Source organism: Kitasatospora sp. NPDC028961, from assembly GCF_055564815.1.
This window is the reverse complement of the sequence record NZ_JBVHVO010000012.1, coordinates 71,131-126,015: the sequence shown is the minus strand read 5'-3', so window position 1 is coordinate 126,015 and position 54,885 is coordinate 71,131. Positions and strand designations below refer to the sequence as shown.

The 54,885-nt window shown below is 72.8% G+C and carries 54 protein-coding genes and 1 tRNA gene (1 of these 55 only partly in view); 29 read left to right on the top strand and 26 right to left on the bottom strand.

Annotation, left to right across the window (positions count from 1 at the left end; translation table 11 throughout):
* Window positions 1-1,244 carry the 5' portion of a PTS transporter subunit EIIC gene (locus ACZ4UX_RS21725; RefSeq protein WP_329487827.1) on the bottom strand. Its footprint begins 34 nt before the window's first position, so only the first 1,244 of its 1,278 coding nucleotides appear in the window; it begins with the start codon at window positions 1,242-1,244; its stop codon lies off the left edge, out of view.
* 849 nt (window positions 1,245-2,093) lie between these two features.
* Window positions 2,094-3,383 carry a PTS transporter subunit EIIC gene (locus tag ACZ4UX_RS21720; protein ID WP_359804953.1) on the bottom strand — a complete coding sequence of 430 codons (1,290 nt, stop codon included), beginning with the start codon at window positions 3,381-3,383 and terminating at the stop codon, window positions 2,094-2,096.
* Between the two features lie 400 nt (window positions 3,384-3,783).
* Between ACZ4UX_RS21720 and ACZ4UX_RS21715 the strand changes: the two genes are divergently transcribed.
* The 4 genes from ACZ4UX_RS21715 (at window position 3,784) to rdgB (ending at window position 6,126) form a co-directional block, all read left to right on the top strand.
* A complete protein-coding gene (locus ACZ4UX_RS21715) occupies window positions 3,784-4,017 on the top strand; it encodes a PTS sugar transporter subunit IIB (RefSeq protein ID WP_030060521.1) in 234 nt (77 codons plus the stop codon).
* Window positions 4,018-4,214: 197 nt separating this feature from the next.
* Window positions 4,215-4,940: a ribonuclease PH gene (gene rph, locus ACZ4UX_RS21710; RefSeq protein WP_352293183.1), complete on the top strand. Its 726-nt coding sequence runs from the start codon at window positions 4,215-4,217 to the stop codon at window positions 4,938-4,940.
* Window positions 4,941-5,110: 170 nt separating this feature from the next.
* On the top strand, window positions 5,111-5,500 hold the full coding sequence (locus ACZ4UX_RS21705) for a hypothetical protein (protein WP_465707856.1): 390 nt from the start codon (window positions 5,111-5,113) through the stop codon (window positions 5,498-5,500).
* Between the two features lie 20 nt (window positions 5,501-5,520).
* Window positions 5,521-6,126 carry an RdgB/HAM1 family non-canonical purine NTP pyrophosphatase gene (rdgB, locus tag ACZ4UX_RS21700; protein ID WP_396490666.1) on the top strand — a complete coding sequence of 202 codons (606 nt, stop codon included), beginning with the start codon at window positions 5,521-5,523 and terminating at the stop codon, window positions 6,124-6,126.
* A 66-nt stretch (window positions 6,127-6,192) separates the two neighbouring features.
* Here rdgB and ACZ4UX_RS21695 read toward each other — a convergent pair.
* The 3 genes from ACZ4UX_RS21695 to ACZ4UX_RS21685 form a co-directional block, all read right to left on the bottom strand.
* Window positions 6,193-6,279, bottom strand: a tRNA-Leu gene (locus ACZ4UX_RS21695).
* Window positions 6,280-6,291: 12 nt separating this feature from the next.
* Window positions 6,292-6,993 (bottom strand): HNH endonuclease signature motif containing protein, encoded by a 702-nt coding sequence (locus ACZ4UX_RS21690; protein WP_465707855.1) that lies wholly within the window; start codon window positions 6,991-6,993, stop codon window positions 6,292-6,294.
* A 74-nt stretch (window positions 6,994-7,067) separates the two neighbouring features.
* Entirely contained in the window at window positions 7,068-7,553 is a 486-nt protein-coding gene (locus ACZ4UX_RS21685; RefSeq protein ID WP_465707854.1) for an HPP family protein, read from the bottom strand.
* Window positions 7,554-7,625: 72 nt separating this feature from the next.
* Here ACZ4UX_RS21685 and ACZ4UX_RS21680 point away from each other — a divergent pair, with 72 nt between their 5' ends.
* A complete protein-coding gene (locus ACZ4UX_RS21680) occupies window positions 7,626-8,246 on the top strand; it encodes a CGNR zinc finger domain-containing protein (RefSeq protein WP_465707853.1) in 621 nt (206 codons plus the stop codon).
* 243 nt (window positions 8,247-8,489) lie between these two features.
* A complete protein-coding gene (locus ACZ4UX_RS21675) occupies window positions 8,490-10,910 on the top strand; it encodes a chitinase C-terminal domain-containing protein (protein ID WP_465707903.1) in 2,421 nt (806 codons plus the stop codon).
* 109 nt (window positions 10,911-11,019) lie between these two features.
* Here ACZ4UX_RS21675 and bcp read toward each other — a convergent pair whose 3' ends face one another.
* On the bottom strand, window positions 11,020-11,496 hold the full coding sequence (gene bcp, locus ACZ4UX_RS21670; RefSeq protein ID WP_329487819.1) for a thioredoxin-dependent thiol peroxidase: 477 nt from the start codon (window positions 11,494-11,496) through the stop codon (window positions 11,020-11,022).
* 143 nt (window positions 11,497-11,639) lie between these two features.
* Here bcp and ACZ4UX_RS21665 point away from each other — a divergent pair, with 143 nt between their 5' ends.
* The 3 genes from ACZ4UX_RS21665 (at window position 11,640) to ACZ4UX_RS21655 (ending at window position 13,779) form a co-directional block, all read left to right on the top strand.
* On the top strand, window positions 11,640-11,981 hold the full coding sequence (locus ACZ4UX_RS21665) for a DUF3618 domain-containing protein (RefSeq protein ID WP_329487818.1): 342 nt from the start codon (window positions 11,640-11,642) through the stop codon (window positions 11,979-11,981).
* A 190-nt stretch (window positions 11,982-12,171) separates the two neighbouring features.
* Window positions 12,172-12,474, top strand: a complete 303-nt coding sequence (locus tag ACZ4UX_RS21660) for a GroES family chaperonin (RefSeq protein ID WP_057237824.1) — start codon at window positions 12,172-12,174, stop codon at window positions 12,472-12,474.
* A gap of 114 nt (window positions 12,475-12,588) precedes the next feature.
* The gene (locus ACZ4UX_RS21655) at window positions 12,589-13,779 is read left to right on the top strand and encodes a winged helix DNA-binding domain-containing protein (protein ID WP_465707852.1); all 1,191 of its coding nucleotides are present in this window, start codon (window positions 12,589-12,591) and stop codon (window positions 13,777-13,779) included.
* 48 nt (window positions 13,780-13,827) lie between these two features.
* Here the strand turns inward: ACZ4UX_RS21655 and ACZ4UX_RS21650 are convergent, their stop codons facing one another.
* Window positions 13,828-16,221 carry a transglycosylase domain-containing protein gene (locus ACZ4UX_RS21650; protein ID WP_465707851.1) on the bottom strand — a complete coding sequence of 798 codons (2,394 nt, stop codon included), beginning with the start codon at window positions 16,219-16,221 and terminating at the stop codon, window positions 13,828-13,830.
* 335 nt (window positions 16,222-16,556) lie between these two features.
* Here ACZ4UX_RS21650 and ACZ4UX_RS21645 point away from each other — a divergent pair, with 335 nt between their 5' ends.
* From ACZ4UX_RS21645 to ACZ4UX_RS21610, 8 genes are all read left to right on the top strand, one after another.
* Complete coding sequence (locus ACZ4UX_RS21645; RefSeq protein WP_329487815.1) at window positions 16,557-17,357, top strand: ABC transporter permease; 801 nt, start codon at window positions 16,557-16,559, stop codon at window positions 17,355-17,357.
* Window positions 17,350-18,267 carry an ABC transporter permease gene (locus ACZ4UX_RS21640; RefSeq protein ID WP_465707850.1) on the top strand — a complete coding sequence of 306 codons (918 nt, stop codon included), beginning with the start codon at window positions 17,350-17,352 and terminating at the stop codon, window positions 18,265-18,267. The genes ACZ4UX_RS21645 and ACZ4UX_RS21640 overlap by 8 nt, the downstream gene beginning before the upstream one ends.
* A 35-nt stretch (window positions 18,268-18,302) precedes the next feature.
* Window positions 18,303-19,262: an ABC transporter ATP-binding protein gene (locus tag ACZ4UX_RS21635; protein WP_329487814.1), complete on the top strand. Its 960-nt coding sequence runs from the start codon at window positions 18,303-18,305 to the stop codon at window positions 19,260-19,262.
* Between the two features lie 127 nt (window positions 19,263-19,389).
* The gene (locus ACZ4UX_RS21630; RefSeq protein WP_329487813.1) at window positions 19,390-20,685 is read left to right on the top strand and encodes a DUF445 domain-containing protein; all 1,296 of its coding nucleotides are present in this window, start codon (window positions 19,390-19,392) and stop codon (window positions 20,683-20,685) included.
* A gap of 62 nt (window positions 20,686-20,747) precedes the next feature.
* Window positions 20,748-21,818, top strand: a complete 1,071-nt coding sequence (locus tag ACZ4UX_RS21625; protein WP_329487812.1) for an adenosine deaminase — start codon at window positions 20,748-20,750, stop codon at window positions 21,816-21,818.
* Window positions 21,819-21,975: 157 nt separating this feature from the next.
* Entirely contained in the window at window positions 21,976-22,506 is a 531-nt protein-coding gene (locus tag ACZ4UX_RS21620; protein WP_380390180.1) for a hypothetical protein, read from the top strand.
* An 81-nt stretch (window positions 22,507-22,587) separates the two neighbouring features.
* Window positions 22,588-23,424 carry a DUF4097 family beta strand repeat-containing protein gene (locus ACZ4UX_RS21615; RefSeq protein ID WP_465707849.1) on the top strand — a complete coding sequence of 279 codons (837 nt, stop codon included), beginning with the start codon at window positions 22,588-22,590 and terminating at the stop codon, window positions 23,422-23,424.
* A gap of 48 nt (window positions 23,425-23,472) precedes the next feature.
* Window positions 23,473-24,540 (top strand): ABC transporter ATP-binding protein, encoded by a 1,068-nt coding sequence (locus tag ACZ4UX_RS21610; RefSeq protein ID WP_465707848.1) that lies wholly within the window; start codon window positions 23,473-23,475, stop codon window positions 24,538-24,540.
* 59 nt (window positions 24,541-24,599) lie between these two features.
* Here ACZ4UX_RS21610 and ACZ4UX_RS21605 read toward each other — a convergent pair whose 3' ends face one another.
* From ACZ4UX_RS21605 to ACZ4UX_RS21590, 4 genes are all read right to left on the bottom strand, one after another.
* Window positions 24,600-24,926 (bottom strand): nuclear transport factor 2 family protein, encoded by a 327-nt coding sequence (locus ACZ4UX_RS21605; RefSeq protein WP_380390186.1) that lies wholly within the window; start codon window positions 24,924-24,926, stop codon window positions 24,600-24,602.
* A gap of 63 nt (window positions 24,927-24,989) precedes the next feature.
* Window positions 24,990-25,559: a PH domain-containing protein gene (locus ACZ4UX_RS21600; protein ID WP_465707847.1), complete on the bottom strand. Its 570-nt coding sequence runs from the start codon at window positions 25,557-25,559 to the stop codon at window positions 24,990-24,992.
* 61 nt (window positions 25,560-25,620) lie between these two features.
* Window positions 25,621-25,806, bottom strand: coding sequence for a DUF397 domain-containing protein (locus tag ACZ4UX_RS21595; RefSeq protein ID WP_380390190.1), 186 nt, complete (start codon window positions 25,804-25,806; stop codon window positions 25,621-25,623).
* 4 nt (window positions 25,807-25,810) lie between these two features.
* The gene (locus ACZ4UX_RS21590; RefSeq protein ID WP_465707846.1) at window positions 25,811-26,668 is read right to left on the bottom strand and encodes a helix-turn-helix domain-containing protein; all 858 of its coding nucleotides are present in this window, start codon (window positions 26,666-26,668) and stop codon (window positions 25,811-25,813) included.
* Between the two features lie 259 nt (window positions 26,669-26,927).
* Here ACZ4UX_RS21590 and ACZ4UX_RS21585 point away from each other — a divergent pair, with 259 nt between their 5' ends.
* Window positions 26,928-27,290 carry an ATP-binding protein gene (locus ACZ4UX_RS21585; protein WP_465707845.1) on the top strand — a complete coding sequence of 121 codons (363 nt, stop codon included), beginning with the start codon at window positions 26,928-26,930 and terminating at the stop codon, window positions 27,288-27,290.
* Complete coding sequence (locus tag ACZ4UX_RS21580; RefSeq protein WP_465707844.1) at window positions 27,287-27,562, top strand: hypothetical protein; 276 nt, start codon at window positions 27,287-27,289, stop codon at window positions 27,560-27,562. The genes ACZ4UX_RS21585 and ACZ4UX_RS21580 overlap by 4 nt, the downstream gene beginning before the upstream one ends.
* Before the next feature lie 102 nt (window positions 27,563-27,664).
* Here the strand turns inward: ACZ4UX_RS21580 and ACZ4UX_RS21575 are convergent, their stop codons facing one another.
* Both ACZ4UX_RS21575 and ACZ4UX_RS21570 read right to left on the bottom strand, forming a co-directional pair.
* Complete coding sequence (locus ACZ4UX_RS21575) at window positions 27,665-28,405, bottom strand: CDP-alcohol phosphatidyltransferase family protein (protein ID WP_465707902.1); 741 nt, start codon at window positions 28,403-28,405, stop codon at window positions 27,665-27,667.
* A 155-nt stretch (window positions 28,406-28,560) separates the two neighbouring features.
* Window positions 28,561-28,992 (bottom strand): DoxX family protein, encoded by a 432-nt coding sequence (locus ACZ4UX_RS21570; RefSeq protein ID WP_465707843.1) that lies wholly within the window; start codon window positions 28,990-28,992, stop codon window positions 28,561-28,563.
* A gap of 105 nt (window positions 28,993-29,097) precedes the next feature.
* Here ACZ4UX_RS21570 and ACZ4UX_RS21565 point away from each other — a divergent pair, with 105 nt between their 5' ends.
* Window positions 29,098-29,652 (top strand): TetR/AcrR family transcriptional regulator, encoded by a 555-nt coding sequence (locus tag ACZ4UX_RS21565; RefSeq protein WP_465707842.1) that lies wholly within the window; start codon window positions 29,098-29,100, stop codon window positions 29,650-29,652.
* Window positions 29,653-29,705: 53 nt separating this feature from the next.
* On the opposite strand, the gene ACZ4UX_RS21560 is transcribed toward ACZ4UX_RS21565, so the two are convergent.
* Window positions 29,706-30,425, bottom strand: coding sequence for a YidC/Oxa1 family membrane protein insertase (locus ACZ4UX_RS21560; RefSeq protein WP_329487800.1), 720 nt, complete (start codon window positions 30,423-30,425; stop codon window positions 29,706-29,708).
* A 90-nt stretch (window positions 30,426-30,515) separates the two neighbouring features.
* Complete coding sequence (locus ACZ4UX_RS21555; RefSeq protein ID WP_465707841.1) at window positions 30,516-30,809, bottom strand: DUF6412 domain-containing protein; 294 nt, start codon at window positions 30,807-30,809, stop codon at window positions 30,516-30,518.
* Between the two features lie 247 nt (window positions 30,810-31,056).
* Here ACZ4UX_RS21555 and ACZ4UX_RS21550 point away from each other — a divergent pair, with 247 nt between their 5' ends.
* Entirely contained in the window at window positions 31,057-31,341 is a 285-nt protein-coding gene (locus tag ACZ4UX_RS21550; RefSeq protein ID WP_329487798.1) for a type II toxin-antitoxin system Phd/YefM family antitoxin, read from the top strand.
* The gene (locus ACZ4UX_RS21545; RefSeq protein ID WP_329487797.1) at window positions 31,334-31,756 is read left to right on the top strand and encodes a type II toxin-antitoxin system VapC family toxin; all 423 of its coding nucleotides are present in this window, start codon (window positions 31,334-31,336) and stop codon (window positions 31,754-31,756) included. Before ACZ4UX_RS21550 ends, ACZ4UX_RS21545 begins: the two co-directional genes overlap by 8 nt.
* Before the next feature lie 77 nt (window positions 31,757-31,833).
* Here the strand turns inward: ACZ4UX_RS21545 and ACZ4UX_RS21540 are convergent, their stop codons facing one another.
* Complete coding sequence (locus tag ACZ4UX_RS21540; protein WP_465707840.1) at window positions 31,834-32,937, bottom strand: Gfo/Idh/MocA family protein; 1,104 nt, start codon at window positions 32,935-32,937, stop codon at window positions 31,834-31,836.
* Between the two features lie 183 nt (window positions 32,938-33,120).
* Window positions 33,121-34,197, bottom strand: a complete 1,077-nt coding sequence (locus ACZ4UX_RS21535; protein WP_465707839.1) for a lytic polysaccharide monooxygenase auxiliary activity family 9 protein — start codon at window positions 34,195-34,197, stop codon at window positions 33,121-33,123.
* A gap of 406 nt (window positions 34,198-34,603) precedes the next feature.
* Here ACZ4UX_RS21535 and ACZ4UX_RS21530 point away from each other — a divergent pair, with 406 nt between their 5' ends.
* The 4 genes from ACZ4UX_RS21530 to ACZ4UX_RS21515 all read left to right on the top strand — a co-directional run bounded on the left by ACZ4UX_RS21530 (window position 34,604) and on the right by ACZ4UX_RS21515 (window position 38,747).
* Window positions 34,604-35,383: an HAD-IIA family hydrolase gene (locus ACZ4UX_RS21530; protein ID WP_329487794.1), complete on the top strand. Its 780-nt coding sequence runs from the start codon at window positions 34,604-34,606 to the stop codon at window positions 35,381-35,383.
* A gap of 95 nt (window positions 35,384-35,478) precedes the next feature.
* A complete protein-coding gene (locus ACZ4UX_RS21525) occupies window positions 35,479-36,657 on the top strand; it encodes a low temperature requirement protein A (protein WP_465707838.1) in 1,179 nt (392 codons plus the stop codon).
* Window positions 36,658-36,857: 200 nt separating this feature from the next.
* A complete protein-coding gene (locus tag ACZ4UX_RS21520; RefSeq protein WP_465707901.1) occupies window positions 36,858-37,535 on the top strand; it encodes a uracil-DNA glycosylase in 678 nt (225 codons plus the stop codon).
* A gap of 78 nt (window positions 37,536-37,613) precedes the next feature.
* Window positions 37,614-38,747 carry a glycoside hydrolase family 6 protein gene (locus tag ACZ4UX_RS21515; protein ID WP_465707837.1) on the top strand — a complete coding sequence of 378 codons (1,134 nt, stop codon included), beginning with the start codon at window positions 37,614-37,616 and terminating at the stop codon, window positions 38,745-38,747.
* 54 nt (window positions 38,748-38,801) lie between these two features.
* Here the strand turns inward: ACZ4UX_RS21515 and glxA are convergent, their stop codons facing one another.
* From glxA to ACZ4UX_RS21485, 6 genes are all read right to left on the bottom strand, one after another.
* Window positions 38,802-40,733, bottom strand: coding sequence for a radical copper oxidase GlxA (gene glxA, locus ACZ4UX_RS21510; protein ID WP_465707836.1), 1,932 nt, complete (start codon window positions 40,731-40,733; stop codon window positions 38,802-38,804).
* Window positions 40,734-40,830: 97 nt separating this feature from the next.
* Complete coding sequence (locus ACZ4UX_RS21505; protein WP_465707835.1) at window positions 40,831-42,732, bottom strand: glycosyltransferase family 2 protein; 1,902 nt, start codon at window positions 42,730-42,732, stop codon at window positions 40,831-40,833.
* Between the two features lie 505 nt (window positions 42,733-43,237).
* Window positions 43,238-44,011, bottom strand: coding sequence for a 3-oxoacid CoA-transferase subunit B (locus tag ACZ4UX_RS21500; RefSeq protein WP_465707834.1), 774 nt, complete (start codon window positions 44,009-44,011; stop codon window positions 43,238-43,240).
* A 4-nt stretch (window positions 44,012-44,015) separates the two neighbouring features.
* Entirely contained in the window at window positions 44,016-44,777 is a 762-nt protein-coding gene (locus ACZ4UX_RS21495) for a CoA transferase subunit A (protein ID WP_465707833.1), read from the bottom strand.
* 245 nt (window positions 44,778-45,022) lie between these two features.
* The gene (locus ACZ4UX_RS21490; RefSeq protein WP_465707832.1) at window positions 45,023-46,300 is read right to left on the bottom strand and encodes a polysaccharide deacetylase family protein; all 1,278 of its coding nucleotides are present in this window, start codon (window positions 46,298-46,300) and stop codon (window positions 45,023-45,025) included.
* A 440-nt stretch (window positions 46,301-46,740) separates the two neighbouring features.
* On the bottom strand, window positions 46,741-47,337 hold the full coding sequence (locus tag ACZ4UX_RS21485) for a DedA family protein (protein ID WP_329487788.1): 597 nt from the start codon (window positions 47,335-47,337) through the stop codon (window positions 46,741-46,743).
* Between the two features lie 496 nt (window positions 47,338-47,833).
* Between ACZ4UX_RS21485 and ACZ4UX_RS21480 the strand changes: the two genes are divergently transcribed.
* Window positions 47,834-48,937, top strand: coding sequence for an LLM class flavin-dependent oxidoreductase (locus tag ACZ4UX_RS21480; protein ID WP_329487787.1), 1,104 nt, complete (start codon window positions 47,834-47,836; stop codon window positions 48,935-48,937).
* Between the two features lie 67 nt (window positions 48,938-49,004).
* Here the strand turns inward: ACZ4UX_RS21480 and ACZ4UX_RS21475 are convergent, their stop codons facing one another.
* Window positions 49,005-51,056, bottom strand: coding sequence for a putative bifunctional diguanylate cyclase/phosphodiesterase (locus ACZ4UX_RS21475; RefSeq protein ID WP_465707831.1), 2,052 nt, complete (start codon window positions 51,054-51,056; stop codon window positions 49,005-49,007).
* Window positions 51,057-51,459: 403 nt separating this feature from the next.
* Window positions 51,460-51,885, bottom strand: a complete 426-nt coding sequence (locus ACZ4UX_RS21470; protein WP_352295645.1) for an OsmC family peroxiredoxin — start codon at window positions 51,883-51,885, stop codon at window positions 51,460-51,462.
* A gap of 326 nt (window positions 51,886-52,211) precedes the next feature.
* Between ACZ4UX_RS21470 and ACZ4UX_RS21465 the strand changes: the two genes are divergently transcribed.
* Both ACZ4UX_RS21465 and lepB read left to right on the top strand, forming a co-directional pair.
* Window positions 52,212-52,547, top strand: a complete 336-nt coding sequence (locus tag ACZ4UX_RS21465) for a chorismate mutase (protein WP_329487784.1) — start codon at window positions 52,212-52,214, stop codon at window positions 52,545-52,547.
* A gap of 219 nt (window positions 52,548-52,766) precedes the next feature.
* Complete coding sequence (lepB, locus tag ACZ4UX_RS21460; protein ID WP_465707830.1) at window positions 52,767-53,591, top strand: signal peptidase I; 825 nt, start codon at window positions 52,767-52,769, stop codon at window positions 53,589-53,591.
* Here the strand turns inward: lepB and ACZ4UX_RS21455 are convergent.
* A complete protein-coding gene (locus ACZ4UX_RS21455; protein ID WP_465707829.1) occupies window positions 53,554-54,648 on the bottom strand; it encodes an EamA family transporter in 1,095 nt (364 codons plus the stop codon). The genes lepB and ACZ4UX_RS21455 overlap by 38 nt on opposite strands.
* Between the last annotated feature and the right edge of the window lie 237 nt (window positions 54,649-54,885).

Below are 54,885 nucleotides of genomic sequence, written 5' to 3'. Positions count from 1 at the left end.
TCCTCGCGACCGGGGGTCTTGAGGTTGAACTTGACGATCGCGAAGCGGAACAGGAAGTAGTACAGCGCCCCGAACACGAGACCCAGCGGGATGATCATCCACGGGTCGGTGGCCTTGTTCCACGCCAGCAGGTAGTCGATCAGACCACCGGAGAAGGTGAAGCCGTCGTGCACGCCGAGCGCCCAGGTGACGGCCATCGAGACGGCGGTCAGCAGCGCGTGGATCACGTACAGGACCGGGGCGATGAAGACGAAGGAGAACTCGATCGGCTCGGTGACACCGGTCACGAAGGAGGTCAGCGCCAGCGAGAGCATCATGCCGGTGACGGCCTTGCGGCGGTGCGGCTTGGCGGTGTGGGCGATGGCGAACGCGGCGGCCGGCAGGGCGAACATCATGATCGGGAAGAAGCCCGACATGAACTGTCCGGCGGTCGGGTCACCGGCGAAGAAGCGGGTCAGGTCGCCGTGCACGACGGTGCCGTCGGGCTTGGTGAAGTCACCGGTCTGGAACCAGGCGTAGGAGTTCACGAACTGGTGCATGCCGACCGGCAGCAGACCGCGGTTGACCAGGCCGAACGCGCCGGCACCGAACGCGCCGGCACCGATCAGGGAGTCGTTCAGGCTCTTGATGGCGTCGCCGATCGGGCCCCAGGTCAGGGCGAAGACCACACCGACGGCGGTGCCGACGAAGGCCATGATGATCGGGACCAGACGGCGGCCGTTGAAGAAGCCGAGCCAGTCGACCAGCCGGGTGCGGTGGTACTTCTGCCACAGCACGGCCGAGAGCAGACCGATCACGATGCCGCCGAGCACGCCCGGGTTCTGGTACGTGGCGGCCGCGTCCTTGCCGGGCAGGACCTGGGCCTCGGTGACCGGGAACGCGGTCAGCACGTTCTTGTACACCAGGAAGCCGACGAGGGCCGCGAGCGCGGTGGAGCCGTCGGCCTTCTTGGCGAAGCCGATCGCGATGCCCACCGCGAACAGCAGCGGCAGGTTGTCGAAGACGGCGCCACCGGCGGTGTTGAACACCGCGGCGACCTTGTCCCAGCCGAGGCCGTCCTTGCCGAACACGTCGTCCTGGCCGAGCCGCAGCAGCAGACCGGCGGCGGGGAGAACGGCGATGGGCAGCTGGAGGCTGCGGCCGATCTTCTGCAGACCCTGCAGCAGGTTCTGGCCGAACTTCTTGGTGGGGCTTGGCGTGGCCGGAGCCGCGGCGGGCGCCGGTGCCTGCGCAGACTGACTCATGGGGGTGGGTTCCTAACGGCAGGGCGGGTCGGTCGGGGGGTAGGTGCACAGAGGGGCCGAACCGCGAACTGGTCTACACCACACGTGGTGTAGACCAGTTTTGTAGCACGGGTGGAGAAGGGGGGGAAGCCCTGAAAGCGGTGCTGGTGAGAAGCGCTATGAAATCGAAACCTACTTGCGGATCGACGATCATGATTACCCGCCGTGATTGGGATTTTGGCTATTTGCGCAACAAAAAGGCCGGGGCAACCCCCGGCGGGCCCGGCGACCCCCGGACGGGCGGCCGGGAGGGCGGCGGCAGCCGGCGGGCGCGGGCGGCCGGACGCTCCCGCCGGGCGCCGTCCGCCGCCGGACCGGGAGTCGCCGCGGGTGCCGGACGGCCGGGGCGCGGCCGGTGCCGGGCTCACGGCGAGGGGCCGGTGCGATGTGCCGGACCCCCCTGAACCCGTCGCGGGTATTCGCCGCCGCATTGCGACCGGACTCGGCGACCGCCCTCGCCGGCTCGGAGAAACCAAAGGCGAAGCCGGTGGGCGAGTCCGGTGACGCATTGCCGCGCGGCGCGCCGCGCGGCGGCGGTGATCTTCCCCCCACCCGGGGCGCCGGCTTCGCCGGCGCCCGCCCGTCCGGCCGCCGCCGGGGCGCCGCGGCCCTGTCCCGGCCGGGCCCCGGGCCGCCGGGCGCCGGGTGCCGGGCCGGTGCCCCGTCGGCGGCGGGGCCGGCCGCCGAATTTGCCGGACCGGTCCGGGAATGGTTTTCCGGCCGGGACCATCGTCCTTTCACGAATACGCCGAAGGCCCCCGGACCAAGGGTCCGAGGGCCTATTCCGGCGGGCGTCCGGTGACGCTCGGTTTATGCCTTGGTCACGTCCTCGACCTCGTCGTCGTCCTCGCGTCCGGGTGTTTTCATGTTGAATTTCACGATGATGAACCGGAAGAGCGCGTAGTACACGACGGCGAAGCAGAGCCCGATCGGGATGATCAGCCAGGGCTTGGTGGCCAGGCTCCAGTTGATCGCGTAGTCGATCAGGCCGGCCGAGAAGCTGAACCCGTCGTGCACCCCGAGCGCCCAGGTGATCGCCATCGAGGCGCCGGTCAGCAGCGCGTGCACCGCGTACAGCGCGGGCGCGACATAGGCGAAGGAGTACTCGATCGGTTCGGTGACGCCGGTCACGAAGGACGTCAGGCCGACCGAGAGCATCAGCCCGTAGATCTCCTTGCGGCGGTGCGGCTTGGCCGCGTGCGCCATCGCCAGCGCCGCCGCCGGCAGGGCGAACATCATGATCGGGAAGAAACCGGAGGTGAACTGGCCCGCCGTCGGGTCACCGGCCAGGAAGCGCGGGATGTCGCCGTGCACGACCATGCCGTCGGGCTTGGTGAAGTCGCCGAACTGGAACCAGACGAAGGTGTTCAGCAACTGGTGCATGCCGATCAGCAGCAGTACGCGGTTGGCCACGCCGAAGATGCCGGCGCCGCCCGCGCCCAGGTCGGCCAGCCACTGGCTCACGTCGTTGAAGGCGCGGCCGATCGGCGGCCAGGCCCAGACCGCCAGCACCGCCAGCAGCATGCCGACCACGGCGGTGATCATCGGGACGAGCCGGCGGCCGTTGAAGAAGCCGAGCCAGTCGACCAGCCGGGTGCGGTGGTAGCGCACCCAGAGCCACGCCGACAGCAGGCCGATCAGGATGCCGCCCAGGACGCCCGGGTTCTGGTAGGTCGCGGCGGCCGACTTGGCCGAGGTGAAGTCCACGCACTGGTTGCCGACCAGGACGGTCGGCAGCTTGCAGTCCTCCGGGAAGGCGTGCAGCACGGCGTAGAAGACCAGGAAGCCCACCACGGCCGCCAGCGCCGTGGAGCCGTCCGCCTTCTTGGCCATGCCGATCGCGACCCCGATGCAGAACAGCAGCGGCAGGCCCAGTGAGGAGTCCAGCAGAGCGCCGCCGGCCGCCGCGAACACCTTGGCGACGTCGTCCCAGCCGAGGCCGTCCTTCCCGAACACGTCGGGCTGTCCGAGCCGGTTGAGGATGCCCGCCGCCGGCAGCACGGCGACCGGCAGCTGGAGCGAGCGGCCCATCTTCTGGAGTCCGCCGTAGAAGGTGTGCCACCACGTGGTCCGCGGGGCTGTGGCGCCTGCCGAACTCATCCTTCGCCCTCCGAGAGCAGTTGCCGAGCGCTGGCCCCCTGGGGGACCCTCGGACGGGGCTCAGGAACACCCGGGGCGCTTCCTGCGTTCATCGGAGTACACATATATTGGTGTAGACCACTTTGGGAGGCAGGCCGCGCGCACCGGGGTAGAAGCCCCGCTGATCGTCATCCTCGGACGAAGATCCAGACCGTGCGCGCCGGAATGGGCCAAAAGTGGACTAACGTGGCAGATCGGTCCAACTCGGGTGATGCTGGTCGCGCTGCGGCGCAGCGCGACGGCAGCTGAACCCGCGTCAGCACCGACAGCGACGACCCCGGCCGGCGGCCGGGGCACCCCGCACAGCGCAGGACGGCACCCGGCAGAGCAGCCGACGGGCCGAGACAGAGGGAGAAATCAGATGGCCAGCAAGGCTGAGAAGATCGTCGCCGGTCTGGGCGGCATCGACAACATCGAAGAGGTCGAAGGCTGCATCACCCGCCTGCGTACCGAGGTGAAGGACGCCTCCCTCGTCGACGAGGCCGCGCTGAAGGCCGCCGGCGCCCACGGCGTCGTCAAGATGGGCACCGCGATCCAGGTCGTCATCGGCACCGACGCCGACCCGATCGCCGCCGACATCGAGGACATGATGTGAGCTGAGCCCACCAGGCTCGGCACCACCAGGCTCGGCACCACCCGGCCCGCCGCCCACCCCCGTGGACGGCGGGCCGGCGCCGTCCGGCGCACCGGGCACAACCGTTCGGGCACCCCGCCACAGGCCCGCAGGGCACCGCCGACGACCCGTCCGACCCTGCCGGAACCACCCGACCGGACCGACTACGCTCGGTGCCTATGTCACGCATCGACGGCCGCACCCCCGACCAGCTCCGCCCCATCACCATCGAGCGGGGCTGGAGCAAGCACGCCGAAGGCTCCGTCCTCATCTCCTACGGCGACACCAAGGTGCTGTGCACCGCCAGCGTCACCGAAGGCGTCCCGCGCTGGCGCAAGGGCAGCGGCGAGGGCTGGGTCACCGCCGAGTACTCCATGCTCCCGCGCGCCACCAACACCCGCGGCGACCGCGAGGCCGTCAAGGGCCGCATCGGCGGACGCACCCACGAGATCAGCCGCCTCATCGGCCGCTCGCTGCGCGCCGTCATCGACCACCGCGCCCTCGCCGAGAACACCATCGTCCTCGACTGCGACGTCCTCCAGGCCGACGGCGGCACCCGCACCGCCGCCATCACCGGCGCCTACGTCGCCCTCGCCGACGCCGTCTCCTGGGCCCGCGAGAAGAAGATCCTCCGCGCCAAGGGCCAGCCCATCACCGGCGGCGTCAGCGCCGTCAGCGTCGGCATCATCGACGGCGTCCCGATGCTCGACCTCCGCTACGAGGAGGACGTCCGCGCCGAGACCGACATGAACATCGTCTGCACCTCCGACGGCCGCTTCGTCGAGGTCCAGGGCACCGCCGAGGGCGCCCCCTTCGACCGCGCCCTGCTCGACCAGCTCCTGGACCTCGGCACCCTCGGCTGCGCCGAGCTGGACGAGATCCAGCGCAAGGCCCTGGAGGGCTGAGCCCACCACCGGTGCCCGAAGGGGCTCCGGCGCGTGGCCGAACCGCGACACCAGCGCTGTACAGGCCGGGCCCGGAGCCCTTACGGTTCCCGCAGCACCCCGTTGTGGGAACCGCGCACCCCCGGGGGCGCGTCATTCCGTTCCGGAACCCGCGCACCCAGGAGGACCGGATGCCCCAGAGCATCGCCCGCCCCGCCACCCTCGCCGTGGCCGGCCTGATCGCCATCCTCCCGCTCAGCGCGGTCAGTTGCTCGGCCGCCCAGAAGGCGCTCGACTGCGGCAACACGGCGGTCCGCATCACCGGGGACATCAGCGACGTCACCACCGCCTTCAACAACGCCAGCAACGACTCGGCCGCCGCCGGCCAGGCCCTGCAGAAGCTCAAGAACGACCTCGACGACCTCGGCAAGAACTCCAAGAACACCGACGTCGCCAAGGCCATCACCGACCTCAACACCCAGGTCGGCAAGGTTCAGCAGGCCATCAACGCCAAGCAGGCCCCCGACCTGAAGCCGCTCGGCGACGCCGCCGGCAACCTCACCCAGGTCTGCACCGGCTGACGTCCGGTTAGGGTGGGTTCATGTCCACCCGTCTGATTCTCGCCACCCGCAACCAGAACAAGGTCGCCGAGCTCCGCGCCATCCTCGGCGAGGCCGGCCTCGACGTCGAACTGGTCGGCGCCGATGCCTACCCGGAGATCCCGGACGTCCGCGAGACCGGCGTCACCTTCGCCGAGAACTCGCTGCTCAAGGCACACGCCCTCGCGCAGGCCACCGGCCTGCCCGCGGTCGCCGACGACTCCGGCCTCTGCGTCGACGTCCTCGGCGGCGCGCCCGGCATCTTCTCCGCCCGCTGGGCCGGCAAGCACGGCGACGACCGCGCCAACCTGGACCTGCTGCTGGCCCAGCTCGGCGACATCGCCCCGGAGCACCGCGGCGCCCACTTCTTCTGCGCCGCCGCCCTGGCCCTGCCGGACGGCACCGAGCGCGTCGTCGAGGGCCGCCTCCTCGGCACCCTGCGGACGGCCCCGGCCGGAGAGGGCGGCTTCGGCTACGACCCGATCCTGGAGCCCCTGGGCGAGACCCGCACCTGCGCCGAACTGACGGCGGCGGAGAAGAACGCCATCAGCCACCGCGGCAAGGCCTTCCGCGCCCTGGCCCCGGTCCTGAAGGACCTGCTGGGCTGACGGGTCATCGAGAACGACGAAGGCCCACCCGGGAGATCATTCCGGGTGGGCCTTCGATTCAAAGGCTGGTGCGGCCTGAGGGACTCGAACCCTCACGGGATTTCTCCCACTGGATCCTAAGTCCAGCGCGACTGCCAGTTCCGCCAAGGCCGCATGGCCTCCAGTCTAGGGGTTTGCGCGGCCTTCGGGCACAGCCGTTTCTCCCTCGGTGCGTTGGGGTGCGGGCTTCGCGCGCCTGTTCTTGTTGCGCCCGCAGTACGTGGGGGTGACGGCATGGCAGTTCGGGCAGAGCAGCCGGAGGTTGTCCGGGCGGTTGTCGGACCAGTCCCCGTTGATGTGGTCGACCTCCAGCGTGAGCGGGCGGCCCCGCCACTCCGGCCCGGTGCCGCAGGACTCGCACGACTCCGGCCGGCCGAGCTCCGAAAGGGCCTGGCGGATGCGCACCCCCGGAAGCCGCTTGGCCTCCGAGGGGCGCTGGACGAGGAGTTGTTCGGCCGGGATCCTGCTGGGGAACCGCTTCCCGCGGCTGTGGGCCTGCCCGGTGAAGTGCGAGGTGTCGATGCCGAACACCTTGATCCGGCGGCCGATGTGCGCCTGGGTGCCCCCGGCTTGGCGCTGGCCGAGGTGGCGCACCACGCCCGCCACGCTGTACGAGGCCGAGACCGCCTCCTGGAGGAGTTCGCGGGTGTAGACGGTTCCGGTCGGGCGGAAGTGCGACGTGTCGATCGCGAACTCGGTCAGCCTGCGTCGCAGGTACTTGCGGCTCTCCCGGTTCGGCTCCCTCCCCAGGGCGGCCAGCATCTCGTCGAGTGAAGCGGCGGCTGCCGCGGTGGTCGCCAGCAGCTCACGGGTGTACTTGACCGGCATGGTCGTCCCCCTTCGGGCCTGTGTGCGCCCGTCCCCCGTGGGGGCGAACGATTGGGGGGCGGGGTGGTTACGGGTCACCACCAGTACGTCGGGTAGGTGCGGCGGGTGAGGCGGGCGGCGGCGAGACCGGTGGCGGTAAGCAGCAGGGTGGCGAGGAGCAGGAGGGGGAGGAAGCGGGTCGGGTCGGGGGCGGTGAGGGTGACGATGACGGCGGTGGCGGCCGCGGGGGAGTGGGGGGTGCGGGCGAGGGTCATGGCGCCGAGGGCGAGGCCGCCGGCGAGGGCGGCGGACCAGTAGGCGGGGGTGGTGGCGGCGAGGACGGCGTAGCCGGTGAGGGCGGAGACGAGTTGGCCGCCGATGACGCTGCGGGGTTGGGCGAGGGGGAGGGTGGGGGCGCCGGCGATGAGGGCCATGGAGGCGGCGAGCGGGGGGATGAGGAGGGGTTGGCCGGTGAGGGTGCCGAGGGCGGCGAGGGTGAGCAGGGCGGCGACGGCGGTGGCGGTGGAGGTGAGGACGGCGGTGGGGGCGGGTCGGGCGGGGGCTTGGCTGGAAAGGGGCATGGCGAAGGCACTTCCTAACGCTTGAGACGGCAGGTAAGCGTTAGTCTGTGGGCTTTGGCTAACCGGTGGCAAGTGGCGTTACCGTTAGGCATGGGCATGGTGGAGCGTGGCGCGGTGGACGAGATGCCGGTCGGCGGCGAGCATCTCGCACTGGATCTGGTGAACAGCACCTTCGTGCGGGGTGGTCTGCGCGGGCATCTGGTGGACGTTCTGGTGGAGCCGTCGGACCTGGCGGTCTGGGTGGACCGGCACGCCGTCGAGCTGGACCTGGCGAGCGTCCCGGCCGGGTCGCCGGGGCCGGCGGAGCTGGCGGCGTTCCTGGAGCTGCGCGGGGCGCTGCGGGCGGTGCTGACGGCGGTGGTGGCGGGTGAGCCGGCGGGGGCGGCGGACGTGGCGGTGGTGAACGCGGCGGTGCGGGCGGCGCCGGGGTGGGTGGAGCTGGGGCCGGGGGCGGACGCGCGGGGGGTGCACCGGACGGCCGCGGGGGAGCGTGGGGCGGTGCTGCTGGGGCGGGTGGCGCAGGCGGCGGTGGAGTTGCTGACGGGGGGTCGGCGGGAGCTGGTGCGGGCCTGTCCGGCGCCGGGCTGCATCCTGTTCTTCCTGCAGCGGCACGCGCGTCGGGCGTGGTGTTCGACGGCCTGTGGGACGCGGGTCCGGGTGGCCCGGCACAGTCGTCGGCATGCGGACGGCTGACCGACGGGTATCAGCCGTTCGACCGGTGTTGTTGGGGATTTGATTACCAATTGGTACAGACCTATTGACCTTTGTGGTTCAGACCACATAGCTTCAGCGCCAATCTGCATTCCCCCACGTGCGTGCTCCCCCACAGGCATGCGCCGACACTCTCTCCCGGAGGACCGAGTGTTGATCCGAAGCACGGCCGAGCGGCGTCCCACCGCTGCCCGGCATTCCAAGAACCCGGCCGCCCGGGCGGGCATGGCCTCGCTGGCGGTCGCCGGCCTGGCCGGCCTGCTGATGGCGACGCTGGGTGCGGCGCCCTCGCAGGCGTCCGCCACCGTCGACAACGCGGCCTGTCGGCCGGACGGCATGTACCAGACGCCCGGGGTGGACGTCCCGTACTGCAGCGTCTACGACACCGAGGGCCGCGAGAAGATGGGCGCGGACCACCAGCGCCGGGTCATCGGCTACTTCACCGGCTGGCGTACCGGCAAGGACGGGACCCCGCCCTACCTGGTGAGCGACATCCCCTGGGACAAGGTCACCCACCTGAACTACGCGTTCGGGCACGTCGGCAGCGACAACAAGATCTCGGTCGGCACCGACAACGACAAGAACGAGGCGACCGGGATCTCCTTCCCGGGCGTGCCCGGCGCCGAGCTGGACCCGTCGCTGCCCTACAAGGGCCACTTCAACCTGCTGACGAAGTTCAAGAAGCAGCACCCGAACGTCAAGACCATGATCTCGGTGGGCGGCTGGACCGAGACCGGCGGGTACTTCGGCGACGACGGCAAGCGCGTCAACTCCGGCGGCTTCTACTCGTTGACGGTCAACCCGGACGGCAGCGTCAACCAGGCGGGCATCGACGCCTTCGCCAACTCCTCGGTCGACTTCATCAAGAAGTACGGCTTCAACGGCGTCGACGTCGACTACGAGTACCCGACCTCGATGAAGGACGCGGGCAACCCGCTGGACTGGCAGCTCGCCAACGGCAAGCGGGCCTCGCTGGCCAAGGGCTACGCGGCGCTGATGAAGACGCTGCGCGAGAAGCTGGACCGGGCCGGCGCCGCCGACGGCAAGCACTACCTGCTCTCGGTCGCGGCCCCGTCGTCCGGCTACCTGCTGCGCGGCATGGAGACCTTCCAGATCGCGCAGTACCTGGACTACGTCAACATCATGTCGTACGACCTGCACGGCGCCTGGAACAAGTACGTCGGCCCGAACGCCTCGCTGTTCGACGACGGCAAGGACGGCGAGCTGGCGGCGGCCAACGTGTACGGCACCGGCCAGTACGGCGGCATCGGCTACCTGAACGCCGACTGGTCGTACCACTACTTCCGCGGCTCGATGCCGGGCGGCCGGATCAACGTCGGCCTGCCGTACTACACCCGCGGGTTCAAGAACGTCACCGGCGGGACCAACGGCCTCTGGGGCACCGCGTCCGCGACCACCTGCCCGGTGGGCGCCGGGCTGACCTCGTGCGGTGACGGCGCGGTCGGCATCGACAACATCTGGAACGACAAGGACGACGCGGGCAAGGAGTCCCCGGCGGGCTCGAACCCGATGTGGCACGCGAAGAACCTGGAGAAGGGCATCGTGCCCGACTACCTCTCCAAGTACGGCGTGACCGACACCGCCCTGCAGGGCACCTACACCCGCAACTACAGCTCCACCCTGGTGGCGCCGTGGCTGTGGAACGACACCAAGAAGGTGTTCCTCTCCACCGAGGACGAGCAGTCGGTGGCCGCCAAGGCGGACTACATCGTCAACCAGGGCGCCGGCGGCGCGATGATCTGGGAGCTCGCGGGCGACTACAAGTGGGACGCGGCGGCCAACGGCGGCAAGGGCCAGTACGTGCCCGGCTCGACGCTGACCTCGCTGATGTACGACAAGTTCAAGGCGGCCTCGCCGTACAACGCGACCCGCTCGACGATCGCGCTGCCGCAGCAGACCCTGCCGGTCGACGTGTCGTTCACCAACTTCGCGCTGGGCGACTCGAACTACCCGATCAACCCGAAGATCCACATCGTCAACAACTCGACGCTGACCCTGCCGGGCGGGACCGAGTTCCAGTTCGACTACGGCAACTCGGCCCCGGGCAACGCCAAGGACCAGTCCGGCTTCGGGCTGACCGTCATCAAGCAGGACAACCCCGGTCCGGGCAACGTGGGCGGCCTCAAGGGCACCTACAACCGCGTCTCGGTGAAGCTGCCGGGCTGGCAGTCGCTGGCGCCGGGCGCTTCGGTGGACCTGGACTTCGTCTACTACCTGCCGGTCTCGACGCCGTCGAACTGGACGGTCAACGTCGCCGGCACGCTGTACGGCCTGAAGGGCGACCTGACCCGCGGCAGCACGGGCGGCGGCACCGCGACGCCGACCGCGACGCCGACGGTCACGCCGACCGTGACGCCCACGGTCACGCCGACCGTGACGCCCACCGTGACCCCGACGGTCACGCCCACGGTGACGCCGACCGTCACGCCCACGGTGACCCCGACCGCGACCCCGACCTCGGGTGCCTGCACGGGCGCGCCGGGCTGGGACGCGGGCACCACCTACGCGTCCACCACCAAGGTGTCCTGGAAGGGGCACTACTACCAGAACAAGTGGTGGACCAAGGGCGACGACCCCAGTGCCAGTGGCTCGTGGGGTGTCTGGAGCGACCTCGGGGCCTGCTGATCGGTCCATCCGATGAGCGTGGCTCGCTGAGGTGAGAGACGCGGTGGCGGTGCACCCGGTCGGGGGGTGCGCCGCCACCGCTTCGTTTCCGCCCCCGCGGGGGCGGCTGTCAGGCCGCCTCGACCTTGAGGTCGCGCAGCAGCTTGGCGACGTGGCCGGTGGCCTTGACGTTGTACAGGGCGTGCTCGACCTTGCCGTGCTCGTCGACGATCACGGTGGAGCGGATCACCCCGGTGACGGTCTTGCCGTACAGCTTCTTCTCGCCGAACGCGCCGTAGGCCTCCAGCACCTTCTTCTCCGGGTCGGAGAGCAGGGTGACCTTGAGGTCCTCGGCCTCGCGGAACTTGCCCAGCTTCTCCGGCTTGTCCGGCGAGATGCCGATGACGTCGTACCCGGCGCCCGCGAAGACCTCCAGGTTGTCGGTGAAGTCGCAGGCCTGCTTCGTGCAGCCGGGGGTGAGCGCGGCGGGGTAGAAGTAGACGATCACCTTCCGGCCGAGGTGGCCGGCGAGGGACACCTGGTTGCCGTCGGCGTCGGACAGGCTGAAGGCGGGTGCGGTGTCGCCGGGCTGGAGACGCTCACTCACGGGGGACTCTCCTGGTGCGTGGACGGGTGGTCGTACCACGGTCAACTTACCTCCGATGGTGGGTGGGGCCGCGCGGGCCGGGGCGGCAGCTGACAAACTGGGTCAGTCGCACAGGACAACATCAGTGAATTGGGGTGGCCCGAGTGGGCGAGGCGAGCACGAAGGACAAGTCGGCGCGGACGACGGCTCAGATCGAGGCGGACATCACCCGCACCCGCACCCAGCTGGCCGCGACCCTGGACGAGCTCGCCATGCGCGTCCACCCGAGCACCATCACGGCCCAGGTCAAGGCGAAGGCCGTGGCCTCCGTGGAGGAGAAGGCCGGCCGGGTGTACGTGGCGGCCAGCGGGCTGGTCGAGCAGGCGAGGGCGCAGTTCGTGGACGAGAAGGGGCAGCCGCGCAAGGAGCGGATCGTGCCCGCCGCGCTGGTCGGCGTGGGCCTGGTGCTGCTGGTCGCCTCGGCCCGCAAGCGCCGCAAGGGCTGAGCGGCGGGGTCCTGCCGGGCCGGGTGCCACCGCACCCGGCCCGCCGGATGCCGGTCCGGGGTCACGCGGGGCGCCGCGGAGCGGTACCTTCGGGGTCGTGAGTACGAACGACGAACCGAACCGGCGGACCACCTCCCCCGAGCAGGACCCGCCGCGCCACGACCGGCTGGGCGAGAAGCTGCCGATCAAGATGCTGCACGACCGCGTCCTGGTGAAGACCGAGGGCAGCGAGGGCGAGCGCCGCTCGACCGGCGGCATCCTCATCCCGGCCACCGCGGAGCTCAGCAAGCGGTGCACCTGGGCCGAGGCCGTCGCGGTGGGCCAGAGCGTCCGCTCGGTGGAGCCCGGTGACCGCGTGCTGTACGACCCGGAGGACAAGCTGGAGGTCGAGGTCCGCGGCGCCACCTACGTGCTGCTGCGCGAGCGTGACCTGCACGCGGTGGCCGCGATGCGCTTCGGCGACGCGGAGGGCTCGACCGGGCTGTACCTCTGAGGGTCCGGGCGGGCGCCCCGTGAGGGCTTTCCTGGCGGGTCGGCGCGCCGAGGGCGCGGCGGCCCGCAACGTCGTGTCCGGGCGGTTGTCGGGGGCCGGCAGTAGGGTCCGGGCATGAGCAGCGGTGTGCCTTCGGGCGGGGTACCTTCGATCGGTGACGACCAGCGCCGGGCCCGGGTCGGGCGGCGGCACCTGCTGGCGCGGGCCGAGCGGGCGGCGCGGGTGGAGGAGGCGGCGGACGCGGTCGTCGGGCTGCACGCCACGGACGCGGCGACGGTCTACCTGTCGGCCTGCGCGCGGCTGGCCGAGCCGTCGGCGGCGGAGGTCGAGCGGGCGCTGTACGAGGACGTCTCGCTGGTGAAGCTGCTGTCGATGCGGCGCACCCTCTTCGCGGTGACGGAGGAGTTCGCCCCGTACGTCAGCTCCGCGGCGGCGCGGGCGATCGCGGTCAAGGAGCGGGCCACGCTGGTGAAGCACCTGCGGGAGTTCGCCGAGGGGTGGGACGAGCCGCGGCTGGCCGCGACGGAGCGGGCCGTGCTGGCGGCGCTGGCCGTGCGGGGCGAGGCGACGACGTCCGAACTCGCCGAGGACGTACCGGCGTTGCGCGAGACGATGCTGATGGCGCAGGGCAAGCCGTACGAGGCCCGGCAGAGCGTGGGCAGCCGGCTGCTGCGGCTGCTGGCCTCGGACGGGCACGTGCGGCGCGCCCGGCCGCGCGGTTCGTGGCTGAGCAGCAGCTATCCGTGGGCGCCGGTGCCGCAGTGGCCGGACGTGCCGGTGCGGGAGGCGAAGGCCGAGGTGGTCCGGCGCTGGCTGGCGGCGTACGGTCCGGCGACGGTCGAGGACGTGAAGTGGTGGACGGGCTGGACGCTGGGGGACACCCGCAGGGCGCTGGGGGACGTCGGCGCGGTGGAGGTGGCGCTGGCCGGCGCGGTGGCGGGCCTGGTGCTGCCGGGGGACGACGGGCCGGTGGCGGAGCCGGAGCCGTGGGCGGCGCTGCTGCCGGCGCTGGATCCGACGGTGATGGGCTGGCGCGGGCGGGACTGGTACCTGCGGCCCGAGGACGTGCCGGCGCTGTTCGACCGGGCGGGCAACGCGGGGCCGACGCTCTGGTGGTGCGGCCGGGTGGTCGGCGGCTGGGCGCAGCGCCCCGGCGGTGAGCTGGTGTGGCGGTTCCTGGCGGATGCCGGGGCCGAGGCGCGGGCGGCGGTCGAGGTGGAGGCGGCGCGGTTGGCGGGCTGGTTGGGCCAGGTGCGGGTGACGCCGCGGTTCCGGACGCCGCTGGAGCGGGAGCTGGTGTCCTGAGGTGCTGAGGTCCTGCGGGCGCCGATAGAGGGCTCTGGGCTCCGGGCGCTAAGGGGCCTGTCCGGCGGGGTGTCCGTCGGCCGGTGCGGGGGGCTGGGCGGTGGCCGGGCGGGTCGGCGGGGTGCTGGTGTCGCCGGCCGGGGGCGGGGTGCTCGGGGGCGCGGTCGGCGTGTGCGTCGGCCGCGGCGGCGCGGTGGGTCGGTTGGTGGGCGCGGGCGGCTGTTCCGGGGTGCCGGTCGGGGCGGGGGCCTCGGGGCTGGGCGCCGGCGCCGTCTCGGTGGGCCGGCCGCTGGGGCTGGGCGGGGCGGGGGCGGACGGCGTCGGGGTGTGCGTCGGCGCGGTGGTGGCGGTGGCCGTGGCGCTGGGCGACGGCGACGGGGAGGGGGAGCCGCTGCCGGTCGGCCCGCCGGTCTGGGTGCTGCCGCGGCCGGTCTGGAGGTCGAAGCGCTGGACGTCGGTGCCGTCGAGGGCGTCGGCCATGTAGGCCGTCCAGATCCGGGTGGGGAAGGCGCCGCCGTTGATCCGTTCGTAGCCGGCGGTGCCGGACAGCGGCTCCTTGGCGTGGGTCTTCGGGTTCTCCCGGAACAGGCCGACGGTGGTGGCGAGTTCGGGGGTGAAGCCGGCGAACCAGGCGGAGAGGTTGGAGTCGGTGGTGCCGGTCTTGCCGGCGGCGGGGCGGCCGAGGTCGAGGGCGGCGGCGCCGGTGCCGCGGGTGCTGACGACGTCGCGCAGGACGTCGGTGACGGCGTCGGCGGCGCCCCGGTCGAGGGCGTTGGTGGGGACGTGTTCAGGCATCTTGGGGACGTCGATGGCGCCGCCGGAGTTGACGCGTTCGAGTTTGCCGACCGACCAGGGGGCGTACGTCTGGCCGTGGTTGGCGAGGCCGGCGTAGGCGCCGGCCAGGTTGAGGGCGCTGGGGGTGGCGGTGCCGAGCGTCATCGAGGTGTTGGCCGGGTCCATGCCGGGGACGTTGTCGGGGATGCCGAGCCGGACGGCGGTGTCGCGGACGTGGGCGAGTCCGGCGTCGACGCCCTCCTGGGCGTACACCGAGTTGACGGATTTCACCATCGCGTAGCGCAGGGTGATGCTGCCGTAGTCGATGCCGTCCTCGTTGGGCGGGGCGTACGGGGTGGGGCCGCCGGTGACGGGGCGTTCGCTGGTGCCGTCGTAGCGGGTCTCGGTGGTGATCGGGCGGCCGTCGCCGCTGCTGCGGCCGGAGGTGAGGCCGGCGGCGAGGTCGAAGGCCTTGAAGGTGGAGCCGATCTGGTTGTCCTGGCGCAGGACGTCGTTGTAGGGCTGCTTGGCGTAGTCGGGGCCGCCGTAGACGGCGACGACCCGGCCGGTGGCGGGTTCGACGGAGGCGCCGGCGACCCGGACGTCGGTGTCGGTGGCGGGCCGGGCCCCGGGGTCGAGTTCGGCGGTGAGTTCCTGCTGGACGGCCTGGACGAAGGCGTCCTGGCGGGGCTTGTCGAAGGTGGTGGTGATGCGCCAGCCGCCGGACTTGAGGGTGGCGGCGTCGATGATGCCGGCGGAGACGAGGTAGTCGTCGGCGACGCCGACCAGGTAGCCGGACTGGCCCTTGAGCCCGGTGGCGGGCTGGGGGTCGATCGGGTCGGGGAAGGTGGTGGCGGCGCGGTCGGCCGGGCTGAGGAAGCCGAGTTGGACCATGCCGTCGAGGGTGTAGTTCCAGCGGGCGACGGCCTTCTCGCGGTTGGCGGGGGTGGCGGTCTTGACGTCGTAGGCGCTGGGGGCCTGGAGCAGCGCGGCGAGGTAGGCGCCCTGGGGGAGGGTGAGGCGGGAGACGTCGGTGCCGTAGTAGGCGTGGGCGGCGCTCTGGATGCCGTAGGCGCCCCGGCCGAAGTAGCTGCTGTTGAGGTACCCGGTGAGGATCTGGTCCTTGCTGCGCTGCTGGTCGACCTTGAGCGCGATGAAGAGTTCGCGGCCCTTGCGTTCGATGGTCTGGTCCTGCGTCAGGTAGTAGTTCTTGACGTACTGCTGGGTGATGGTGGAGCCGCCCTGGGTGCCGCGTCCGGTGAGGGTGTTCCAGCCGGCCCGGACCATGCCCTTCAGGTCGATGCCGCCGTTGCGGTAGAAGGTGCGGTCCTCGGCGGAGACGACGGCGTGCCGGGTGTCGAGCGGGATCTGGTCGATCGCGACGTCGGTGCGGTTCACGGCGCCGGTGCGGGCGATCTCGGTGGTGCCGTCGGCGTAGAGGTAGATGTTGTTCTGGGCGACGGCGTGGGCGTTGGCGTCGGGCACGGGGACGATGAGGTAGAGCACGGCGAAGGAGCCGACGGCGAGCAGCAGGGTCGCGGTGAGCGCGCCGAGGGTGACCCGCCAGGTGGGCAGGAGCCGGCGCCACAGCGGCTTGGCGCGGCGGGCTTCGCGGCGGGCGGCCCGTCTGGCGCTGCGCCGGGTGCTGTGGTCTGCCCTCAAGGTCATGCCGCGATTATGTGCTATTTGACCCGTGATCAGGCGTTGGAATAACCGGGTGCGCGGGAAGATCGCCGGAGGTACGGTGAAAGGTGCGAACCACATAGCGCACCCAGTTCGGGCAGCTCCGCCCGCCTGACCCGGCACCCCCCCCCGGGTGGGGCCGGTCGGGGCCGGTCCGCGTGCGCCGGTGTCCCCGGGGACACCTGCCCGCTCCTATTTGTCGATAAGGAGACAATATGTCGAACGCTCTTCCCGCCGAGTCGCGGTTCCGACACCCTCCCGATCCCGGTCCCCGTGGTGCTCCACATCCCGCGGGCGCCGCCGGCGGCCCGGGCGCCGCGGTGGCGCTCTACCTCGCCATCGCCCGCGGAGCCTTCCGCCGCTACGCCACCTACCGGGCCGCCACCCTGGCCGGGGCCTTCACCAACACCGTCTTCGGCTTCATCCTCGCCTACACCTTCGTCGCCCTTTGGCAGGCCCGGCCCGGTCTCGGCGGCTACGACCAGAGCGCCGCCGTCACCTACATCTGGGTCAGCCAGGCGCTGCTGGTCACCGTCGCGGTCTGGGGCGGCGGCTTCCAGGACGACGTCCAGGACCGGTTCCGCAGCGGCGACATCGCCATCGACCTCTACCGCCCGGTGGACTTCCAGGGCTGGTGGCTGGCCACCGACCTCGGCCGGGCCGGCTACCACCTGCTCGCCCGCGGCACCCTGCCGATGCTGGCGGGGGCGCTGGTCTTCCGGGTCCGGCTGCCCGAACACCCGCTGACCTGGCTGTACTTCCTGCTGTCGGTGCTGCTCGCGGTGGTGGTCAGCTTCGGGCTGCGCTTCCTCGTCTCGCTCACCGGCTTCTGGCTGCACGACTCGGAGGGGGTGCGCTCGGTGATGCTGGTGGTGTCGATGTTCTTCTCCGGGATGCTGCTGCCGCTGGCGCTCTTCCCCGGCCTGCTCGGCGAGATCGCGCCGGTGCTGCCGTGGGCCGCGCTGATCCAGGTGCCGACCGACGTCTTCCTGGAGCGCTCGACCGGGGCCGCGCTGCTCGGGGCGCTCGGCTTCCAACTCGTCTGGGGCCTCGGGCTGGTCCTCCTCGGCCGGGGCGTCCAGCTGCTCGCGACCCGCAAGGTGGTGGTCCAGGGTGGCTGAGCCGACCCTCGCCCGCGCCGCGGCCCCGCCCGCCGGAGGCGACCCGCTCCCGAACGACCCGCTCCCCACCGGTCCGCTCCCGACCGAGCGGGGCCTGCTCGCCCGGACCCGCTGGGCGCTGCGCGCCTGGTGGCTCACCGCCGCGATGTGGACCAGGGCGACGATGTCCTACCGGGCGTCCTTCGTGCTGATGCTCGCCGCCAACCTGGTGATCACCTTCCTCGACTTCGTCGTGGTGATCCTGATGTTCCGGCACACCGACCGGCTCGGCGGCTGGACCCTGCCCGAGCTCGGCTTCCTCTACGGCACCTCGGGCTTCGCGCTCGGCATGGCCAACCTGCTGGTCGGCAGCGTCGACGGCCTGGGCCAGCGGATCCGGGCGGGCACGCTGGACACCATGCTGATCCGGCCCGCCCCGGCGCTGGCCCAGGTCTGCGCCGAGCGCTTCTCGCTGCGCCGGATCGGCCGGCCGGTGCAGGCGGTCGGGGTGCTGGCCTGGTCGCTGGCCGCCCTGGACGTCGACTGGACCTGGGACCGGGTGCTGCTCGTCCCGTCCCTGCTGGTCTGCGGCACGGCGATCTTCGCCGCGGTGTTCGTGGGCTTCGCCACCCTCCAGTTCTGGTGGGGCGAGGCCAAGGAGATCCAGAACGCCTTCACCTACGGCGGCGCCACCGTGCTGCACTACCCGCCGACCGTCTTCGCCAAGGAGCTGGTGGCGGGCACCGTGTTCGGCGTCCCGCTGGCCTTCGTCAACTGGCTGCCCGCGCTGCGGATCCTCGACCGGCCCGACCCGCTCGGCCTGCCGACCGCCTTCCAGTACGCCTCGCCGATCGCCGCCGTCCTCGCACTGGTGGCGGCCGGGCTGGCCTGGCGCGCCGGGCTGCGGGCCTACCGCGGCACCGGCAGCTGACCCGGCCCCGAACCCCCTCCGAAAGCAGGACTCCCATGGCACTGATCGAACTCGACGACGTCCGCCGCACCTTCACCGTCCGCGCCAAGGCCGGCCGGCTGAAGCGCGAGAAGCGCGAGGTCCGCGCGGTGGACGGGCTGAGCTTCACGGTGGAGGCCGGCGAATGCGTCGGCTACATCGGCCCGAACGGCGCGGGCAAGTCCACCACCATCAAGATGCTCACCGGCATCCTGGTGCCCTCCGGCGGCCGGCTGCGCGTCGCCGGCGTCGACCCGGCCCGGGAGCGCGTCGCGCTGGCCCGCCGGATCGGCGTCGTCTTCGGGCAGCGCACCACGCTCTGGTGGGACCTCCCGCTCCGGGACTCCTACGAGCTGGCCCGCCGGATCTACCGCATCCCCGAGCACCGATACCGGGCCAACCTCCGACGCTGCGTCGAACTGCTCGACCTCGGCGCCCTGCTGGACACCCCGGTGCGCCAGCTCTCGCTCGGCCAGCGGATGCGCGGGGACCTGGCGGCGGCGCTGCTGCACGACCCGCAGGTGCTCTACCTGGACGAGCCCACCATCGGGCTGGACGTGGTGAGCAAGGGCCGGGTGCGCGACTTCCTGCGCGAGGTCAACCGCGACGAGGGCACCACCGTGCTGCTCACCACCCACGACCTCACCGACATCGAGCAGCTCTGCGGCCGGGTCATGGTGATCGACCACGGCCGGGTCGTCTACGACGGCGGCCTGGAGGGGCTGCACGCGGCGGGCGACAGCGAGCGGACCCTGGTCGTCGACCTCGCCGAGGCGCGGCCGCCGATCGAGGTGCCCGGCGCCCGGGTGGTGAAGGTCGACGGGCCGCGGCAGTGGCTGGCCTTCCCGGCCCAGCAGAGCGCCGCCCCGATCGTCGCCGCGGTCGCCGACCGGTACCCGATGGTCGACCTGTCGGTCCGCGAGCCGGCCATCGAGGACGTGATCGCCCGGATGTACGCGGAGGTCGCGATCGGCTGACCGGCCCCGGCGCGGCGGGCGAGCGTCCGGTCCGGTGGCCGGGCCGGGCGCACGGCGTTCCCACGGCGGGGGCGCGTCTTTGTGGGGCGCGCCCTCCGCATGCGCCGGCAACGGGCAGACTGGCGGGGTGAGTGACGATGCCTTCAGCGGGACCGGGCCCGGGGTCCGGTTCACCGCGGCCGACGAGGAGAAGAGACGCGGCGTCCGCCGGATGAAGACCATCGCGACCGGCCTGCTGGCCTTCGCGACCCTGGTCTTCGCCCTGGCCACCTGGGCGAAGGCGGCCGGTGCCGGCGCCTGGGCGGGCTACCTGGCCGCCGCCGCCGAGGCGGGCATGGTCGGCGCGCTCGCCGACTGGTTCGCGGTGACCGCGCTCTTCCGCCGTCCGTTCGGCCTGCCGATCCCGCACACCGCGATCATCCCGACCAAGAAGGACGCCTTCGGCAAGTCGCTCGGCGACTTCGTCGGCGACAACTTCCTCTCCGGCCAGGTGGTGCGCGGCCGGCTCGCCGCGCTCGGCATCGCCCGCCGGCTGGGGGAGTGGCTGGCCGCGCCCGGCAGCGCCGAGCGGGTCACCAAGGAGGCGTCGGCCGCGCTGCGCGGCGTCCTCGCGGTGCTGCGCGACGACGACGTCCAGGCGGTCGTCGGCGAGGCGGTGACCAGGCGGGCCGCCGCCACCTCGGTCGCCGAGCCGATGGGCCGGATGCTCGGCAGGGTGGTCGCCGACGGCGGCCACCACGGCGTGGTCGACCTGATCGCCGTCCGGGTGCACGACTGGCTGACCGAGAACCACGAGGAGGTGGTCCAGCGGGTCACCCAGAAGACCCCGGGCTGGACGCCGAGGTTCCTCGACCACCAGGTCGGCGAGCGGGTCTACAAGGAGCTGATGCGGTTCGTCACCGACATCCGGGACGACCCGCACCACGCCGCGCGCGGCGCCGTCGACAACTTCCTCGCCGACTTCGCCACCGAACTGCAGAGCGACCGGGAGACCATCGCCCGGGTCGAGCGGGCCAAGGCCGACCTGCTGGTCCGCCCCGAGGTGCAGGAGCTCATCGCCTCCACCTGGGCCGCCGTCCGCGCCCTGGTGCTGACCGCGGCCGAGGACGAGGACAGCGAGCTGCGCCGGCGCATCCGTGACGGCGTGCGCGACTTCGGCGCGCGCCTGGCGACCGAGCCGAAGCTCCAGGCCAAGGTGGACGGCTGGCTCCAGGACGCCGCCCAGTACCTCGTCGACACCTACCGTGCGGAGATCACCTCGCTGATCTCCGAGACCGTGGCCGGCTGGGACGCGGACGACGCGTCCCGCAAGATCGAGGCCAACGTCGGCCGTGACCTGCAGTTCATCCGGATCAACGGGACCGTGGTCGGAGCGCTGGCGGGACTGCTCATCCACACCGTGGCGGTTGCCCTCGGAGGGTGAGCCACCTGTGCTTATCCTTGCGGACACAGCTTGATACGCGCGTAGAGAAGAAGGGCACCACCGTGGTCCAGCCGGACGGAAGTCGGATCGGAAACCCCACCGCGAACCGGGGCATCGAGGCGTTCATCGCCGGGATGCCCAAGGCGGAGCTGCACGTCCACCACGTGGGCTCGGCCTCGCCGCGGGTGGTCGCCGAGCTGGCCGCGCGCCACCGCGGCCGGTCGAAGGTGCCGGTCGACCCGGCCGCCCTCGCCGAGTACTTCACCTTCACCGACTTCGCCCACTTCATCGAGGTCTACCTCAGCGTCGTCGACCTGATCCGCGACGCCGAGGACGTCCGCGCGCTGACCTACGGCGTCGCCGAGGACATGGCCCGGCAGAACATCCGGTACGCGGAGCTGACCATCACGCCGTACTCCTCGGTCAGCCGGGGCATCCCCGACGTCGCCTTCATGGAGGCCATTGAGGACGCCCGGGTGCGGGCCGAGAAGGACCTCGGCGTCGTGCTCCGCTGGTGCTTCGACATCCCCGGCGAGGCCGGTCTGGCCGCCGCCGAGGAGACCGCCCGGCTCGCCGTCGACCTCGCCCCCGAGGGCCTGGTCAGCTTCGGCCTGGGCGGCCCGGAGATCGGCGTGCCGCGCCCGCAGTTCAAGCCGTACTTCGACCGGGCGCGGGCGGTCGGTCTGCGCAGCGTCCCGCACGCGGGCGAGACCACCGGCCCCGAGACGGTCTGGGACGCCCTGCGGCTGCTCGGCGCCGAGCGCATCGGCCACGGCACCCAGGCCGTGCGGGACCCGGCCCTGATGGACCACCTCGGCGAGCACCGGATCGCCCTGGAGGTCTGCCCGACCTCGAACATCGCGACCCGCGCGGTCGAGCGGATCGAGGAGCACCCGATCCGGCAGATGGTCGACGCGGGCCTGCTGGTCACCGTCAACAGCGACGACCCGCCGATGTTCGGCACCGACCTCAACACCGAGTACGCGGTCGCGGCCCGGCTGCTGGACCTGGACGAGGCGGGCGTCGCCGCGCTGGCGCGCAACGCGGTCGAGGCCTCCTTCCTGGACCCGGCCGGCAAGGCCCGGATCGTCGGCGAGATCGACGCCCACCTGGCCGGGTGGGGCACGGTCTGACCTTCCCCTGGAATGCCTGCGGGCCGGTGCCGTCCTGGACGGTACCGGCCCGCGGTGCGTCCGGCGGCGGGGCCCGGGCCGACGTGTGGCGCCACTCTTTCGGGTTGTGGCGCCAAAAGGGCTTGGTGTGGCGCCATCGGTGTGCCATCCTTGGGTCATGGACCTCTCGCCGTACGTCGACAACCTCCGGAACGAGCTCGCGGTCGCAGCGAGTGCGGGCGGGGACGAAGCCCGTGCCCTGGCCGAGCGCCTGACTCTTCCGCTGGAGTCGGCCGTGCGGCTCACCCTTCTCAACGCCCTCTCCGCCGCGATGGGCGAGGTCACCCGTGATCTCGCGCCCGGCTCGGTGGACGTCCGGCTCCGGGGGCTGGATCCGGAGTTCGTGGTGATGGCGCCACCGTCGCCGGAGGTGTTCCACGACGCCGGTGAGCGGTCACCGGCACCGGTGGCGCCGCCGGTGGCACCGGTGGGGCCGGAAGGGGAGGACGGCAACACCGCCCGGATCAACTTCCGTCTGCCCGCCCACCTCAAGACCAGGGTCGAGGAGGCGGCCGGTCAGGAGGGCCTCTCGGCCAACGCCTGGCTGGTGCGCGCCGTCGCCGCCGCCCTGGAGCCGGGCGAGCCCGTCCGGGCCGTCGGGCGGACGGTGTCACCGACCGGGCAGGGGTTCACCGGCTGGGTCCACTAGGTCCCGCGCTTCCCACTCCTTCTCCTTCCACCCCGTCCGACCGGCGGGTTCATCCATCAGAGCCAAGAGAACGGGACAGCCATGCCTTCTTTCGACACTCCCGGCCCGATCAGCGCGACCATCGAGTTCGACATCGCGTCCGTCCGGATCGCCGCGGGCAAGCGCACGGACACCGTGGTCGAGGTCCGGCCGGCGGACCCGGCGGTCGAGGCGGACGTCAAGGCCGCGGAGCAGACCAGGGTCAGTTACGCGGGCGGCGCCCTGGTGGTGAAGGGCCCGAAGAAGCGCTCGCTCTTCGGGCGGGCGGGCTCGGTCGACGTCACCGTCGAGCTGCCGGCCGGCTCGGAGGTCCACGGCAACGCCCCGATGGGGGACTTCCTCTGCGAGGGGCTGCTGGGCGACTGCCGGGTGCGGACGTCGGTCGGCCGGATCCAGGTCGAGCACGCGGACTCCGTCCACCTGCGGACGGACCACGGGGACGTCCGGCTGCGGCGGGCCGACGGGGACGCCGAGGTCAACGGCTCCGGCCGGGTCGAGATCGGCACCGTGGCGGGCACGGTGACGGTGAAGAACCTCAACGGCGAGACGGTGATCGGCGAGGCCGGCGGGGACCTCAAGGTCAACTCCTCCAACGGCCAGATCCAGGTCGGCGCGGCCCTCGGGGACGTGGACATCAAGACGGCCCAGGGCGCCGTCCGGATCGGTGAGGTGGTCCGCGGGCGGGTCGTCCTGCAGAGCGCCATCGGCGAGCTGGAGGTCGGCATTCGCGAGGGCACGGCCGCCTGGCTCGACGTCCACACCAAGCTCGGCAGCCTCCGCAACTCGCTCGGCGCCGCGGCGGGCCCCGGCGAGGCGACGGAGCGGGTCGAGATCCGGGGGCGGACGCAGCTCGGTGACATCGTGATCCGGCGCGCCTGACCACCCGGTCACGGCCCGGCGTACCCGGTAGCGAAGGAGGCGTGAGCCATGACCCTGAGGCCGGTCCCCGCCGCCCCGATCACGGCGGCGGTCTCCGTGGCCGGACTGACCAAGTCCTACGGGGGGAGAGTGGTGCTGGACGGCATCGACCTGACGGTCCCCGAGGGCACGGTGTTCGCACTCCTCGGGGCGAGGGGAGCCGGGAAGAGCACCGTCGTGCGGATCCTCTCCACGCTTGTCCCGGCCGACGGCGGGGTGGTGCGGATAGCCGGGCACGAGCTGGTGCAGCGGGCGGGCAGGGTTCCGCAAGGGGGCAGGGCCCCGCAAGCGGGCCGGGCCCTGCGAGGGGGCGGGGCGCGGAGTGCGGGTGCGGGTGAGGTCCGGGGCGTGGGAAGAGCTCGGGGCGCGGGTGAGGTCCGGCGGGCGATCGGTGTCGTCGGCCAGGTCTCGGCGGTGGACAAGCTGCTCACCGCCGAGGAGAACCTGCTCCTGATGGCGGACCTCCACCACCTGGGCCGTCGGGAGGGGCGCAGGCGGGTGGCGGAGCTGCTGCGGCGCTTCGGGCTGCGGGAGGTGGCGCACCGACCGGCCGCCGGTCTCCCAATCGGCGTGCTGCGCACATTGGATCTGGCGATGGCGCTGGTCGGGGAGCCTCGGGTCGTCCTGCTAGACGAGCCGACCGCCGGCCTCGACGCGGCGGGCCGGCGGGCGCTGGGGGAGGCGGTCCGGGGCCTCGCCACCGAGCACGGCCTCACCGTCCTGCTCACCACGCGGCACCTGGAGGAGGCGGATCGGGTCGCCGACCGGACGGCCGTGCTCAACGGCGGCCGGATCGTGGCCGAGGGCACGGCGGCCGAGCTGAAGCGGTTCGTCCCGGGCAGTCACCTGCGGCTGAGCTTCGCCGGCCGGGCCGAACTCCGGGCAGCGGCGGAGCTCTTCGACTACGCGGCGCCGGACGAGGAGGCGCTGGCGCTGTCCATACCCGGCGACAACTCGATCGTCACGGTGAAGGCCGTGCTGGACGCCCTGGACCTCGCCGCCGTCCGCGCGGAGGCGCTGACGGTGCACGGCCCTGACCCGGAGGAGGTGCTCACCGCCCTGCTGTCGGCGGGGTGACGGGTGAGGGCGGTCGAGCAGGGCGGGGCGGGCAGGGTGCGCGGGCAGGGTGCGTGGGCTCAGCCGAGGAACTCGACGCGGTCGATGAGGCCTTCGCGGACCCGGTAGGCCACCAGGACGCGGACCGGTTCGTCGGACAGGCCGTGGGCGACTTCGTGGTCGACCACCCAGTCGCCCTCGGTGAGCCGTCCTACGATCTCCGCCCGGCAGCGGCCCGCGGCGAACTGCCGGGTGTAGGTGTCGCGCAGGGCCTGACGGCCTTCCAGTCGGCTGCCGTCCCGCCGCAGAACGAGGACGTCCTCGGCGTAGGTGGCGACGAAGGCGTCGATGTCGTGGTTGTTGTAGGCGGTGAGCTGCTGCTCGACCACGTCCTGCGGGCTGGTCATGCGAGGGTCCTTACTGGTTCGGAGTGTGGGTCGGTTCGGAGCGTGGGTCGGTTCGGAGCCGGGTCAGTTCTTCATGACGAAGACGATTCCGACGACGACCGCGATGAGGAGCGCGGCGATCATCCCGACCGCCATGGGGCCCACCCGGTCGCGGAGTTGCTTCGACGGCTGGACACGGATGCTCGGATCCGTGCTCAGCTCCCACCAGTTGAGGATGCGCTGGAAGTCCACCTGGAAGTCGGGGGACGGGTAGATGTCGCTGTGCTGGAGCCCGGGCAGTGAGCGGCGCCGGCCGTTCGTGAGGTGGATCCGGGGCACGAGCGAGTACCCGTACTGGTTGTCGGTCTCGCGGATGTCGATCCAGCGGATCTCGTGCCAGGGATAGGTGCGGCCGCGACCGAGGCCCCAGCAGATGGTGATGCCGGAGGCGTCCACGGTGGTCCAGGACCGGAGCACGACGGAGGTGGCGAGGCCTACCAGCACCAGGGTCCCGCCGAGCACCCAGCCGAAGCCCGCCGGGCCGAGACGGTAGGCGGCGAAGACTCCCTCGACGGCCAACACCACGCAGAGGACGCCGAGATGAAGCCAGGACGGACGATACCGGTCTTTCCCCCGGAAGCTCAGTTCGATCACCGTTCGCACACTACGCCCCGGGCCCGGTGGAGAGGGAGGGAGCCCGGGGCGAGCCCGGGTGTCAGACGTCGAACTCCCCGTTGCGGATCCCGGCGAGGAGGTCGCGCCACTCATCGGTGGTGAGTTGGGCGACGGCGGAGGGCTGGAGGCTGCTGCGGAGGTAGACGGTGTCGGGGGTGATGGCCACCTCGGGGCAGTTGTTGGAGTTGGCGCACGCGGCAGGGCGCATCCAAGAAAGGTTCTCCATTGGCCTACATCTCCCTCTTGATGGTTGAGATCAGGTCACGTGAATCATCAGCGGAAAGAGACCTATCGGTCATCTTCGCTATGATCGCGCTGTACTTGTCCAAGTACTCCGTTGAGTGGAGGTAGATCGGTCCATCCACGGAGTCGTACTGGACCGTATCAAGGCGTGGCACTGGACCATTTGCATAGATGATCGCCTGGCCGGATCCTACGAATCCTCCTGATTCGAAGGGCACAACGCGCAAAGTCACATGGGGAAGATGTGAGAGTTCAAGCATCCAGTCCAGCTGCTCACGAGTGACCTCGCGACCCCCGAAGCGCATGCGAAGAGCCGCTTCGTGAACCAGTGCCGTGTATGGCTCGGCGCCGCCCGTCATGAGAATCTCGGACCGCTTCATGCGATGCTCGACGCGAGTCTCGATGATTCGAGGCGTAAGTGGCGGCTGAGCCTCCACGAAGACAGCCCTGCTGTAGCGTTCGGTTTGCATGGGGCCGGGTGGATGGCAGATCTGGTATGAGTGCATGCCCTTGGCATGGAACTCGAACTCGGCGATTTCAAGAAACCCTGCCGGTACGGTTCCCCGATACTCTTCCCACCAGCCCTTGACTCGCTCACCCGCCATCTCGGCGAGAGCGTTGACGTACTCGGAGTCGGATTCCTTGTATCTGTCGGCAAGGGCGATCACTCGCTCGGGAGTCACTGTGTAGCTCCCCTGCTCGATGAGCGTGACCTTCGTGCGGGCCAGTCCGAGGACTGCGGCGGCTTCAGCAGTCGTGACACCCGCAGCGTCGCGCATCTTGCGTAGTTCGGAACCGATGCGCTGCCGTCGTGCAGTCGGGGGAGATGACATGGGGTCAAGCATCCATCGCGACCGTACTGGGAGTCCAGTTGCAGAGAGGGACATGTACTAGACCGGGTGGTACATGTCCCTCGCATGCCCTACAGTCTGTGATGCACCGCTCACCGAACGGGTTGTCAGTAACGCCAACCCCTAGGGCAGTTGGTACCTGCTGCCCGGGCACCGAAGAGCATCCGTATGTGGTCCTTCCAGCGCCGCTGCGGACTTGCTCACGGCGACACCCTCACCGGTGTGCCCCACCTACACCGCAGGGAGATTCCCCGTGTGTAACCGCAACTCCCCTTCCCTCACCCTCGCCCGCGAGGGCCTCCGCAGCGCCATGGCGCGGAGCGGCTGGCACGCCGAGGCCATCGCCGACGCCGAACTCGCGCTCGCCGAACTCATCGTGAACGCCTGGCGGCACGGCCGGACGTCCTCGCCGGTCGTCCTGGTGTTCATCAACGACACCACGCTCCGGGTCTCCGTGAACGACGACAGCTGCGAGCTGCCGGAGCAGCGCCACCCCTCCGACCTCGCCGAGTGCGGGCGCGGCCTCCAGCTCATCGAGGGCCTCACCCACCGGTGGGGCGCCGAGCCCTGCAAGCGCGGCAAGGCCGTCTGGTTCGAGCTGGACGCCGTCGCGTGAACGTCATCCACCTGCCCGTTCCCCCGCGGCCTCACGAGGCCGGCACCACCACCGTCCCCTACCTCGCCGTCGAACCCTCTCCGGACGCCGCCGTCCAGCTCCGGCTGGCCGTCGACGACCCCGTCGGTGCGGATCCCGATGAGCAGCTCGTCTTCCGTCTCACCACCCGGCAGGCCGAGGACCTCATGCACGGCCTCGCCTGGCGGCTGGGCTGGCGCTGCGGCAGGCCCCTCGGCGCCATCTCGACGAGTCCGCCGTGCTCGGACTCCTGAGCCTGATCGTCCTGTCCGCCGTCGTCGGCGCGGTCTGTCAGGCGAGGAGCGACGCCCTGCGCCGCGACGCCGCCGACCGCGCCGGGGCGGCCCGGCGGCCGGTCAGCGCAGGCGCGACGAGGAGAGGATCGACGCCAGGTGGGCGACGACCATCCCCCAGGTGATCACCGCGATCGCGGCCAGCGCGACCCGGGTCGGCCCGAGGTTTCCGACCGCCGCGTCCGCCACCGCCGTGGCCAACAGCACCAGCGAGGCCTCGATGCCGTTGGTCACCCGGTGGATCTTGAAGATGGAGGCGAACCGTCGCGCGGTGGCGATGCCCTGCGAGCGCGGCTGGGTCGACTCCTCGTCGGCGGGCGCCAGCCCGCTGCGGGCCCGGGCCACGTCGACCAGGTCGGTGGAGGCCTTCAGCAGGACGACGCCCAGCGCCGTCGCCAGGCCGACCGAGATCCACAGGTCGGACCCGCCCCGGGCGGCCCGGATGCCCGCACCGATCATCAGCGCGGCATCGGCCAGGTAGGCGCCGAGCCGGTCGACGTACACACCCGCCGTGCTGAACTGCCGCTTCCAGCGGGCCACCTCGCCGTCGACGCAGTCGAACAGCAGGAACCCCTGGAACAGCAGGGCGGCCAGGACGGCGCCCGTCAGCCCGGGGATCACCAGGGCGGCCCCGGCGCCGACGCCGCAGACCACCATCACCCAGGTCAGGGTGTTCGGCGAGACGGACGTCCGCACCAGTCGCCGCGTCGTCCGCAGCGAGATCCGGCGCATGTAGAGGCGGCCCGCCCAGTGCTCACCGTTGCGGCTCTGCATCTTGGCCTGCGGCTGGCAGACCTCCCGCATCTCGGCCAACGTCGGGGCTGCGACCTTCACGAATTCCTCCACCTTGTCCGGCCGGACTCAGAAACGATCAAAGGCTACGGCCTGCCGTGGCCACGGTCCGGGGCGGGTCTCCGAGTGGCGTCGCCGGGCCGGCGCGGAGGCGCGAGGGTGCGGGGTCAGCCCGCGAAGGTCAGTGCGGCGGCCGCGACGAACAGCACCTGGAGAGCGGTGCGGGGGCCGATCGGGGTGACGCCGGGGAGTCGGCGGCGGGCGGCCGAGACGTTCGCCGGGAACATCGCGATCATCATGAGGATCAGACCCGCGGACGCCAACCTGGTGGTCGCCGGGATGAGGACCAGGACGGCGCCGGCCAGCTCCAGCAGGCCGGTCAGCGTGATCAGCAGCTCCGGCCGGGGCAGGCCCGGCGGGACCATGGCGACGAGTCCGCTCCGCAGGCGCGGGAGGAAGTGCGCGGACGCGGTGAGCAGGAACATCGCGGCCAGTCCGACCCGCAGGGCGGGGTGCCAGCCGTCGAGCACGTCCACACCGGCCAGTCCGGCCAGGCGGGCGGCCAGGAATCCGGCGACAAGAGCGATCAGGGGTGCCATCTCGGCCTCCGAAGGTGCGGGTGGTGCCCTGCGTGCAGGGCATCTTGACACCATCAAGTTAGGTGCGGCCGCGCCATCTTGTCAATGGAAAGTTATGATCGGGGCATGTCTGCCCAGCCCTATCACCACGGTGACCTGAGGAATGCCCTGCTCGCCGCCGCCGCCACGGCCATCGAACAGAGCGGGCCCGCCGCGCTGAGCCTGCGCGAGCTGGCCCGCCGGGCCGGCGTCTCCCACGCCGCGCCCGCCCACCACTTCGGCGACAAGGCGGGACTGCTCACCGCACTCGCCGCCCAGGGGTACGAACTCCTCGCCGACGCGGTACGCGCTGCCGGGCCGGACCTGGCCGGGGCGGGGATCGCCTACGTCCGGTTCGCCGTCGGGCACCGCGCCCACTTCACGGTCATGTTCGAGCCCGGCCTCCACCACCCGGACGACCCGCACCTGTCCGCCGCCCGGGCCCGCGCCGACGAGGCCCTCGCCGACGCGCTCGCGGCGTCCGCCCCGCAGCACGCGCGGGAGCGCGAACTCAAACTGGCGGCCTGGTCGATCGTCCACGGCTTCGCCCAGCTGTGGAACAGCGGGAGCCTGCCCGACCGCGCCGGGGAGGACCCGGCGACGATCGCCCGCGCGGTGATCGGCAACCTGCTGCGCGCCTGACCCGCCCCGGCGGCGGGGCCCCACCCGCCGCCGGACCGTGCGCCGCGCGCCGGTCAGATCAGCGCCACCGCCGGCACCGGAGCCGTCCCGCCCCGGTGCAGCCAGCCGCGTTCGGCGGCCGACCAGGCGGACGTGGTCAGCAGGTAGAGCGCGGCGGCCAGCGGCACCAGCGCCGCGAACAGCACGGTGCCGAACGACAGGTACGGCATGACCGCCATCAGTCCGGCCTGCCCGGGCTGTCCCGGCTGCGCCGGCTGCTTCGGAGCGGCCGCCTGCGCACGGCGGGCCCGGCGGAAGTTGACGTACCCCACGGCGGCCAGTCCCGCGTACAGCGCGCCGAACACCACCCACTGCGCGGCGCTCTGCGCGCTGCCCGCGTGCAGGCCGAGCGGGACGCCGAAGAGGGTGTGGCCGAGCAGGTCGTTCGGGGTGGTGAACAGCCGGTACATCACCGAGAAGAACGGGATCTGGATCAGCATCGGCAGGCACCCGGCGAACGGCGAGGCCTTCTCCTCCCGGTACAGCTCGGCGAGCGCGGCCTGGAGCTTCTCCGGCTTGCCCTTGTGCTTGCGGTTCAGCTCGGCGACCTTCGGCGCGAGCCGGGCCCGCGACTTCTCGCCGCGCGCGGCCGCCCGCGCCAGCGGGTGCAGGGCGAGCCGGACGCAGACGGTGAACAGGACGATCGCCAGCGCGGTGGGCACCAGCTGGGCGAGGGAGGCGACGACGTCGTGGGCCAGGCCGACGGCCGGGTCGAGCACTGCGAAAACGGACATGGTGGAGCGAGCCCTCCGGGGTCTCAGCGTCTCAGGACATGAGTGATCGGCGGAGGGCGGCCGCGTGGACGGCGGTGGAGAAAGGGGTGGTTACGCGGCCGCCGGGGCCGCGCCCGGGGCCCTGGGGCGTCGCCTGCCCCGGGCGTCGGGATCGCGCTGCGGGAGGAAGGCCGTCCGGAGCGCCCGGCGCCGCAGCGTCCCGTCCCGGACGGCGGCCGGCGCCCGCGCGCCCAGCAACCGGGCCGCGGCCAGCGTGCCCGCGACGGCGCCGGCCAGCAGCACCACGGCCGCGGTGGCGGCCACCGAGGTCAGCGTCCCACCGTCGGTGAGCACCTCCCCGGTCAGCACCCGGAGCAGGCCGAGGAGCATCGCGACGAATCCCACGGTGAGCTCCTCTCCTGCCGAGTGCCGAGTGCCGAGTGCCGAGTGCCGGGCACCGAGTGCCGGGCGTACGGGCTGATGAACCGACTGGTGTGCCGACGGACGCGCCGTGCTCGGCGGTACCGAGTCCGGGCGTTGTCGACGATGGTACGACGCCCGGCGCTCCCGGGGGAGCGCGCGCTCACGGCGGGCGGCCCCGGCGCTCCCGCGCACCGTAGCCAGCGGTGCTACCCGGGGCTACCTTGGAAGGATGAAGACGATTACCCAGCGGGAGTTCCGGAACAACTCCGCCGCGGTGATGGACGCGGTGGAGGCGGGCGAGACCTTCCACATCACCAGGAACGGGGTCGAGGTCGCGGAGCTGCGGCCGGTCGCGGAGCGGCGGCGGCTCACGGCCGAGGAACTGGTGGCGCGGCACGTGAAGCTGCCGAGGGTGGACTACCAGCAGATGCGCAAGGAGGCCGAGGAGTACTTCGGCCCCGAGGAGCTGGTGGGGGACGACGGCGACGACCCCTTCGAGCGGCGGCGTGGCTGAGCGGCGCAGGGCGCCCCGGCGCCGCCCGGCCGGGGTGCTGGACACCTGCGTCTACATCGACCTGGCGCTGCTCAACCCGGCCGAGCTGCCGGCCGTGCCGGAGCTGACCGCGATCACCTTCGCCGAGCTCCAGCAGGGCGTCTCGATGGCCCGGGACGCGGTCAGCCGGGCGTCGCGGCTGGAGGTGCTGGGCGCGGCGATGGCCGACTTCGACCCGCTGCCCTTCGACGCGGCCGCCGCCGCCCGGTACGGGACGCTGGTCACGCTGACCATCGCCGCCGGGCGCCAGCCGCGTCCGCGCCGGATCGACCTGATGATCGCGGCCGTCGCCTCCGCGCACGGGCTGCCGCTGTACACGCGGAACGTGGCGGACTTCCGGGGCCTCGGCGCGGCCGTCGAGGTCATCGGGATCTGACCGGATCCGGCTCAGTCCGGCCGGCTCCGGCCGGGTCCGACCGGCTCTGACCGCCCGCGCCGCGCCCCCGGAACGGGTCAGCCGAGCCGGACGGTCGTGCCGGTGGCGGCCGAGGTGCGGGCGGCCTCCAGGACGGTCAGGGTGGCCACGGCGTCGAGCGGGTCGACCGGCGGCGGAGTGCCCGGGTCGGCCAGGGCGGCGGCGACGCCCGCGTAGAAGGCGGGGTAGTCGCCCAGGTCGGTCGGGACGGTGGTCGCGTCCTCGTCGGTGCCGACGGTGCCGTACCGGGAGGGCTGGTCGGCGCCCCACGGTGCCCCGGCGCGGCCGGTGCCGTCCGGGCGCTGACCGGCGCGGAGGTCCTCCTCCTGCGGGTCCATGCCGAACTTCACGTATCCGGCGGTGTCGCCGAGCACCCGCAGCCGGGGCCCGACGAGCGGGGTGATGGCGCTGGTCCACAGGTGGGAGCGGGTGCCGCTGGCGTGGGTGAGGGCGAGGAAGGCGTCGTCGTCGACCACCGCGCCGTCCCGGCGGGTGTCGATCTCGGCGTAGACCGTCTCGACCGGGCCGAACAGGGTGAGCGCCTGGTCGACCAGGTGGCTGCCCAGGTCGTACAGCGTGCCGCCGCCCTCGGCCGGGTCGGCCAGCTCGCGCCAGCCCGCCTTGGGCTTGGGGCGGAACCGCTCGAACCTGGACTCGAAGCGGTGCACCCGGCCCAGCGCGCCCTCGCGGACCAGCCGGGCGGCGGTGAGGAAGTCGCCGTCCCAGCGCCGGTTCTGGAAGACGGTGAGCAGGACGCCCTGCGACCGCGCCAGCGTGCAGAGCTCCCGCGCGTCGGCGGCGGTGGCGGCCAGTGGCTTGTCGACCACGGTGGCCAGCCCGGCGCGCAGCGCGGCCCGGGCGAGCGGGACGTGGGTGCGGTTGGGCGAGGCGATCACGATCAGGTCGAGCGCGTCCCGGTCGGCCAGCAACTGCTCCGGGGTGTCCACGGCACGGGCGCCGGGGTGGTCCGTGCGCAGCTGGGCGCGGCGGTCGGGGTTGGCGGTGACCACCGCGTCCAGCCGGAGCCCGGGGGTGCTGGCGATCACCGGGGCGTGGAAGGCGGCTCCGGCCAGACCGTAGCCGATCAGGCCGACGCGGAAGGGGCCGTCGTGGTCGCGGGAAGGGCGTGAGGAGGGGCTCATGCGCCTTACTCAATCACGGTGCGCCAGCACGAGGTGTCCGATTGGCCCCGGTTTCGGTGCCGTCGATGTGACGGACGGTGAGGCGGCCGGGGTGGTTCGACCGGGACGCCCGCCGGTGGGGCGGCGGGCGTCCCGGCGGCCCGGGGGTGGGGCGGTCCGGGGTGGCCGGGGCCGGCGGTCGGGTCAGCGGGCGTGGGCACCCGGGGTGCGGCGGCGCTGACGGTGGATGACGGCGACGACGGCGCCGGCCAGGAGGAAGGCCGAGCCGATCGAGGCCAGGACGCCGAGGGAGCGGTCGGAGCCGGTCTGGGCGAGCCGCTCGTGATCGGTGGCCGGCACCGGGGCGGGCGCGGCGGCCTGCGCAGGAGCCTGCGCGGGAGCCTGCGTGGTGGGACCGGGGTCGGCCACCGCCGCAGGGCCGGCCGTGGGCGGCGGCGTGGTGGCGGGGGCGGCGGGGGTGGTGGCCGCGGCCGTCGGGGCGGCGGTCGGCGTGGCCGGAGCGGTGGTGTGGTCGTGCCCGGCGGGGTGGCCGGACGACGGAGCCGGGGCGGTGCCGCCCGGAGCGGGTGCGGGCGGCGTCGCGGGTGTCGTCGCGGGTGTCGTCGTCGGTGCGGTGCCGCTGCCGTCGAAGACCACGTCCGAACAGGAGTAGAACGCCTCCGGGCTGTCCGAGCGCTGCCAGATCGCGTAGATCAGCTGGCGCCCGGTCTTCCCCGCCGGGACCTTGCCGGGCAGCACGTAGGAGCCGTCCGTCAGCTGCGGGTCGGTGACCGTGAGGAACGGCTGGGGCTCCAGGTTCGCCCAGGTCAGCGGCTTGGTCGGGGAGTAGCTCGCGTTGGTGACGTAGAGCTGGAAGGTGCCCCGGTGCGGCGCGGTGGCGCGGTAGCGGAAGGTGAAGTCCGACCCGGCCGTGAGGTTGGTGGCGGGCCAGTCGGCGCGCGGCAGGTCGAGGCCCTTGTACAGGTCCGAGCCCGCGCTGCACAGCCGGCCGTCCGGGATCAGCTCGCGGTGGCGCCCGGCGGCGTCCCCGATCCGCAGGCTCATCCAGTCGTAGAGGGCGGCCGTGCCCCCGGCGGCCACGGCGGCCTGGCAGGCCGCCGACTTCGGGTGCTCGGCGCCCTCCAGGTAGCAGCCCTCGATCCGGCTGAGCGGATTCTGCATCGAGCCGTGCGCGTCGGCGGGTCCGCCACCGACCCCGACGGTGAGGCCGGCGGCGGCGAGGGTGAGGACGGCGGCGGGGAGGCGGTGGCGCACGGGCATGGTGAGGGGACTCCTTCGCGGGAGCGGGGTGAGGGTGGTGCCGTTCACGCTAGCCGGGCGGCGGGGGCCTGCTGAGGGGTGCTCAGAGAGGTTAGGGGCGGCTTAAGGAGCCGTTGAGGCGGGAGAGCCGCAGGCCGGTCCCGGAGCCCGTCCGGAGCCGGTCCCGGTGCGGGTCCCGGGCCGGGACCGGCGCGGTCGTCCGGGCCTGGGCGTTCCGGTGGGCGGGACGTACTGCCGTCGGGCTGGTGTGCGGATTAGGCTGTGCCCCGTTGGGGCAGCCAGCAGTACCCCCGGCGGTCCGGTGTCCCGAGGTGGGTCCGGCCGGTGGGAGGCGCAACGGTGACGGCGGTGCGCCGCAGATTTGGTACGACCATCGCAAGACGTTGCAACTTCGGGAGACACGCACGTGGCAGAGCGCAAGCCCATCGAGTCCTGGCTGACCGACATGGACGGGGTCCTCATCCACGAGGGCACGCCGATCCCCGGCGCGGAGGAGTTTCTGCGCCGGCTGCGGGAGTCCGGCAAGCCCTTCCTGGTGCTCACCAACAACTCGATCTACACCCCGCGCGACCTCAGCGCGCGCCTGGCCGGTATGGGCCTGGAGGTGCCGGAGGAGTGCATCTGGACCTCCGCCCTGGCCACCGCGAAGTTCCTCAAGGGCCAGCGCCCCGGCGGCACCGCCTACGTGATCGGCGAGGCCGGCCTGACCACCGCGCTGTACCAGGCGGGCTACGTGCTGACCGACAACAACCCGGACTACGTCGTCCTCGGCGAGACCCGCACCTACAGCTTCGAGGCGCTCACCAAGGCGATCCGCCTGATCAACCAGGGTGCCCGCTTCATCTGCACCAACCCCGACGAGACCGGCCCGTCCACCGAGGGCGTGCTGCCGGCCACCGGCTCGGTCGCGGCGCTGATCACCAAGGCGACGGGCGTGGAGCCCTACTTCGTCGGCAAGCCCAACCCGCTGATGATGCGCGAGGCGCTGAACAGCGCCGGAGCCCACTCGGAGACCGCCGTGATGATCGGCGACCGGATGGACACCGACATCGTGGCGGGCATGGAGGCCGGCATGGAGACCATCCTGGTGCTCACCGGCCTCACCGCCGCCGCCGACGTGGAGCGGTTCCCGTACCGGCCGACCCGGGTCGTCCAGTCGATCGCGGACCTGGTCGACCTGGTCTAGCCTCTGCTCTGATGACGCGGGCCCCGCCCGGCCGACGGCCGGGCGGGGCCCGTCCGTTTGCGTGCGCCTGTTGCGTATGCGGAGGAGGGGGCGGGATGGGTACGGCGGGGGAGTCCATCGACGAGAAGCGGGTGACCTGGGCGGAGCTCTACTTCGACCTGGTCTTCGTCTTCGCGGTCACGCAGGTCTCCGGCCTGCTGCACCACCACCACGACTGGGGCGGCGTCGCGCGGGCGCTGGTGGTGTTCGTCCCGGTGTACTGGTGCTGGGTGGGCACCACCGTGCAGGCCAACATCCGCGACGTGGACACCCCGAGGGACCGCCTCGGGATCCTCGCCGTCGGTCTGGCCGGCCTCTTCATGGCGCTGGCCGTGCCCGGCGCCTACGAGGGCCGGGGCGTGCTGCTCGGCGCCGGGTACTGGGCGGCCCGGGTGCTGCTGCTGGTGCTGCTGATCCGCGTCCCGGGCGTCTGGCGCGGGCCGTACGGGGTGGGCGTGCTGGTCAGCGGGCCGCTGCTGTTCGTGGGCGGGCTGCTCCCGGAGGGGCCGCGACTGGTGCTCTGGACGCTGGGCGCGCTCTGCGACCTGTCCGGCCCGGTGCTGTTCCGCAACCGGCTGGCCAAGGTGGCGTACCACCCGCAGCACATGCCGGAGCGGTTCGCGCTGTTCCTGCTGGTGGCGCTCGGCGAGTCGATCGTCGGGATCGGCGCCACGGCCGCCGCCGTCCGCCTCGACGCGGCCGAACTGGCCGCGGTGGCGGCGGCGTTCACCATCTCCGCCGGGCTCTGGTGGCAGTACTTCGTCTACGCGGCGGACGCCATGCGGCACGCCGTCACCGTCGCGGACTCCCGCCGGGACGTCATCCGCCGGGTGTTCCAGTACGGCCACCTCGCGCTGGTGGCCGGGGTGATCGCGGTCGCGGTCGGCTTCGGCGAGACGGTGGCCGACCCGCGGCGGGCCCTCGGGGCGGGCTCGGTGGCGCTGCTGTACGGGGGCTGCGGGCTGTACCTGCTGACCTTCGGCTACACCCGGTGGATGATGTTCCGCGCGGTGTCGACCACCCGGATCGTGGCGGCGGCGGTGGTGTTCGCCCTGGTGCCGGTGATGGTGCGGCTGCCGGCGCTCGTCGTCCTGGTGGTGCTGGCGGTGCTGGTGGTGGCGCTGAACGTGGTCGAGCACGTCCGGGTGGCGCGGGCCGCCGCTGCCGCCGCCCCCGCGGACGGTGCCGAGCCGCCCGGTGTCGAGCCGGTGGGTGCGGGCGCCGCGGCGGAGTGAGTTGTCGGTGGAGCTGTGTAGCGTTCGGTGTGGAAGAGGGCGGGCGGCGCAAGCGGCGCGGTACGCCGGAGGTCGGGGCGGTGCGGCGGTGAGCGGCCGTCCGGTGGGAGGTTGATGTCGTGACGGACACGGTCGAGGCAGGCGTGGTCGAGGCAGCCGGGGTCGAAGCAGCCGGGGTCGAAGCAGGGGCGGTCGGCGGGCTGGAGCTGCCGGAGTCCTGGCGCGAGGTGCTGGGCGCCGAGGTGGAGCAGCCCTACTTCGCCGCGCTGGCGGCCTTCCTGGCGGCGGAGCGCGCGGAGCACCAGGTCTTCCCGCCGAGCGGGCAGGAGTTCTCGGCGCTGGAGGCCACGCCCTACGAGAAGGTCCGGGTGCTCGTCCTCGGCCAGGACCCGTACCACGACGACGGCCAGGCGCACGGCATGAGCTTCTCGGTGCTCCCGGGCACCCGGACGCCCCCGTCGCTGCGCAACATCTTCAAGGAGCTGAACGCCGACCTGGGCGTCCCCGCCCCGGACAACGGCTACCTGATGCACTGGGCCGAGCAGGGCGTCCTGCTGCTCAACGCGGTGCTCACGGTGCGCGCGCACGAGGCCAACTCGCACAAGGCCAAGGGCTGGGAGAAGTTCACCGACGCGGTGATCAAGGCGGTGAGCGCGCGCGACGAGCCGGTGGTCTTCGTGCTCTGGGGCAACTACGCCAAGAAGAAGCTGCCGCTGATCGACACCACCAAGCACGTCGTGGTCCAGGGCGCCCACCCGTCGCCGCTCTCGGCCAAGCTGTTCTTCGGCAGCCGCCCCTTCTCGCAGATCAACGAGGCGCTGGCCGGCTTCGGCGTCGACCCGATCGACTGGCAGGTGCCGAACCTGAAGCAGGACTGACCGCACGGCGGGCCGGGCATCGCGCCGGCCCGCCGTCACCGGCCGTTCACCGGCGTCGGCCGGAGGCCGGTACCCGGTGTGCGAAGCTGGGTGCCGACCTGGTCGCCGGACCGGGTCTGGGAGGGGCGGTACGTGCGCCGGGTATGGCGAGGGGCGGGGTTCCGGCTGGCCGTGGGGGCGGCGCTGCTGGGGCTGACGGCAGGGGTGGCGGGCTGCGGCGGCGGGAGTTCGGCCGACCCGCCGGGGAGTGCGGGCGCAGGGTCCGCCGCGGCGCCCGCGCCCACCGGTTCCACCACGGCGAGCGGCGGCGCCGCCGGCGCCGGGCCCGTCCAGCTGCCGGGTCAGACGTTCTACGTGTCCGACCGGACGTCCGCGGCCCGGCAGTTGGCCGCGCTGCGCGGTCAGGGCCGGACGGCCGAGGCCGACACCCTCGCCGGGATCGCCTCCCAGCCCTCCTCGCAGTGGCTCGTCGACCAGGCCGCCCGGGGCAGCGTCGAGCAACTGAGCCGCCTGGCCGCCGAGGTGGACCGAACCCCGGTCTTCGTCGCGTACAACATCCCGCACCGGGACTGCGGCCAGTACTCGGCCGGCGGCGCGGCCGACGCCGCCGCCTACCGCTCCTGGATCACCGGTGTCGCCGAGGCGATCGGTGACCGCAAGGCCTGGGTGGTGCTGGAGCCGGACGCCGTCGCGCACACCCTGGACGGCTGCGGGGTCAAGGGCGAGACCGCCGCCGAGCGGTACGGCCTGCTGGCCTTCGCCGTCCAGGAGTTGAAGAAGCGTCCGCAGGTCCGGGTCTACCTGGACGCGGGGAACCCCGGCTGGGCCCAGGACCCGTCGGCGATGGCCGGGGCGCTGAGCAAGTCCGGCGTCGCCGTGGCGGACGGCTTCGCCGTGAACGTCTCCAACTTCTACAGCACCGACCGCGACGCGGCGTACGGCGCCGAACTCTCCGCCGCGCTGGGCGGGAAGCACTTCGTCATCGACACCAGCCGCAACGGCAACGGCCCGCTGAGCAGCGAGGCCTGGTGCAACCCGCCCGGCCGCGCGCTGGGCGAGCCGCCCACCGCCGCCACCGGCCGGCCCGGGGTGGACGCGTACCTGTGGATCAAGAACCCGGGTGAGTCGGACGGCGAGTGCGGCCGCGGCGAGCCCCGGGCGGGCGAGTTCTGGCTGCCGTACGCCCTGGGGCTGGTGCGCGGGGGCGCGTAGCCGGGCGGCCGCGCCGGGTGGTCGGGCGCGCCGGGTGGTCGGAGCGCCCGGGGATCAGGCGGTCACCTGGATCCAGCGCGCGACCGAGGGGGTGCCGGCCCGGTCCGTCACGAACAGCATGTACCAGCCGGGCGGCAGCAGATCGGGGTTGCCGGGCAGGGTGAGGGCGACCCCGCCGGCCGAGCGGGCGCCGACGTCCAGGGCCACCGAGCGCTGCTCGACGTCGGTCGCGTGGGTGACCGAACTCGGCCGGACCAGCTTGGCGGTGGCGATGCCCGCCGGGTCCGGGGTGCCCACCGTGAGCGTGCTGCCGAGCTTCGCGCCGGCCGGGGCGTCGGTCACCCGCGGCCGCGCGCCGTGGAACAGGTACGGCGGGGTGTAGATCTCGATCCGCTGCTCGAAGGTGCCCGGTTCGGTGTCGGCCTTGTCCGCGAAGAGCGGGTCGGAGCCGAGGACCACCACCCGGCCGTCGGGCAGCAGCAGTGCCTCCGAGTGGTAGTCGCGTCCGACGGTCGGCTCGGCCGCGGCGCTGAAGGTGTTGGTGTCCGGGTGGTAGACCTGCGACTTGAGCAGGTCGCTGCGGTGCTTGCCGCGGTAGTCGCGGGAGCCGCCGGTGGTGAACACGGTGTCGTTCGGCAGGATCACGCTGTTGAGGTAGCGGGTGCCGCCGGCGGGCAGGTCCGGCCCGGGAGTGAAGGCGGGCTTCGGGGCGGAGAGGTCGGCGATGTCGGTGCGCGCGGTGGAGAGCGGTGACTCGCCGACGCCCCCGCCGCCGAGCAGCATCACCTTCTGCGCCTGGGCGGGTGGCAGCAGGACGGAGGACGAGGTCTCGGTGAGCGCGGGGTCGCGCAGCCCCGGGACGGGCTGGAAGCTGTTGTCCCGCAGGTCCCAGAGCCCCGGGTCGCGGCCCCGGTCCGCCGGACCGTAGCCCGCGTTGGAGCCGGAGTAGAAGAGCTTGCCGGAGGCGGTCAGGAAGATCGACGGGTAGGTCGGGAAGTAGCGGTCGGGCGCCTTCGACCAGGTCTTGCGGCCCGGGTCGTAGATCTCGTTGTCGTTGCCGCCGAGGATCTGCCCGGTGTCGTCCAGCCCGGAGACGGTGACCACCCGCCCGTCGCCCAGCCCGGTGAGCGTCGGGTACCAGCGGGCGTACGCCATGTCGGTGACCTGCTCGTACAGCTCGGTGTCCGGGTTGAACTCGAAGGCGGAGCGGATGCCCTGGAAGTCCTGCTTCTCCAGGGTCAGCCGGTCGGCCATGCCGTAGAGGTTGCGGGCGTCGGCGCCGTCCAGACCCTTGATCGCGTACTGGGCGGGGGAGTCCTCGACGGACCCGGTGCCCGCCGCCACCGCCTCCACGAACACGTGCTGCTCGCCGGCCTTCACCACCGTCCGGTCGCCGGAGCCGGTCTTCGTCGCGGCCGGGACGGTCACCTCGGCGGTGGACAGGTAGGTGTGGCCGCCGGGGCCGGTGAACACCGTGCCCTGGGGGAAGGTGCGGGCCGCGTCCGGGTTCTCGTTGCGCACCCGCATGGTGCCGGCCGCCTTCTTCACGGCGCCGTCCAGCGCCTCGTAGCGCAGGGTGCCGCCGGCCACCAGCAGCCGGCCGTCGGGCAGCGCGGTGTGGCCGCCGCAGAACATGTCCGCCGGGGTCGGGATCCGCCGGTAGGTGTTGGCGGCGGGGTCCCAGAGCAGGCTCTTGAAGGAGCCCGCGTCGAAGCTGCGCCGGTCGTTCCCGGAGCCGGCGATGATCAGCACCTTGCCGGTGCGCAGCAGGCTGGCGTGGACGGCGTTGATCCGGAACCCGGCCGGGAGGACGACGGTCTGCCAGTGGCCGTACTCGGCCTTGTAGGCCGGGCGGTTGATCACGTACTGGTGGTACTGCTCGTGGGCGAAGCCGAGGACGGCCGGCGCGTTCATCCCGGCCACGGTCAGGGCGACCGTGCTGCCGAGGGCGAAGCGCCTCGTCCGGCCGGCGTTGCGGATCCTCACGGTGGGTGGTCCCTCCTACTGCGGCGCGACGACGGGCGGGTTCGACGGGCTGGTTCGACGGGCCGGGGCTGAGCGGCCGGGGGTCAGAGGCCAGGGGTCAGCGGCCGGTGGCGGCGGGTGCCGTGGCCTCGGTGGTCTGCGTGCCGGGGGCGGCCCCGGCACGCTCCCCGGCCCGGGGCTGCCGCGGGACCCTCGGGGCGGCGGAGCCGGTGACCGTGAGCGTGGAGATCGGCCGGGTCCGCCCGCGGCGGACCGCATCGGCGGCCAGCACGAGCATCGGCAGGAGGCTCAGCAGCAGCGCCAGGCAGGCCCAGGTGCGCATGGCGAGGTGGTCGTGGCCGGTGAAGAACGAGGCCGTGACCGCCCCGCCGAACACCAGCGCCCAGAACAGGTGGACGCGGAACGTCGCCACCCGGTCGGGGCTGGCCGAGTGGCCCTTCGGCGTCACCACGAACCGGCTGCGCCGGCGGAGCAGGGCCTGGAGGAGCGAGGCCGCGTAGATCGGCCCGCACAGCGCCGACATCGCCATGCCCGCCACCCCGGACGACCCGGCCGGCTCGTGCGGGCTGACGTTGTGCTTGCGGTTCCAGGTGTAGAGCAGCACCTGGAGGGCGGCCGCGTCGCTGTAGAGCATCATCCAGATCTCCGAGGAGACGTGGACCCCGGAGGCCCCGAAGCCCAGGTAGAGCACGCTCGACACCCCGCCGAGCAGCCAGGTCAGCGCCGCCATCGGGTAGAAGCAGACCATCAGCGTGTAGTTGAGCAGCCGGCCGGGCGACAGCCGCCAGGCGGCCCGCCAGTACTGGGTCAGGAGCGTCTCGTAGGTGCCCCGGCTCCAGCGGAGCTGCTGGGAGAAGAAGTCCGTCCAGGAGGAGGGGCCCTCGCCGACCGCCAGGACGTCCGGGGTGTAGACCGACCGCCAGCGCGCCCCGGTGGCCGGGTTGCGGCGGCGGTGGAACTCCAGTCCGGTCGCCATGTCCTCGGTGATCGAGTCGGACAGCCCGCCGATCGACCGCAGCGCGCCGATCCGCACCGCGTTGTTGGTGCCGACGAACATCGGCGCGCCGTAACGGTTGCCCGCCCGCTGGATCAGCGCGTGGAACAGGAACTGCTGGCTCTCGGAGAACCGGGTGACCGCCGAACCCGAGCTGCGGTAGTTCCCGTACACCTGCGGGCCGACCACGAACGCCACGTCCTCGTCCCGGAAGTACCCCAGCATCCGCTCGCCGAACTCGGGGAGCGGCACGTGGTCGGTGTCCACCGAGAGCCAGAAGTCGTAGGCGGGGCCGTGGGCCTGGAGCCAGCTGTTGTAGTTGCCGTGCTTGCTCCCGGCGCGGAACCGCCCCTCGGGCCGGTTCCAGGGCCCGATCCCGCGCCGGCTGAAGTGCCGCACGCCGAGGTGGGCGCAGAGCGCGCGCATCGCGGGATCGTTCCCCTCGTCGAGCAGCCAGACGTCGTACGGTCCGTCGTGCCGGACGGCGAGCGCGGCGACCAGGGTGGTGCGCACCAGCTCCGGCGGCTCCTTGCCCGGTACGCAGGTGGTGAGGAACGCGACCCGGGTGCCCGGTTCGGGCGTGACCGGCACGGGGTCGCGGGCGACCAGCGTGGCGTGGGTGTTGGAGACGACGTTGACCAGGCGGAACAGCTCGACGACCGCGATGATCGTGACCATCGCCTTGTCGGCGATCAGCAGCCAGGCGTGCGTCTCGCCCGGCCGGACCGGCCAGTGGCCGGGGAGCAGCAGCCAGACCAGCAGCACCGACTCGACCGCCGGGGCGGCCAGCAGGAGCAGCGCGGCCCGGATCCGGTGCGGCTCCCGGCGCAGCAGGCTCCGGTAACGGACGCGGTAGGGGCCGGGGGTGTCGCCGCCGTCGCCCGGGGTGGTGGCCGGACCGGCGAGCCGGCTGAAGTGGGCGTAGTCGTACGGGGCTTCGGGGACGGCCAGGGAAGCACCGGGCGCGCTCTCTTCGCGCGGGCGCCGCGAGAACTGCTTGACCAACTGTGGCTCCCCCCGTGGCCGGCCGCTCGGGCCGGCTCGATCGTGCGTGCTCCGACCGGAGGTGTGCGATCCGATGCCCAGTGGCTGTGCCTGGGCGTCCTGGACGGCCGCTCCCCCCGGAGCCTGGCCTTCGAAGCGGGGCGCCGCCCGGGCGACTGCGGTGTCGCCGGGCGGCTCCCGGGCGGCATCGGTGAAACGTGTACGACCGATCATCGCGCGCGGTCGTCCGGCCACTTCGAAGGCGGGTCCCGGCGCGCTCTCCGGACTCCCTTCCGGGTGCGCGGGACCTTCTGGCTGCCCCAACTCTCCCGGAGGGTTGACGTGATCGCAACCAGTCCTCGAAACGATCATCGCGCGGGGGTGAGGATATGACGATTCCCGGCCATGCGGCCCGAGTTGGTGTGGCGAGGGGATGATTCCTGCCTCGCGTCCGCGGGCTGGTCGGACGGACGAGCGAAGGCCGGACCGCCGTACGGGTGGTCCGGCCTCCGCGCGGGTCCCTCGGTCAGGACGGCGGCAGCAGGGCCGTGCCGGTCGCGGCGCGGACCTCGTCGAACGAGACGCCCGGCGCCGTCTCGACCAGGCGCAGCCCGCCTGGCGTGACGTCGACGACGGCCAGGTCGGTGACGATCCGGTCGACGACACCCCGCCCGGTGGCCGGGAGCGAGAGCTCCTCGACGATCTTCGGGGAACCGTCCCGGGCGGTGTGCTCCATGACCACGATCAGCCGGCGGGCGCCGTGCACGAGATCCATCGCCCCGCCCATGCCCTTGACCATCTTGCCCGGGATCATCCAGTTGGCGAGATCGCCGGCGGCCGAGACCTGCATCGCACCGAGCACCGAGACGTCGATCCGACCGGACCGGACCATGCCGAAGGAGAACGCCGAATCGAAGTACGAGGCGCCGGGGGTGACGGTCACGGTCTCCTTGCCCGCGTTGATCAGATCGGGGTCCTCGGTGCCCTCCAGGGGGTACGGGCCGACGCCGAGGACGCCGTTCTCCGAGTGCAGCACCACCCGCACGCCCGGCGGGAGGTGACCGGGGATCAGGGTCGGCAGGCCGATCCCCAGGTTCACGTACTGGCCGTCCCGGAGCTCCCGCGCGGCCCGCGCGGCGAGCGCGTTCCGGGCGTCGGCAGCGCTCCGGGCGTCCGCGTCGGAAGCGCTCCGGGCGTCCGCGTCGGAAGCGCTCCGGGCGTCCGGGGCGTTCCGGGATTCGGGCGCCCGGCCCGGGGCGGCGACGGACCGCGGGGCGGCGGCGAAGGTCTCGGCGGTCATCGGCTCAGGCCTCCTGCAGCGCGGTGCGGACGGTGCGGCGCTCCACGCGGCGGTCGGCGGGATCGGCGAGGACCAGGCGGTCGACGTACACCCCGGGCAGGTGGACGGCGTCCGGCTCCAGCACGCCCGGTTCGACGATCCGGTCGGCCTCGACCAGCGTGGTCCGGCCGGCCGTGGCGCAGAGCGGGTTGAAGTTGCGGGCGGCGGCGTGGAACACGCAGTTGCCGTGCCGGTCCGCGACCTCGGCGCGGACCAGCGCGAAGTCGGCGGTGACGGCCTCCTCCAGCAGGTAGCGGCGCCCGCCGAACTCCCTGACCTCCTTCGGCGGCGAGGCCAGCGCCACCGAACCGTCCGCGCCGTAGCGCCAGGGCAGCCCGCCCTCCTCGACCTGGGTGCCGACCCCGGCCGGGGTGAAGAACGCGGGGATGCCCGCGCCCCCGGCACGCAGCCGTTCGGCGAGGGTGCCCTGCGGGGTCAGCTCCACCTCCAGCTCGCCGGAGAGGTACTGCCGGGCGAACTCCCTGTTCTCCCCGACGTAGGAGGAGGTCATCCGGGCGATCCGGCCGGCCCGCAGCAGCAGGCCGAGCCCCCAGTCGTCCACCCCGCAGTTGTTGGAGACGACGTGCAGGCCGGTGGCGTGGGTGGCGGCCAGGGCGCCGATCAGGGTGCTGGGGATGCCGCAGAGGCCGAAGCCGCCGACGGCCAGCACCGCTCCGTCGGGGATGTCCCCGACCGCTTCGGCGGCGGAGTCCAGGACCTTGTCCACAGGGTCACCTCGTGAGGGGGGAGGGGGCGGAGGAACGCCCCACCACCGTCCCCGAGCGCGGGGCACGGCGACCATGTCGCCCGGCCCCACGCCGGTGCGCGGACACATGGCCGGCGCCCACACCCGACACGCCCACACCCGACACGCCCACACCCGACACGCCCACACCCGGCACGCCCGCGCCCCGGGCGTCCGCGTACCGCGCCCGCGCCCCGGGCGTCCGCCCGCCGCGCCTCAGGAGTCGGTCACCCGGCGGCGCCGAGGAAGGTCCCCCACCCGCCGGCCGGCGCCTGCCCGACGTTCAGCGAGCGCAGCTTGCGGATGGTGGACTGGTCCTGGACCTCCAGCCACTCGACCAGCTGGCGGAAGGAGACCAGCCGGACCTCCGGCTTGCCGGCGATGGTCTTGAGCGTCTCCTCGACGGCGTCCATGTAGATCCCGCCGTTCCACTGCTCGAAGTGGTTGCCGATGAAGAAGGGCGCGCGGTTGCCGTTGTAGGCCCGGTCGAACCCGGCCAGGTAGGAGTCCCGGGCCTGGGAGCGCCAGTCGTCGTACTTCGCCGGGTCGCCCTTGGTGCTGCCGGCCGACTGGTTGGCGAGGATGTTGTAGTCCATCGAGAGCACCTGGAACGAGTGCCCGGGGAACGGGATGCTCTGCAGCGGGAAGTCCCAGACCTTGCCGTCCTGCACCTTCTGCGGCCATATCTGAAGGCCGCCGGAGGAGCTGGCGTCGTACTTCCACCCCAGGGCGGCCGCGGTCGGCAACAGGGCCTTCTGCCCCTCCAGGCACGGGGTGCGCCCGCCGATGAGCTCCTTCTTGTAGTCGAAGGGGAGCGGGTCGACGTCGGTGAAGCCGGTGTTGGTGCGCCACTGGGTCACGAAGGAGACCGCCTGGTCGATCTCGCTCTGCCAGTCCTCGGGCGTCCACTTGTTGACGCCGTTGCCGTCCGAACGAGTCGAGCAGAAGTGCCCGTTGAAGTGGGTGCCGATCTCGTGGCCGGCCAGCCAGGCCTGGCTGATCAGCTTGATCGTGCTCTTCACCGCGCCGTCCGAGAGGTACGGGATGTCGGACGCGCCGACCGAGTGCTTCGGCGGGTGGTACAGATCGGCCTTGCCCTTGGGGAGGGTGTAGATCCCGGAGAGGAAGAAGGTCATGGCGGCCTTGTGTTCCTCGGCCAGCTTCAGGAAGCGGGGGAACTGGTTGTCGTCGGTGCCGCCGGCGCCGTCCCAGGAGAAGACCACGAACTGCGGCGGCCGCTCGCCGGGCTTGAGCTTCTCCGGCTTGGGCTGGTTCGGCTGGGGGCCGGTGTCGGAGGTGGAGCCGTCCCCGATCGGCGTGCCCTTCGCACCCCCCTTGGTCGGCGTACCCGTCGCCGTCGGCCCGCCGGTGCCGGTGCCGGCGCCGCCGGGGGCGGAGGAACTCGATCCTGAACCCGATCCGCTGCTGGAACACGCCGCCGCCGCCCCGAGCGCGACGGTCGCGGCGGTGGCGCTGAGCACGGTCCTGCGCGAGATGCTGGTCATGGTCTCCCCTGGGTGCCGCCGGCCGGGTCGAAGGGCGCCAGTGGGCCGCACCGGTCATATCGGGCAATAGATATGTAATACGCCGTTAGCATGTCATGTGGACGCGGAAGGCATCAAGGAAGAAGAAGCCCCCGAGGTCCAACAACAGTCAACACGCCTACCCGGCACCGACCGGCTGCAACGGTCGGCCTTCTGTTGCGGTCCTGTGACGTTTTGCACGGTCTTGGGCGATCGGCTCCCGCTGGGGGCGGGCGAGCGGTCCTCCGCGCGCGACCGGAACCGCGAACTCCGGTACGCCGCGGGGCCCGGCGCCGCAGGGGCGGAGGCCGGAGTGAGAGCTGGGCCGGAGGCCGCACGGGCGCGGCACCGCGCGTCGACGACGCCGCGGTGCCGTAGGAGTCCTCGACGCGGTTCCGCGCCCACGCCGGTGCGGCGCGGCGTCAGGTGACGACGAGCCGGCGGTTGCGCCGCACGATCCGGGCGATCGCGGTGCTGATCACGGTCGCGGCGGCGCAGGAGACCGCGAGGCTCAGCCAGGCGGTGTCGAACCAGTGGCTGTTGAGCCAGCCCAGCGTGACGATGTAGGCGGCCCAGACCAGGGCGGCCAGGGCCGACCAGCGCAGGAAGCGGTACGGCTCGGCGGGGGAGTGCCCGATGGCCAGGTCCAGCACGGTCCGGCCGGCCGGCACGAACCGCGCGACCACCACCATGGCGGCCGCGGCCCCGGTGGTGCGCCCGTCCAGCGCCTGCTGGACCCGGGCCACGCTGGCCGCCAGCTGCGGCCGGTGTTCGAGCCGTCGCTGCAGCGAGGGGGCGCCCCGGCGGGCCAGCCGGAGCAGCAGGAGGTCTCCCAGGAAGGAGGCGATCGCCACCCCGAACCCCAGTACCACCGGAGCGCCGTCTATCTGGGCCGTCTTGAGCACGGCCAGGATGACCAGCGTCCCGCTGGGGATGAAGGGGAGAAAGGCGTCGCCGAGTACGGCGCAGAGAGCCAGGGCGCAGATCCATGAGGATCCGATCACCGTCGCGATGTCCAAGTCAGGTACTCCCTCCAGGCTGCCCGGGGGAGCAGATGGCTGCAGGGGACAACGCTAGCGCCTCGACTTTTCATGCCATGAAGCACCCCGGCTGTGCTCGGCCTCACACGACGCGAGCCCCTGGAGCGGGGTGCCGTTCCAGGGGCTCGCGGGGATCGATCGGTGCTGGTCCAGCCCGACGACCTTGCAGGTGGGAGTGGATCCCGTTGGGTGATCCGCTCTGCGTCCTAGCCTGCCGGACGCCGCCCGCCCGTCGCGAGCCCTGCGGCTGGCGACTTCCCGCGCTGGCGTGAAGTCGCCACACGTGTTCGCGCGCTGGCTCTGAGTCAGCCGAACGGTCGGTAGGCGGGTGGTCGCACGGTGGAGCGGGGGAGCGGGAACACCCGGCCCGGCGGCGTGGTTGACCCCCCTTGGCAGTGGCGGGGCCGCGGACGAGGTGCGCGGCCGTCCCAGACGCCACACGGACACCGGCAGGACGGCCAGGAGGGCGGACGGCATGACCACCGACGACCAGCAGGAGCGCGGGCCCGGACCGCGGAGCCACGCGGCGATCCGGGGCACCGCCCGGGGCTCGGCGCCCGCGCCGCTCTCCATCCTGGACCTGGCCACCGTGGGCGCCGGCTACACCCCGGCCGAGGCGCTGGCCTCGACCACGGCCCTGGCCCGCAGCGCCGAGGAGTGGGGCTACCACCGGTTCTGGGTCGCCGAGCACCACGGCATGCCGGGCGTCGCCAGCTCGACGCCCGCCGTCCTGCTCGCCCACCTCGGGGCCCACACCACGACGCTGCGGCTCGGGTCCGGCGGCGTGATGCTGCCCAACCACGCGCCGCTGGGGATCGCGGAGCAGTTCGGCCTCCTGGAGGCGCTGCACCCCGGCCGGATCGACCTCGGGCTCGGCCGCGCCCCCGGCACCGACCCCGCGACCGCCCGGGCGCTGCGGCGCGGCCTCGCCGAGGGGGCCGACGACTTCCCCCAGCAGCTCTCCGAGCTGACCCACTTCCTGGACGGCGACTTCCCGGACGGCCACCCCTACGCCCGGCTCGCGGCCGTCCCCCGGAGTGCCGGCCGGCCGCCGATCTGGCTGCTCGGCTCCTCCGGCTTCAGCGCCCAGCTGGCCGGCCGGCTCGGTCTGCCGTTCGCCTTCGCCCACCACTTCAGCAGCACCAACACCATCCCGGCCCTCGACCTCTACCGGTCGTCGTTCCGCCCCTCGGCCGTGCTCGCCGAGCCGTACGCGCTGATCGGGGTGAACGCGGTCGCGGCCGACGACCGGGAGGCCGCCCGCAGGCTCGCGCGCTCCTCGGCGCTCGGCATGCTGCGCCTGCGCCGGGGGAACCCGGGCCCGATCCCCACCCCCGAGGAGGCCGAGAGCTACCCGTACAGCCCGGTGGAGGCCGACTTCGTGGACGACTGGCTGGGCAACGTCGTCCTCGGCTCGCCCGGCGAGGTCGCCGACGGGCTGGAGTCGCTGCGCAAGCGGACGGGGGTGGACGAGCTGATGGTCACCTCGCACATCCACGGCCACGAGGCCAGGCACCGCTCGTACGGGCTGATCGCCCGGGCCTACGGGCTCACCGGCGAGGCGGCCGCCGGCGCCTGAGCCCATCCGGCGGGTCCGGTTCCCGGCCCGGCCGCGCCCCCGACCAGAGGGCGCGGCCGGGCCGTCGTCACGGCGTGGCCGGCCGCGGGCGGCGCTCGCGGAGTATCGCGGCGACGTGCTCCGCCTCACCGGGCTTGGCGAAGTACCAGCCCTGCGCGGTGTCGCAGCCGGTGAGCCGCAGCCGTTCGGCCTGCGCCGCGCTCTCGATCCCCTCGGCGGTCACGGTCAGCCCGAGCGTGTGGGCCAACTGCACCATGGCGCCGACGATCTGCTCGTCGGCGTCGCTCCGGCGCGAGCCGGCCCCGGGGAGGCCGGTGCGGCCGGCCGGGTCCGGGTCGCGGAAGCCCTCGATGAAGGTGCCGTCCAGTTTCAGGACGTGCACCGGCAGCCGGGAGAGGTAGGCGAGGTTGGAGTAGCCGGTGCCGAAGTCGTCGATGGCGATCCGGACGCCCATGTCGGCGAGGGCCTGCAGGGACTGCAGCGGCCGTCCGCCGGGGCCGAGCAACGCGCTCTCGGTGATCTCCAGTTGCAGGAGCCGGGCCGGCAGGCCGGAGCTCTCCAGGGCCCGGGCCACGTCGGCGACCACGTCGGAGTCCCAGATCTGACGGGCGGCCAGGTTGACGCTCACGAAGGTCTCGTTGTCCGGGAACTCCGTGAGCCAGCGCCGGGCTTGGCGGCAGGACTCCTCCAGCACCCAGGTGCCCAGCGGCACGATCGCGCCGGACTCCTCGGCGAGCGGGATGAAGCGGTCGGGCGAGAGCGTCCCGTAGCGCGGGTGGCGCCAGCGGACCAGGGCCTCGGCACCGTGCACGGCGCCGTCGGCGAGGCCGACGAGCGGCTGGTACTCGACGGTGAACTCGCCGCGCTCCAGGGCCGGACGGAGCGCGGTGGCGAGCAGCTGACGGGTCAGCTGGTGGGCGCCCCGGTCCGGGTCGTAGAGGGTCCAGCGGGCCCGGCCGTCGGCCTTCGACCAGTACAGCGTGGAGTCGGCGTCCTTGACCAGGTCGGCGGGCGTGGTCTCGTGCACCGACCGCTCGACGACGCCCACGCTGGCGGTGACCGCCAGCCGGTGCCCGGCCACGTCGAAGGGGCGTTCCAGCGCTTCGAGGAGCCGGGTGGCCAGTTCGGTGAGCTGCTCGCTGCCCCGGCTGTCGGCCACCAGGACGGCGAACTCGTCGCCGCCCATCCGGGCGACCAGGTGGGAGCTGTGGTCGGAGACGCCGTGCCGGAGCCGGGCGGCGACCGCGATCAGCAACTGGTCGCCGATGTGGTGGCCGAGGGTCTCGTTGATCGCGGCGAAGCCGTCGAGGTCCAGGTAGCAGACCCCGACCCGACGGCCGTCCGGCCGGTCCGCCGCCGTCTCCGCGGTCTCCGGCGCGGTGATCCCGGCCGTGAGGCAGGCCGCGTCGAGCCGGTCGAAGAAGAAGGTCCGGTTGGGGAGCCGGGTCAGCGGGTCGTGCAGCGCCTGGTACTCCAGGCGGTCGCCGAGCCGGCGCTGTTCGGTGATGTCCTCGACCATGGCGAGCGTGTACTGCGGGCTGCCGGCGCCGTCCCGGATCAGGGAGATGGTCACCTTGCTCCACACCGTGCGGCCCTCGCGGTGCTTGAGCTGCTTCTCCACCCGGACGCGTTCGCGGTCACCGCGGACCAGCTCGGGGAAGAGCCGGTCGGGCATGCCCTCCGGGTCGATGATGTCGTGGATGTGGGTGTGGACCAGGTCGACGACCCCGCAGCCGACCAGGGTGGCGAAGGCCGGGTTGACCTCGATGATCCGGTCGTCGGGGTCGAGCAGGGCCATGCCGATCCCGGCGTCGCAGAAGGCGGCCCGGAACCGGGACTCGCTGGCGCTCAGCGCGGCCAGCAGGCGGTCGGTGCTCCCGGGCGTGGGAGCGGGGGCGGGATCCGCCGGGTCGGCGGGCCGGTGCGTTCCGTCGGCGAGCGGGGCCGAGCAGGTGGGGCAGCGGGCGGCGCCCGGCGCATCGTCGGCGCCCGGCCGACGTCCTGACCCCGCGTCGGGCGCGCCGTCCGACGCGGCACCGGGTGCCCGGTCGGTGCCCTGGGCCGGGCGGAGGTTCGGAAAGCTGAGGTGGCGGTGCTGTTGCGGTTGTTCGTGCCGCACGCTTGGGTGTGCGTCGGCCCCCTCGTTCTGGCCCGGCACGGCATGCTCCCGTCCGCTGCTGACGCTTGATGCTGGTCAGGCCGGTCACCTGGAACTGCGGCGGCCGGCTCCCGCGCCCTGTCGAGGTCCTCACGGTCCGGTGCGCAACGCTCGCTGTGGAGCGTTCGCGTGGGGGATCCGCGTGAAGAACAGGGCGCTGCGGCCGATCATAGGACGCGGCGGCAACACGCGGTGACCGCCGCCAGGGTGATTTGCCTGCTTTCACGGCATCTGAGGTGGTACATGCAGACGCCCCCGGTACACATCACATGATGTGCGCCAGGGGCGTGTGCTCCACAAGTGCGCCCCGGGCGCTTGTCGAGCGCTGGGAGCGCGCCGCCGGGGAGCGGCGGGCGGCGGTGCGTCAGGCCAGCGTGGCCGTCAGGGTGATGGTCGTCCCGGTCAGGGCCTGGCTCACCGGGCAGTTCGCCTTGGCGTCCTCGGCGGCCTTCACGAAGCCCGCCTCGTCGAGGCCGGGCACCTCGCCGACGACGGTCAGGTGGATGCCGGTGATGCCGGTGCCGGGCTGGAAGGTGACGTCCGCCTTGGTCTGCAGCTTGGTGGGAGGGTTGCCCGCGCCGGTGAGGCCGTGCGAAAGGGCCATCGAGAAGCACGCGGAGTGCGCGCCCGCGATGAGCTCCTCCGGGCTGGTCTTGCCGTTCGGCGTCTCGGCGCGCGCCGGCCAGGAAACCGGGAACTCGCCGATGCCGGACGAGTCGAAGGTCACCAGACCCTTGCCGTCGAGCAGGCTGCCGTCCCATTCGGTGTGCGCGGTGCGAGTGGTTGCCACGATCGGTACCTCCATTACTGGGGGACTGCCGTCCCGTCACTTCCGGTCATGCCGCGCACCAGCCTACGGGCAGGCCGGGGGCCGATCACGGGTAACGCTCCAGGGCGCCGCACCCGAGGGCGGCCGGTCCGCCCGCCGGCCGGCAACGGCCCTGGCCGGGCGGCCGATCCGCGGTCCGGCCACCGGTCCGGGCGGCGTCCGGATCGTGGACGGCTGAGCCAAATGGTGCGGATGCGCGGCGAGTGCCCTGTTAGATTTGCCCGGGCCCGAGCCCCGGCCGACGGACGGTCGGGTGCCCACCCCCAGAGAGCCGCGGAGCCGCCCCGATGACGGATCACCCCACGACCCCCGAGACCGGACCGTCCGACGGGATCGACGACGCCGTCCGGGCCGAGCTGACCAGCCTGCGCGAGAGCATCGACAACATCGACGCCGCGGTGGTCCACATGCTGGCGGAGCGGTTCAAGGCGACCCAGCGGGTCGGCCGGCTCAAGGCCGAGCACAAGCTGCCCCCGGCCGATCCGGCGCGGGAGCGCGACCAGATCCGCCGCCTGCGGGAGCTGGCGGCCGGCGCCCACCTGGACCCGGTGTTCGCGGAGAAGTTCCTCACCTTCATCATCGCCGAGGTCATCCGCCACCACGAGGCCATCGCCCGCGCCTGACCGCACCGGCTCGCGCCGGCCCGCGCTTCCTCGCGTTCCTTCGTGTCCCTCCGCTCTTCCTCACGTTCCGGCCCCCGCGCCGGGCCGCGTCCCGGGGGCCGGCCGGCCCCCGGCGGGACGGGTCCGCGATGTCTGGCACGGGTAAAAGCGCGATTTCGCGTGGCTTCCCCGGTGGCGTAGCGTGCAGGTTCCCCCAGCCGGAGAGGTGGAGCAGCGACGATGGCGGTGAACCTGCCCGAAACGCACGGCGATGCCGGGAGCGCTCAGGCCCCGGCCGCCGGCCCCGGACGCGGCGCCGACGGTGCTCCCGGTGGCCGGGCGGAAGCCCGCCGGGCGCGGTCGCGCAAGGCGTCGAGGGGCGGCAAGGGGCCCAGGAGCTCGAAGGCCCGCCGGTCCGGGCGCCGCCCGCGGCCCTGGTGGATCGAGATCCCGGTGATGGCCGCGGTCGGGCTGCTGGTCGCGCTGCTGATCAAGACCTGCCTGTTCCAGGTGTTCATGATCCCGTCCGGGTCCATGGAGAACACCCTGCGGATCGGCGACCGGGTCGGCGTGAACAAGCTCGCTCCGCTCACCGGCTGGGAGCCGGAGCCGGGCCAGCCGGTGGTGTTCAAGGACCCGGGCGACTGGCTGCCGCCCCAGCCGACCGACGGGAACCCGGTCACCCGGGCCGTGGGCTCGGTGCTGGGCTTCGTCGGCCTGGTGCCGCCGAAGGACGACAACTACCTGGTCAAGCGGGTCATCGCGACCGGCGGCCAGACCGTGCAGTGCTCCGGCACCACGCTGACGGTCGACGGGGCGAAGGTGGACGAGCCCTACCTCCACCCCGGCGACGACTCCTGCGCGGGGCTGGACTTCGGCCCGGTGACCGTGCCCCAGGGGTACGTCTGGGTGGAGGGCGACCACCGGAGCGACTCCGCCGACTCGCGCTACCACCAGCGGGGCCCGGGCGGCGGCGCCGTACCGGTGGACAACGTGGTCGGGCCGGTGTCGGCCGTCGTGTGGCCGCTCAGTCACCTCGACTGGTTCGGCTGGGTCGGCCGCTGACCGCGGCGGCTCCCCGCTCCCCGTCGTCCGGGGCCCCGGCGGCCCGCGCCAGGCGCTCGCCGAGCGCCGTCGCCCCCGCCCCCGTCAGGTCGTCCGTCGGTGCCGCGACCTCCGTCGGTGCCGCGGCGGGGGACGGCTTGCTCGCCTGGGCCGCGAACGCGCCCGCCAACACCAGCAGGCCGCCGGCCGTCTGGGGCAGGCCCAGGTGCTCGCCGAGCAGGATCCAGGCCAGCACGGTGGCGACGACCGCCTCCAGGTTGGCCACCACCCCGGCGACCGGCGGCGACAGGCGCCGGACGGAGACCACGCCGGTCAGGTAGGCGAGCACGGTCGCGACCAGGACCATCCAGGCGGCCGGGAGCAGTGCGGGCAGCGAGTGCCCGTTCATCACGACCTGCCCGCCGAGCAGCCCCCAGTCGGCCTCCCAGGGGCGGGTGAGGACGGTGAGCACGACCGCGCCGATCAGCAGCCCGAAGGCGCTGACGGCGATCGGGTCGACCGGGCGGTCGCCCCGGCTGCCGGCGTCGGCCAGCACGAAGTAGCCGACCTGGCAGCAGGCCGCCCCGAGCGCGAAGAGCACGCCCAGCGCGTCGAAGCCCAGGCCGTTCCAGACCTCCACCACGCAGGCCAGACCGGCCACGGCCACCCCGGCGCCGACGGCGGCGCCCCGGCTGATCGGCTTGCGCTGGACGAACTTCACGTAGCCGATGAGCAGCGGCGGTCCGAGGTACTCGATCAACAGGGCGACGCCGACCGGGATCCGGGAGATCGCCGCGAAGTAGCAGGCCTGGACGCCGGCGACGGCGAGCAGCCCGAAGCCGATCAGCAGGCCGGGCCGGCGGAGCACGGCGGCCCGGTGGCGGTAGGCCAGCGGGAGCAGGACGACGGCGGCGCCGGTCACCCGGAGCCAGACCACGTGCAGCGGTGAGAGTCCCGCCTCGATCAGCGGTTTGGCGGCGGTGCCGGAGCCGCCGAAGGCGAACGCGGAGACCAGGGCGAGGGAGAGGCCGAGAGTTCTGCCCGGAGCGTGGCCGGTCAGGGGCTTTGAGCTGTGCACCGAGGCATTGTGACAGTCATACCGCCGATTCGGTAAGGCGCCATTTCGTCATTTGGTCCTGCACTGAACTGTGCGCAGTGGCGGGGTCCGCCACGGTGGCCGCCCCGACCGCGGGAACGCGGAACGGGCCCGGGGGGGGGGGGGGGGGGTTTTTTTTTTGCGCTCTTTGCCGAAAAGCCCCCTACATTTCCACTCCGCTGCCCGTCTATCTCTGGACCCCCGAGGCTCCCCTCTCCC

What these genes read in the sequence shown, in the direction of transcription:
- ACZ4UX_RS21720 (WP_359804953.1), bottom strand. Translation starts at nt 3,383, where the DNA reads ATGAGTTCGGCAGGCGCCACAGCCCCGCGGACCACGTGGTGGCACACC.
- ACZ4UX_RS21715 (WP_030060521.1), top strand. Translation starts at nt 3,784, where the DNA reads ATGGCCAGCAAGGCTGAGAAGATCGTCGCCGGTCTGGGCGGCATCGAC.
- rph (WP_352293183.1), top strand. Translation starts at nt 4,215, where the DNA reads ATGTCACGCATCGACGGCCGCACCCCCGACCAGCTCCGCCCCATCACC.
- ACZ4UX_RS21705 (WP_465707856.1), top strand. Translation starts at nt 5,111, where the DNA reads ATGCCCCAGAGCATCGCCCGCCCCGCCACCCTCGCCGTGGCCGGCCTG.
- rdgB (WP_396490666.1), top strand. Translation starts at nt 5,521, where the DNA reads ATGTCCACCCGTCTGATTCTCGCCACCCGCAACCAGAACAAGGTCGCC.
- ACZ4UX_RS21690 (WP_465707855.1), bottom strand. Translation starts at nt 6,993, where the DNA reads ATGCCGGTCAAGTACACCCGTGAGCTGCTGGCGACCACCGCGGCAGCC.
- ACZ4UX_RS21685 (WP_465707854.1), bottom strand. Translation starts at nt 7,553, where the DNA reads ATGCCCCTTTCCAGCCAAGCCCCCGCCCGACCCGCCCCCACCGCCGTC.
- ACZ4UX_RS21675 (WP_465707903.1), top strand. Translation starts at nt 8,490, where the DNA reads ATGGCCTCGCTGGCGGTCGCCGGCCTGGCCGGCCTGCTGATGGCGACG.
- ACZ4UX_RS21660 (WP_057237824.1), top strand. Translation starts at nt 12,172, where the DNA reads ATGCTGCACGACCGCGTCCTGGTGAAGACCGAGGGCAGCGAGGGCGAG.
- ACZ4UX_RS21655 (WP_465707852.1), top strand. Translation starts at nt 12,589, where the DNA reads ATGAGCAGCGGTGTGCCTTCGGGCGGGGTACCTTCGATCGGTGACGAC.
- ACZ4UX_RS21650 (WP_465707851.1), bottom strand. Translation starts at nt 16,221, where the DNA reads ATGACCTTGAGGGCAGACCACAGCACCCGGCGCAGCGCCAGACGGGCC.
- ACZ4UX_RS21635 (WP_329487814.1), top strand. Translation starts at nt 18,303, where the DNA reads ATGGCACTGATCGAACTCGACGACGTCCGCCGCACCTTCACCGTCCGC.
- ACZ4UX_RS21620 (WP_380390180.1), top strand. Translation starts at nt 21,976, where the DNA reads ATGGACCTCTCGCCGTACGTCGACAACCTCCGGAACGAGCTCGCGGTC.
- ACZ4UX_RS21615 (WP_465707849.1), top strand. Translation starts at nt 22,588, where the DNA reads ATGCCTTCTTTCGACACTCCCGGCCCGATCAGCGCGACCATCGAGTTC.
- ACZ4UX_RS21610 (WP_465707848.1), top strand. Translation starts at nt 23,473, where the DNA reads ATGACCCTGAGGCCGGTCCCCGCCGCCCCGATCACGGCGGCGGTCTCC.
- ACZ4UX_RS21605 (WP_380390186.1), bottom strand. Translation starts at nt 24,926, where the DNA reads ATGACCAGCCCGCAGGACGTGGTCGAGCAGCAGCTCACCGCCTACAAC.
- ACZ4UX_RS21595 (WP_380390190.1), bottom strand. Translation starts at nt 25,806, where the DNA reads ATGGAGAACCTTTCTTGGATGCGCCCTGCCGCGTGCGCCAACTCCAAC.
- ACZ4UX_RS21590 (WP_465707846.1), bottom strand. Translation starts at nt 26,668, where the DNA reads ATGCTTGACCCCATGTCATCTCCCCCGACTGCACGACGGCAGCGCATC.
- ACZ4UX_RS21575 (WP_465707902.1), bottom strand. Translation starts at nt 28,405, where the DNA reads ATGCGGGAGGTCTGCCAGCCGCAGGCCAAGATGCAGAGCCGCAACGGT.
- ACZ4UX_RS21570 (WP_465707843.1), bottom strand. Translation starts at nt 28,992, where the DNA reads ATGGCACCCCTGATCGCTCTTGTCGCCGGATTCCTGGCCGCCCGCCTG.
- ACZ4UX_RS21565 (WP_465707842.1), top strand. Translation starts at nt 29,098, where the DNA reads ATGTCTGCCCAGCCCTATCACCACGGTGACCTGAGGAATGCCCTGCTC.
- ACZ4UX_RS21560 (WP_329487800.1), bottom strand. Translation starts at nt 30,425, where the DNA reads ATGTCCGTTTTCGCAGTGCTCGACCCGGCCGTCGGCCTGGCCCACGAC.
- ACZ4UX_RS21550 (WP_329487798.1), top strand. Translation starts at nt 31,057, where the DNA reads ATGAAGACGATTACCCAGCGGGAGTTCCGGAACAACTCCGCCGCGGTG.
- ACZ4UX_RS21540 (WP_465707840.1), bottom strand. Translation starts at nt 32,937, where the DNA reads ATGAGCCCCTCCTCACGCCCTTCCCGCGACCACGACGGCCCCTTCCGC.
- ACZ4UX_RS21535 (WP_465707839.1), bottom strand. Translation starts at nt 34,197, where the DNA reads ATGCCCGTGCGCCACCGCCTCCCCGCCGCCGTCCTCACCCTCGCCGCC.
- ACZ4UX_RS21525 (WP_465707838.1), top strand. Translation starts at nt 35,479, where the DNA reads ATGGGTACGGCGGGGGAGTCCATCGACGAGAAGCGGGTGACCTGGGCG.
- ACZ4UX_RS21500 (WP_465707834.1), bottom strand. Translation starts at nt 44,011, where the DNA reads ATGACCGCCGAGACCTTCGCCGCCGCCCCGCGGTCCGTCGCCGCCCCG.
- ACZ4UX_RS21490 (WP_465707832.1), bottom strand. Translation starts at nt 46,300, where the DNA reads ATGACCAGCATCTCGCGCAGGACCGTGCTCAGCGCCACCGCCGCGACC.
- ACZ4UX_RS21480 (WP_329487787.1), top strand. Translation starts at nt 47,834, where the DNA reads ATGACCACCGACGACCAGCAGGAGCGCGGGCCCGGACCGCGGAGCCAC.
- ACZ4UX_RS21465 (WP_329487784.1), top strand. Translation starts at nt 52,212, where the DNA reads ATGACGGATCACCCCACGACCCCCGAGACCGGACCGTCCGACGGGATC.
- lepB (WP_465707830.1), top strand. Translation starts at nt 52,767, where the DNA reads ATGGCGGTGAACCTGCCCGAAACGCACGGCGATGCCGGGAGCGCTCAG.